A 57,671-nucleotide genomic window follows, 5' to 3' on the forward strand; every position below is an offset into this window, starting at 1 on the left:
GACACCAGAGTTGCCGGTAACCTCTCCTAGCAACCCACCATCCGAGATAACACCATCAGTAAGGCCGATGCTGTCATCAGGAACACCATCTCCCAGTAGGGGCTGCCCTAGAAGGTCCTCACTCAGGGCCTCGACCGGTGTACCATCGCCGACCAGGTCGCCAAGCGCGCCCTCCGAGCCGGTAATGCCTCCCAACACCCCAGAGTTTCCTGTTAGGCCTCCCAGAAGCCCGTCATCCGAAACCAGCGGGTCAAGAAAACCCTGTTCCGCAGCATCGGTTGGATCGGTCGGGTCCGTGGGATCGGTTGGATCAGTTGGGTCCGTAGGATCGGTTGGATCAGTTGGGTCCGTAGGATCAGTCGGATCGGTCGGGTCCGTAGGATCGGTTGGATCAGTTGGGTCCGTAGGATCGGTTGGATCAGTTGGGTCCGTAGGATCAGTTGGGTCCGTAGGATCGGTTGGATCGGTCGGGTCCGTAGGATCAGTTGGATCGGTCGGGTCCGTGGGATCGGTTGGATCAGTTGGGTCCGTAGGATCGGTTGGATCAGTTGGGTCCGTAGGATCGGTTGGATCGGTCGGGTCCGTAGGATCGGTTGGATCAGTTGGGTCCGTAGGATCAGTTGGATCGGTCGGGTCCGTGGGATCAGTCGGATCGGTTGGGTCCGTAGGATCAGTTGGATCGGTCGGGTCCGTAGGATCGGTTGGATCGGTCGGGTCCGTAGGATCAGTCGGATCGGTCGGGTCCGTAGGATCAGTTGGATCGGTCGGGTCCGTGGGATCGGTTGGATCAGTTGGGTCGGTAGGATCGGTAGGATCGGTCGGGTCCGTAGGATCGGTTGGATCGGTCGGGTCCGTGGGATCAGTTGGATCACCCCCATTACCGCTGCTACCGGCCGCTGCACCAACTAGGCCTAAGCCACCAACCGCTGCCGCGATCAAGCCCTCATTGGACATCTCACCACCGCCACCGACAAGAGGATCACCTTCGACCCCGCTCTCAGTTCCATCAGCAAGGATCAAGCTATGTAAAGACCCGTCCGCCGCAGGAGTGTAAAAATCAACGACTGTAATCACATCCCCGTTCGAAAGGGTAATGAACAAATCATCCCCTTGTCTTGAATAACGCGCGATATCGGAACGGTTAACGCCAATCTTGATGCCAATTTCAGGCCCGGCTTGAATGGTGCGGTTTGCCATTGAAAACTCCTCATAGAGACAGCCTCAGAACGAAGCCTACCTCAAAAGTATGTATAACTAACTTAAGTATATTAGAAGCGGCCGCTAGCCTGCTTGTCAACCCTGTATGGGGAGGCCGTTGCCTCCCGCACTCCGATGCGCACCTTTAGAAGAAAATCGTCCGAAACCCCTATAATAAGGGGGAAAGCCCCACATTTCTGCGGGGCTTTCGATGAACGCGAGAAGGCGGAAACAGATTGTTTACACGCCCTCTACCGAAGTCGAGAGATCAAAGAGCATGCTATCGCCGCCAAGGCCATCCAGCAGATCGGTGCCGAGATTGCCCAGCAGACCGCCGCCATCGCCACCCGCTCCTAGTAGACCAGCACCGGTCAGGTCGCCCAGCAATCCGTCCTCGCCGGTTACATCGGCAAGTAGCCCCATTTCCCCAATGAGATCACCAGCCAAGCCGTCGGAACCGCTCACATCACCTAACGAACCTTCGTTCCCCGTTAAATCTCCAAGCAGACCGCCATCTGCGACTACTGGATCAAGCAAGCCGCTTTCGCCCCCCAAGGTGGAAAGCAAGTCCTCAACCGTATCAGAGACGGCACCTGCCGGACCGCTGCCCCCCCCGGGGAGGCTGCCAATCAGGCCTTCGCCATCAAAGATGCCACCCCCTCCGGCGAGCAGACCTCCGAGGAGGTCGCCCTCGCCGCCAAGCAAGCCGCCACCAACACCCTCTTCACCAAGAACACCGTCAAGAACGCCACCCTCTCCGCTGAGCAAGCCGCCGACGACACCCTCGTCTCCAAGAACACCATCCAAAACACCTTCTACGGCTTCGACGACACCATCCACCGCACTTTCTTCACCCAGTAACCCCTCGGCCAGCCCGGTTCCCCCAAGCACGCCGCCCAAAAGGCCGTCCTCAGACACAAGACCACCCGTCAAACTGCCAGACCCATCACTGTCCCCAAGAAGACCGCCGCCCGTTAAGGTGCCGACCAGACCCTCCTCTCCGGTAACAGGGCTCAGAAGCCCATCATCACCGACCAAATTTCCAAGCAGCCCGTCAGACCCGGTCAGATCTCCCAACAGTCCATCGTTACCGGTGAGTTCGCCTAATACGCCTTCATCTGCAAGAATAGGATCCAGTACACCACTGTCTGCTGTATCCGTAGGCTCAGTTGTATCTGTCGGGTCAGTTTGGTCCGTCGGGTCCGTAGGATCGGTTGTGTCCGTAGGCTCCGTAGGATCAGTTGCATCCGTCGGATCAGTAGGGTCGGTTGCATCCGTCGGATCGGTTGGCTCTGTAGCATCTGTCGGGTCAGTTGCGTCTGTCGGATCGGTTGGTTCTGTAGCATCTGTCGGATTGATTGGGTCGGTAGGGTCAGCGGGATTGATCGCATCATCGCTGTCATCAGCAAACGCAAGAGAAGCTGTCGTCAGCGCCCCTAACCCGGCACCAATTTGCTCCATGCTGCCCCCAAGCCCGGCAACTTCTTCTTTTTCGTCCGGCGTGCCCTCGACACCACTGAACGTCCCATCGGCCAACATCAGCTTGTGAGGCACACCGCCCGCTGCAGCTTCATAGAAGTCAGATACGACGATCTTACCCCCATCACGTAACTCTACAATGAGGTTATCCCCCGACTTCACATATCTGGAAATGTCTCCTTTGGTGGCATCTATCTGCACGTTGGCCGCATCTCCGGCCCGGAGTTCAGTCATCGCCATTTTTCCATCCTCTTTCCATCCCGCGCCCTTTCAGGGGCGTGATCATTGGTCCACCCAGTTTCCAATTAATGAGACCACATACTAAAGTTTAGGTCAATGGCATTGCATACATACTTTCGGCTATATAACCTCGCGTTGCTCATGCACACCGATATCCCGCAAAAGCCCCTCAAGCGGAACCACCTGGTTGACGATGCGCACTTAGGATCGCACCATCTCCAACAGGCACTTAGATCGGTATGTCACCCCTTCTGCCCACCGCAAAACGAAGCATGCCGGAGAACCAAATGCCCGAAGAAAAAGGTTCGGCTTTGAACGCAGCAAAAGTCAGACCTGTTTTGCAGGCAGTCGCACGGTTGATATCCACCGATCGCCGCATCGCGATACTCACAACAGCCAAAGCGGAAATTCTTCTTTCGAACCCCCCTGCGAACCAATTGGGGTTGGACTCGGCAGCCCTTAAAACAGCCTTCAGTTGGCCTACGCTTTGCACGCGCGCGCAGCGCAGCGGCAGCGTCGCAGTATCTACAACGTACAATGGCACGCAGCTTGAGGGTGAGTTGATACATCTCCCCCTTAGCAAGGCCGAAACCTTTCTCTTGCGTTTGGTGGAAACCGATCAAGAGGCCGTACAATTACAAAACCGCGCACGCGCAGCGACCCTACTTCGAGTGGCCCACGACCTTAGGACACCAATCCAATCTGTATTGGCCTCAGCCGAAGCACTTTTTGATCAGGAGCAAGGGGCAACGACGGCGCCCAACCCGAACATTAATGATGTGCAAAAGTCGGCACAGCTGGCACTCGCCCATATAGAAAAAGTGATCCGCGTGATCCGGGGCGAGCTGACCGGTGCCCACCTGCAGGCCGATGAAGATTTTGACTTAGGCGAAGAAGCACAAACCATCGTCGATATGATCAAACCCATTGTGCACAGCCGTGGCGCGACCGTGACTCTGGATGTGCAGCCACAAGACCAACTTCGGTTTCACGGCCCCGTGCATCTGGTCCGCGCCTTACTACAAAACATGTTCGACAATTCAGGCAAACACGGTGGGAACGCCATCGACATACATATTACATGCGCGCGCGATCCAAGGCAGCAAAATCCTAGAAAACAGAACGAAAACATCATCGCCATTGAAGTCGCCGATCAAGGCGGCGGCATACCAGAGGCCCAAAAGGCGCGTCTGCTAGGAACCAATGCGGAAGGGAGGCGCAGAGACCAAAGCGCAGGCGCCACGACCGACCGGACCAGTGCGGGGATGAGCGTTTTAGCCCATGCCATCAGCCATCTTGGCGGCCGCATTGAACTACTTGACCGAGCCCATGATGGCGGACCGCTGACAGACCCGTCCCAACCCGTGGCCGGGACGATCATACGCGCAACATTTTCGTTACCCCGCGCCGGTGCAGACACTGCAACCGAGAACCTAGAAGCCCCAGCGAGCAGCGAAGGACTTCTGAAGGGCCTGGGGATACTGGTCGTAGAAGACAGCCCCTCGAGCCGAGACTGGCTGGTCCATAGTCTTGGCCAAGCGGGCGCAAAGGTCGAAGGGGTCGAAAACGGATTGCAAGCCTTGCGTATTCTGCAACGGCCCGACGCGGCCCAGACCATTCACATTCTGCTGACCGATATGACACTTCCCCATATAAATGGCGTCGAACTCCTCCGCAGCATCCGTGATGAACAATCAAAAGGCAGACTCGACTGGGACGGGCTAATTCTTGGACTGACAGCGCATGTGAACGATAACCTGCGTGAGGCATGTATGAACCTCGGCATGGTTCGACTTTTGGAAAAGCCAATCCGCAATGCGGCGCTCTGCCATGCAGTTTACTGCGCGGCACATAGTAAGGACGACAACACCGACCCCTCGGCGGATGGCAATGACCAGCCCTACAAAAAAGCGGCCGCAACTTTAGCAGAGCCACTTTCTAAGAAAGTGCTTAAAGATCTCACCAAGCAGCTTGGGAATGAAGCCGCATTGGGCTTCATGAGGCGCGCACATGCCGAGGCACAGGCGATCCTCGATCAGATCAGACCTGGCAAGCAGAGCACCGAAACCAAACGCTTGCTACACGCGGCAACAGGGTCTTCTGGGCTGACTGGGCTTAGGCTCTTAGAGCAAAGCCTGCGCCAAGTGGAGCTTTCTTTCGACACCTCTGAAACGACCCAGCAGATTGCACTTGAGAGGGCGCGGGACGCATTGGAAGCGACTCAAAAGGCTATGAGTGGGATTGCCGCTAGTTCAAGCACCAGCAGATGATCGCTTGCTTCGCTGCGGTTTCGTGATAAATCTAGCGTCCGGGCCGACAGACGGTCCTTTTTTGTTCGACCTTTGTCGCTTCAATATCGTCCAACGATAGTGCTTTGACTAGGGGATTTCACCCAGGGGCTTCGTAAAACAAAGATGAGTAATATGACGACCCCGCAAAACAAGCCGACCCGGATCCTAATCGCAGACGACCATGCGATGATCTTAGAGATGTTCGAGCAATTTCTATCAAACCTTCCTGATTTCGAAGCACAAACTGCCCCCGACCTTGAAACTGCGCTCGACAAGATCGAGGCGGACGGACCCTTCGATCTAGTTCTGGTAGACCTCGACATGCCAGGCATGAATGGCATTACAGGCCTCTCAAAAGCACTTGAGCAAAACGGCGGAAAGCCGGTAGGCATCCTAACCAGCAACCCCACCGCACATGTTGTGTCAGAAGCGCTGGCACTGGGCGGCGCAGGGATCATCTTAAAGACGCAATCGCTCAAAAGCCTAACCAACGAAATACGCTTCATGGCCAATGGGGGCCGATACGTGCCAGTCGAACTCATCGACCGGCCGCGCGCCAAAGTCCGCGAAGCCTCAAATGACTCCTCTTTATCAGATCGTGAGATGTCCGTTCTTGCCCTTCTCGCTCAAGGTAAGCCTAACCGAGAAATTGGAGCCGAACTGGGCTTGGCTGAAGCAACTGTCAAAATGCATGTAAAGTCTATTTGCGCCAAGCTGGGAGCCAGCAACCGCACCCAAGCGGTCATCGTCGCTCGCGATCTAAACATGTTCTGAACGGGCAACAGCCCCCTCCCCCAGCAACCTTAGTTGCATCCACAAGTTTATCTGCGCTACGCTTTCATTACATCCTCTCTAAAGTTTAAGAGAGGGCCAAGTGCGGAGCCCATGGTGAGCAAGCCAGTTATCGTCTTTGCAGGCGCAGTATACCCCGGTCAATTCGGCCTATTATGCGATTACTTGCGTCATTCAGGCCTAGCTGAGAGCTACTTTCTAACAACACCAGGGCATATGAAGCGCAACCGCCACCGCGGCCGCCACATTCTTGGCTTCCGCCCCGACGGCCCAATCATAAGCAACGACCGATACTATTATTCAGCGAAAGTAGAACGCTCTGCTCGTATTGGAAGAGGTCTACTGAATGCCCTTCGCGACCTGCGCAAGCAAAAGCGGATTGATGTAGTGGTCTCACATTCCCTCTGGGGCGCACCGCATTTCCTGTACGACGAAATCGACGCCGCAATTGTCAGCTATATTGAATTTCCAAGCTTCCGCGCGCATGGTTGGGACCCGGCCTATCCACCCGACTTGGCGCAACGGATTACAGACCGGAATGCTGAGATGCTAAACTTCCATCAGGCCGTCTCTAGCGACTTGGTAATTTGCCCCAGCCAACATGCCAAAAACATGTTCCCCCCCGCCCTACGCGCCAATATCGAAGTGCAAATGGAGGGTTTTGATTTTCGATCAATGCCGGCACCGGTGACCGGTGGCCGCGAGAAGATGGTAATAGGCTTCGCGGCAAGAGATTTGTCCTCCGCCAAAGGTTTCGAAACCTATGTGAGGCTGGTCGACAAACTGGTATCACAAGGCGTTGACGCACAGTTCGTTGCCTTCGGCGGCGCGGAAGAAGCAACCTACGGCTACGAACAACAGGCTGTCACAAGACGCCACAATGGTCAGGTCCAAACGTTCCGTGATCACTTGATGCTCACCTATCCCAGGGCCGCGAAGGTGATCGAATTCCCTGGCAAATTGCCTTACGAAGAATTCTCAAAGCGGATCACAGAAGTAGACCTTTTTCTCTACCCGCTGAAGTTTGGCGTCGCGAACTGGGGCTTGATGGAAATACTAGGACGCGGGGGCTGCGTCTTAGCACCCGACCGTGGATATGCCGCTGAGATAATCCAAGACGACGTCAACGGCCAACTTCTTCCAGACAACGATGACGCTTGGCTCAACGCAATCCTCGCACTTTTGGAGGATCCGGCACGACGCTTACGCTATGGGCAAAAAGCGCGCAGTATTGCCCGCACTCAATACGACCTGTCTGTCACAGCCCCCCGCTATATGACGTTGTTCCGACAAGCGATGTCCAATCGCGCGGCCCGCATCGGGAGCACGTGAGAGAGAGAGAGTCCGTTTATCTAGAAATATGTGCTGAGACCCAGACCAAAGGTCTGCCGAGCGTCGCCTGGCTCGCGCTCTAAGGGGCTGGCGACATAAAGCGAAACAGGAGTTGCTCCAATATCGAGGGTAACCGACACACCAAGACTGCTACGGCGATGCCACCCATCATCGATCATCCCGCCAAGCGTGTCATCTAGCCCCCAGCTTCCCCCAGTATCTATGAATATGCCCCCAAGGACGGGTGTGTGTAATAGCTCGCCGAAATCACGTTGCACTTCGATAGACGCACGAACAAAATTATTGCCGCCTAATGCGTCCTCCCCATCGCGAGGCCCAATACCCCGCGGTGCAAACCCACGAAAACTGTCCGCGCCGGGGTAGAACCGATCGATGGCTCGAGAGGTATTGCCGTCCAAGCCAGAAACCGCGCCCGCATCAAACCCCAACAGCAAACGGGTCTTATCTGCGACCGGAAACTGCATCCGTGCCTCAAGCCGTGTATCTGAGAGCAGGTCAGATGTTCCAACGTTCCAGAAATACTGATCCAGCTTCACGCTGTAACCAAAGCTCTGCCATTGGCCATCCGCTTCTTCTTGTTCAGTCCAACTTTTATGCGCCACCCCAAACCGAATATAAGGCGCCGCGATACCGTCAGTCTGCTCGCGCACCAACAAAGCACTGGCACTCGGATCAAGGTTGTAAAGTCGGTGGTCTCGGTATCCGATGCCCGCTTCAAACCGTGTATCGGCCCGCCGCAACCAAGCAAGATAGGCCTCGGCTCGTACTGTTTCATAGCTGAAGCTGCGATCATCAAAAGTTTCACGCCCCGCTACGACCTCAACCCCCAAATCTAGCGACGTCTCAAAGGCTTCCGTCCGATACAGGTTCGCACTATAGCGCTGCACTTCTTCACCATATTCAAGGCGCATCGCCCCATAGGTGCGGTCAAACAGGTTATAGCGCTCAAAGGACAAACTGGCTGTCAGCCCGTCCTGTGAGACATAGGCAAGACTCGCATCAAGGCGGCCAGGTCTTGTATCCAACTCCTGGACCTCAATAACCAGCAGATCACCTTCCAACGAGAGGTTTACGGTTTCAAACACGCCCGTCGACATCAAACACTCTTCAATCGCCATCAGTTCCCATCGGGAATAAGCGATCCCCGCCTCAGCCCCGCAGGTTTTTTGGATGTCGCCTTCAGGAACGAACTGCGCCCCGCGCACCTCCACACTGCGCACATTCTGCTCTGCAGCCGCCGCGGCCCAAGGCAGCCCCACTGCCATTGCCCCCGCCAGCGATACTGCTCGCGGCACAGCAAAGAAGAGGGCGCGAAACGCACTTAAGGAGGGCAGCAGACAAGGCAAGGGCAGCACTTTCTATGTCATCTTTTGTATACAATACAGACAGGGCCAGCAGTGACCCTACCATATGGGTTTAATGGAGGCGCGCCTTAAGAATGGGGCGTGTCAGGTAGCTTAAAATGGATCGGTCCCCACTCTCAATATCAACTTGGGCAATCATCCCTGGGCGGATTGCGTACTGTTCCCCAAAGCGTTCCAAATAGCTTCGTTCAGTGCGTACCATGACGCGGTAAAAGTCTGCTGGACCTTGGGGCGTATCCTCTTCGACCGTATCTTCGGAGATCTGGGTGACCACACCGCGCAAATCTCCATAGGTGGCAAAGTCATACGCCGTAATCTTAACGCTCGCAGGCATGCCTGGCGCTATCAGTGCAACGTCTCGCGGCTTGACCTTTGTCTCAATGATCAACTGATCATCTGTCGGCGTAATCTGCATGATTGGCTCACCTGGCTGAACAACGCCCCCAAGTGTGGTGATCTCGATGTTGTTAACCCTTCCCGACACCGGAGATCGGATCTCCGTCCGCCGGAACTCGTCCTGCTTTTGAACCAATTCCTGCTGCATCATTACCAATTTGGCCCTACGTTGAGCCAAGTCCTTGTAGGCGTCTTGAACATAGACATTGCGGGTTTCACTGATCTTTCCATCAAGCTCGGCCTTCTTCTGCTCCAGTTGCAGCAGATTGATACGACTGACCGACCCATTGGCGGTTAGAGGCCGCGTGATATCGATTTGCTCCTGAATAGCGGTACGCTCCGCTTCAAGAGCCTCAAGCGAAGCTTCCAGCTTGGTGCGTCTTGCTTTGAACAGTTTCAGTTCAGTCAACTCCGAACTGTTGGGCGCATCCCCAAAATCCAATACGGGGCGCTCAAGGACTTCTGCTTCCAAACGCGCCACCTCTGCAACCAAAGCTGTGATTTCAGATTCCGCTGAGAGAAAGGCGGATTCAGACCGGGTGGGGTCAAGGCGGGCCAAAATCTGACCTTCTTTTACAATATCGCCTTCTTGCACCGCTAATTCCGCAAGAATACCCCCCTCAAGGCTTTGGATCGTCTGCATTCGGCGCAGAGGAATAACCCGGCCGTCGCCTCGGGTGATCTCATTGATCTGAGCGACAGACGCCCAGCCGATGGCAACGATCAAAGTGATGACGACCGTCCGTATTGTCCAACGCGCAATCTTCAGTGTCTGGCGTCGGTAGCTGCCATCTAGGTGGCTGACTGACATGTCATCAACGGTGGTCATTTCACAGCCTGTACCGGCTTATTCTGAACTGCGTTGGCGCGCGCGGTGTTGAGAATGCTCAGCAAATCGCCGTCGCGCGCCACACGGCCTTCCTTGAGCACGATCGCGCGTTCAGCAAGCCCTAGCAATTCCCGCTTATGCGTCGAAATAATCGTCGTCCGGCCCTGCAGCCATTCCTTCATATGGGCGATAACCTTGCTTTCCGTGAGGTGATCGAAAGCCGATGTCGGCTCATCCAGCAAGACAATCCGAGGATCCTGCAACAGCACCCGGGCAAGGCCAATGGACTGACGTTGCCCCCCAGAGACATTCGCGTTGCCCTGCAGTTGAAGGTCGAGACCGCGGACATGACGTCGCACGAACGTCCCCAAACCCACCGCATCCAGTGCCTCAAGCAACTCCTCATCAGAATGCAACCCGTGATCCAATAGAAGATTGTCGCGCAAAGTACCTTGGAAAAGTGCCACGCTCTGCGGCAAATAACCAATCTGACGGCGCCGGTCGATGGGATCAATCTGGCTTAAAGACAGACTGTCTACCAACACACTACCCGACTGCGGATCCGTCAGCCCCGCCATCATGCGCAAAAGTGTCGACTTCCCAGCCCCGTTGCCCCCAAGCAGCGCAATACGTTCACCCGCTTTAATCGAAAGGTCGGGGATAGAAAGGATCGGCGGCGCTTGAGGATCGTGACGGAACACCACATCGTCCAAGACAAAAGCGCCTGAAAGCGCAGGCGCGCGGACGAAATGGCGATCATCGGGACGCTCCACGGGCAAATCCATAATCTGATCCAGCCCCTCCATCGCCGCACGCACATGCTGCCACCGCGCCAAGAGACCAGCCACCTGCCCCATCGGGGCCATTGTACGACCCGAGAGCAATGTGCAGGCGATCAAACTACCAACGGTCAGCTCACCCGCGCTGATCAAATAAACGCCTGTGATAATCACGCCTGCATAGGCCAGCTTTTGAACTGAGCTGACCAGTTGGGTCATGAAATTGGTAATGCTGCGGGTTTTAATCGCCGTATTGGCCATCGTTGCCGTTAACTGGGCATGCGCACGTTGCAAACGGCCCTCAGCGCGCGACGCTTTTACGGTCTCCAAATTTGAAATCGTTTCCAGCAAAAGCCCATTCAGCGCAGCAGCCTCACGCGTGTTCTCTCTTGAGGCTCTCCCAAGCTTCTTCTGCATCACAAGTCCGGGCAAAACCGTCAGAATCACGCCCGCCAGCACCACCAGCGCAACTGGTCCCCCTATAAACCAGATTACCCCTACAAAGATCAGCACGAAGGGCAGATCGCAGATGGCTGTCACGGTACTTGAAGTAAAAAACTCCCGCACGGTGGCAAAGTCTCGAACTTGGTTCGCAAAAACCCCGGTAGAGGGGGGCTGATGCTTCAACCGCATGTTGGCGACCTTATCAAAGAGCTGCGCCGAGAGCCGCAGGTCAAGATCTCGCCCAGAAACATCAACGAGCGTTGAGCGCATAATGCGCAACACCAGTTCTAGAACGATCGCAATACCCACACCGCTGGCAAGAATCCACAAGGTGTCGAATGCGTTACTTGGCACCACCCGATCATAGACCTGCATTGAAAAAAGGGCTGTCGCAACAGCAAGCAAGTTGGCCGCAAAAGATGCCCAAATGACATCGCGGTAGATGCTCCAGTTGCTCAGAACCGGTCCGAAAATCCAATGTCGACCATTTTTGGTATCCTCCAACCGGCTGCTCACAATATCGATCGGCTTCGATATCAAGACGCGCCCATCATGCATTTTGTCCAGCTTACTGCGCGGCCATAGCGCACGACCGCCACCGGATTCCGGCAAAATGACCCGCGCCTGCGACTCTGGAAGCCCCTCCAGGACAAGGGTTCGGCCGTCCTTCAGAAAGACCAGCGCAGGCAAGCAATGGGCAGGCAGTGTGTCCAGAGATTCTCGGCTAACCCGGCAACTCATGTTGACCCGGCGCAAAGCGAGAGACGCCATATGCTCAGCTTGTACGGCGTCACTTGCCTTGGGCAGACCATCAGTGAGCTGCTCAGCCGAGGTCGTCACGCCTTGCACCCGGCAAAGTTCAACAAGACCAGCGATCAAAGAGCCTGCGAAGTCATGGTCTTTCATCTCTGCTCCTTTATAAATCATAGTGCTCCAACCACCGCCTTCGGTTATTATGATGCGGTGTTGATGATCAGTGTGCCTAGAACACCCAGATCGTGCGCGGCTTGGTATTCCGTGCGCTTGCGCTCCTCGTAGGTGTCAATTTTTTCAATCTCTGAATCGTAAAGATCACGACCTGTGGTCAGCAGGTCCAAAAGCTCGCGCTGTCCCCCAATGAACTGCTGTTCGTAGGTGTCGAGCACCCGCTGGGATTCAAGCAGCTGCTGAGCACGTGCCTTCTCCGTTCTGCGCAGTATGCTGATCTGTTGTAAGGCGCTCGTCGCTGTATTCGTCAGTTGCCGCTCAGTGAAAACCAATGTGGATTTCGCCGCCTGCAGGTTCAGCTCCGCTGACTGAATCTTACGACGCCCAAGTCCGCTGGAACTGAGATCCACACCCGTGGAAAGACCGACGGCCGCGCTGCTTTTGCCTCCGTTAAGGGCGGCACGACCCTGGGCCTGTAGTTTAATCGTGGGCAAGCGGGATGCCCTAGCCGTCTCCACCCCGGCTGCAGCTTCATCCGCCCCTGCCCGCGCGGCGACATAGTCAGGCGCAATACGCACTGCAGATCGGATTTTTGCAGCTTCAGCATAGCGCCGACCATAGCCAAGATCAGGCGGCGCCACGATCGAGCCAACTTGGCGGCCCACCAGAAAATCAATCTGCGATAACGCGATGCGGCGGTTCGCAACAAGCTGTGACAGTTGGTCTTCCGCACGTGCAATCTCAAGTTGGGCGCGCGCAACTTCTCCATTGTCGCCGATCCCTGCCCGCGCACGGGCCTGTGCCTGATCGGCAATCCGCTGAGCAAAGGCGGTATAATCACGGGTACGCTCAATTTTGCGGTCAATCACCTCAACATCGATAAAATATTGAGCCACCTGAAGGGTAAGACCTTCCACCGCCATTTTTAGATCCGAAACCGCCTGAACGCGGACATGGGAGGCGGCGTTGATCTTACTGCGGATCAACCCCCAGTCGAATAGAACCTGCGAAACCGTCACGGTAATGCCTGGCCCATCGGAATCTGTGGTGGATGTATCGCCAGATACGCTAATGCTTGGGTAATAGGCATCACGTGCCGCTTGAATGTCTATAGATCGGCTAGCAACCTTTTGACGAAGTGCGGCGACCTCACCGTCTCGTTCCGTGGCTTGTAATACCGCTGTACGCAACGAAACCTGCGCCGCAACAGGCGCGGCTAAAGTCAAAATCAACGCTGTTGCAGCTGCAAAATGAACCCAACTCACAGCGCCTGTGAAAACACTCTGATTGCGCCTCGCAGTCCTCATCCAACAAACTCCGTCATCAATTCAGGTGGTAAATCGTGCTGGAATTCCGCCTCCACCGGCATCTCTGCGACCGACAGATTTGCCCCTCCAATAAATGCACCATTCGGGGCATCGTCCGCCGGATCGCTATCTTCCATAGCGGCGTCCTCGGGCGTTTCGCCGGTCTCCACGTCGGTGGTCGGCACCTCTGGATCGTAGTCTTTCGGTTCCAACGCATCGGATGCCGTACCGATCACTTCCTCGACGGCGAGTGCAAAGGCTTGCGCCTCGCTTTGCGCAAGCACAGGTGCCTCCTCTTCGTCGCTTCCCGATAGGAAATTAACTCCCGCTCCCAGCGAAAGACCGGTGCCTGCAAACAGCAAGGGGCTAGACCAATCCATGCTCTCGCCAGCCCCCTCTTGAACCTCGGAAAGGCCAGCCAGGACTTCCCTCTCCGCCTCAGAACCAGCCTCTACTGATCCTTGGGCATTCCTATCCGTGATATAGGACGGCTCGGGGCCCATCAGTCCGGTTACAAAAGCCTCCCCATTGGGGAGCAACAGGCGGCTAAAGTCGCCCTCCTCACCAATCACAAAAAAGTCCCGTACCAGCAGCGTTTTGCCATCTGCAAAGCTCAAGGCTAAATCAGACCCAAGCTTGTCTGAGGCAACAATGGCCGGCGTGCCCCTTGCAAGGGAAATATCTGCCGGCGTGCCCAACGACATATTCGACACAGCCTGTACGCCCTCGCTTTCCGAGGTTCCTCTTTGCTTAAGCGTTACGCCAACGGACAAAATAAGTCCTTTCTGTCAATAATACGCACTCACAACCGTCGTGTGTTGTCGTGAAAATCGGCAACCAGTCTAAAGTAGTTTATTAAGAGCTTTTTCAGCCTTTCGTTACAAGGATAAATACCCCCACCCAAAAGGATGCAGCCCAATTGGGCCAATTTTGTGACAAAAGAATAAAATACCACCTTAAGAATAGATTAGGTGTAATCGACATTATAAAGGCGATCGAGAGAGCCCCGTATCGCCAGCTACTCTAGATGTGCGCGCAGCGCCTATCAGGCGTTGTCGCTGTCGAAAGTATCTTGGAGCAATCCGCCCAAGAGAGAATGCCCCTGATCACCACCTTGGTCAAAGAGAATGTCGAGCGCGCCCTCGACTGCGCCTGCTTCGGCAACTGCGGCATCTTCAGCTCCGAGCAGTTCGCCCGTCTCTTCGGCCGCTGTATCGCTGCCAAACAGAGCATCGAAAGCTCCATCTTCGCCGGTGATGTCACTCACTCCGCCCGCGAGAATGTCGTTCAACAGATTATCGACCTCACTATCAGGCGCGTCCCCCCCAACCGGATCGGACAGACCAAGCACGTCTTGTTCAACCAAGCTACCAGTGAGTCCCTTTTCACCTGTCAGGCCGGCGAATAGATCATCACCCTCATCGGTCTCAACGACGTTGAGGCCAAAAACATCATTCTCTCCAAGCAAACCGTCGAGCAGCGTTGCCCCAGAATCCAGAAGCGTTTCGACGGAACCCAAGGAATCTTCAGCGGCTCCAGCCACCAATGTGTCAAGGAAACCGTCATCACTTGAATCGCCTTCTTCGGCGGGTTTCTCAACGAGCAATGCGTCGTCAGAAGGCTCAATCCCTAGGCGCTCGACAACGGGCTCCACGGCTCGCGGTGAAGCAGCCTGTCCGCCCAACAATCCACTAAGAACACCACCGACCACAGGGATGTCATCAACCACGCCCCCAACGCCCACATCTGGATTGAGAGCTGGCCCAGAAACCAGGGTCTCGCCCTCCGGAGCGTCTGAAGTCTCAGGGACTGCCATATCCGACAACTCAGCGGGCTCGGTCTCTTCAACCTCAACCACGCCACCACCCAGCAGCCCTCCGACAAGACCACCCACGAGCCCGTCATCGCCAATTAGATCATCAACAACACCATCGCCGCCTAAGAGGCCGCCGGCCAGCTCCCCCTCTCCAAAGGCACCGCCGACAAGGCCATCCTCTCCAACAATATCGTCGGAAACTTGCGCTACAGTCTCAGTGGTTGCCCCGAAAACGTCGGAAGCCTCAATGCCGGTCGTATCAGCCAGCTCGGCAGAAACGATCTCTGTGGGCTCAGGGCTCCCCCCACCCAGCAATCCGCCAAGCAAGCCATTATCGCCAAGAAGGCCACCCACGAGCCCATCGTCGCCAAGCACACCGCCGACAACACCGTTTTCCCCCAACACGCTCCCGACGAGCCCATCTTCTCCAGCAAGGCCATCAATAACGCCGTCTTCACCAAGAAGACCGCCGGCCAAGCTCTCATCACCACTACCGCCGCCGAGAAGGCCATCAACAACACCACCGACCAGCCCATCCTTGCCAAGCACGCCGCCGACAACACCGTTGTCACCCAACACGCCCCCGACGACCCCATCTTCGCCAAGCAGGCCATCAACAATGCCATCTTCGCCTAAAACGCCTTGGACTAGACCATTTTCACCAAGCAAGTCGTCAACAACGCCGTCTTCACCAAGAAGGCCACCGACAAGGCCATCGTCACCGAGAACACCCCCAACAAGACCGTCTTCACCGAGCAGGCCATCAACCACGCCATCTTCACCCAAAACGGCACCAACAACGCCACCGTCGCCAAGAAGACCCGAGACGAGGCCATCTCCACCGAGCAGAACGCCTACCACCCCATCCTCGCCCAAAACGGAATCAAGCGCGCCCCCCTCGCCGAGCACACCGCCCGCCAGATCACCGTCGCCAATTACCGAGCCAACGATGGAGCCGACGGGACCTTCAGCCCCTGCAATATCGTCAGGCAGCAAATGATCACCGGGCACGACCGCGATAGTGGGCACAACTTTTTCCGCCGCGCCGACAGCCTCATTAAGTTGCGCTACAACAGATGGAGTGGTCGGTGTGCGCGCCGTACCTTGGATCGACACGCTGCCGATAGCGCTCCCATCGACCCCGATGTGGGATGTGAGGTGACTCTCTTGGGCGCGCGGTGCGGCAGGCATCTCAGCATCATCTGCATCAAAACTCGCTCCTTCAAGAGGATCAACGCCATCTGTTTCAATCGGGGCTCCATCAGGTTGGAAAGCTCCCCCAAGGTCCTCGCCCCCAGCAACATCCGCCGTTTTCTCGGTAGGAGATTGGGTTTCACCCTGCGCTAAAGAAGCTAAGATATCCGCCCCAGGCAAGGTTGCAGCAAACGCCATCAAACCGTCTTGAGACGCGCTTTGCGCCGCCAAGCCCATGCCGATCGCACCAGCAGTAACAGAAACACCAGTGCTGCGTGGGCTCATATCGCCTGCAGGCCGCAACAAACCTAGCGGAATCGTGGAATGACCGAATTGATCGGCGATTTGATCACGCCCCTGCGCGCCCTTGCTGCTCTCAAACTTGCCCAACTGGCAGCTCCATAACTTTGCGCAACTTCACTTCAATTACGCGCCTTGCCACCCCCAGAGCCCCATTTTGCTAGCAGCATTCACAGGAGGCGACATACTTTTTGTCGTATACAGCTCAACACAACCTTTGCTCAGCCAAAAACATACCAAAGGAGTAATGACTTACTATAGTATGCCCTCCAGCCCTATCTGGCAAGAAATTCAGCACCTATCTGGCGGAAACAATTCCTCATAACTGTTCAGCCACGGCCAAAAAGCCACAGCCCAACGCCTCTACACCTCAGGCGAGGCCTCCTCAGAAAGAGGCGATTATAAGCTATCAATCTAAAGCAAGCCTTTAGAAATGCTTGGCGATGCCAACGCACCACCAAGCAGATGACACTGCCGCTTCTCCGCCGGCGCACGGCGTTCTGCCCCGCTCGCTCTTGGAGACGACAGTTACGCGCGAAGCTTCCCCGCGCGGCCTTAAAGACTCTTACCGTTACGCATAGACCAGCGAGCCGATCTTCTTGCCCTCACCAAGCATCCGCCTCAAGGCGCGGTAGATCGTAATGTTCTCCTCAATCTCATTCGCCTCAAGGTCCAAGGCAAGCGTCGCTCTCGCATCTTTTTCCCGACCAGCAAGCCCATATACCATCGCAAGGTTGTCGCGCACATTAGGTGCAGCGGCCGGATCCTGTACCAACTCCTGCAAGATCGAGATACTCTTCGCCTGCTGACCACTAAGGGCAAGCGAAAGGGCGTAATTATTACGGAGCACAAAATTGGCGGGATAGTGAGCCAGGCCGTTTTGGTAAACTTTCTGAGCTTCAGCATGCCGTGACAGCGTATCAAGCGCGACACCTTTACCTGTGATCGCAGAGAGGTTGTTGCGATCAATAGCCAGAGCCTTGTCGTAATAGGTTAAGGCGCGCTCTGGCTGCTGCAGGGATAGGTGAACACGTGCCAAGACCGCCAAAACCTCAACATTGCGCGCATCAAGCTCATGGGCGCGGCCGAGCACCGCCGCTGCACGACTTTGCTGCCCGAGCCGGGAATAGCTGTCACCCAGTCCCAGCAAAGCCGCCACAGATTCCGGATCCTCCTCCACAATATCCTCAAACAAGCGTGCCGCGGTCTGGTGGTCCCCAGACTTGGCCGTTGCCTGCGCAAGCCGCAGGCTTGAAGAAGCAGGCTCTGCGGCAGGGTTGGGCCGGCTTTGCTCTGAAGGTACGGCGCAGGCCGAAACAAGAACCAGCAGAAACAGGGCGCCGAGAGGGCGGAGCAATGATTTACAAAAAGGCAACTTTATCTCCAGCTGAAAGGTCATACTTGGAAACTGGCATACTCATCGGACAAGTAGAAGTCGGTCGCACGCTACGCCGTGTAGGGTGAGATCGGCCTCCCCTATACCAATACCAAGGATCTCGAGCAGAGCATCCAAGATCGCATCAATAGGGGGGAGCAGGCTGGCGAGGATATCTCCGAGTATACCCTCAACCGTCGAAAGAACACTGTTTAGCAAGCTGTTTACCAAACCAAGACTGATGCCAGCCGCTCTAAGCTCAATATCCAAATCAGCGTTAGATACGAGTGCCGCCGCGACGCTTTCAAGTACACGGCCGGACCCAAAAGTCCTTTCGAGAGACGTGCCCCCATTGGTAAGGTCCCCCAGTGTGAAGCTTACCTGCGCCTGCTCAGAAACAGCCAATGGGGCATGCGCCTTGATTGTGATCACGGCATCCAACAAGGGAAGGCCCAAAGGACGAATATAAGTCCCCAAGAAATCTGCCGCTTTCCAGTCAGCCTGGTTCAGTGGTTTTGTGGTGTTACCGAACTCCAACGGCTCATTTAGCTCGCCTAAGAAAATCTCAGCAGCATGGGTCCCCGTCCCGCCGGTTAAAGGATCAGTACCAGTATCAAAGGTGGCAATGACATCCCCGGGTGTTGTCGCACTGCAATCAAGTGAGGAAAGCGTGACGGTGGCGCTGCCAGCTTCAATATAGATCGGCAAGTTGATCGAAGTAATGTCGAGGCCGCCATTCACACCATTCAGAACCGATGGGCCAAATGCCAGATCAAGCTTGAGGCGTACCTGAGCCGTGTGAAGCGTGGTCCCGCGCTCCCCAACGGTGATCCACCCAGAATCCACAGCACGCTCACCGACCAGCAAATCGAGATCAATCGATGTTAAACCTGGGATGCCGAGATCAAGGCGCGTCGCAACATGTCTATCAGCATTGATGATATCTGCCGAAGCGTTCAGAAGATCGCGCGCCGAAACTGTGATTTCAGGCAGTAAGTCCGGCGCCAGTGCTGTTATATCTTCGCCTTGAATCAATATGAGGTCCGAAACATTAAGAAGCTCCTTGGTGCCGCTATTGATAAGGGCTGTCAGCGCTCCGGTGAGGTCCCCCGCGGGATTTGCATCAAGCAGCGCCCCGGCAACATCTGCAATATTCGCATCCGCTATAAGCAGGTCCTCATAGTTACCCGCCGTTATACCAAGGCGTGTCGCCAATGCGTCTGAAAAGTCCAGCAAGTTGATATCGGCATCTGCCAAGGCCTCATAATCAAGAACATCGAGCTTTACCGTTGTGCCCACAGCTTCAGACAGCACCGCGTTTAAAAGCCCTGCTTCTATCCTGACCAGCCGCGACCCCAAACTGAACGAGGCCGTATCATAGCGCGCAGCGGTCGCCTTAGCCTGGAGGCGCGTCGTATTCTCATCAAGAAAGACCTGTGCAAAATATAAAGGCGCTTGTGTAGTCAGGGTGACGCGTGCGGCGTTGACATCCGTATCAGAAAGATCCCGCGCCGCGAGACGATCCTCTGGCGGCAGCTCTGGGTCACGGATGAAACGGCCATATTCGATGGCTGTGAGAGAGCCTTCCTCCAGATCGTTGCCCTCTATTGTTTCTATCGCACGCGTTCTGGGGTCTGCTTTGAGGTTGGAGGCTGCACTCACGGCAGCCAGATCGGCTCGAGTCTGCAAGGTTTTTTGTTGAAAATAGAGGACACCAACGTCGATGCCGAGCGCCATGAACCCCATGAGCATCGTTAGCATTAGGGCCGCAATGATCAGCATTGCCCCCCTCTCATCCTCTTTGAACCTCTTGGAGAGCACCTTAATACGCAAGGTAGCTGCTCCTCGAGACCTCAGGAATATCCAAGCCGAGGAAGCCATCTACCAAGTCAATGGCCGACCCGCTCAGATTGTAGCTGATGGTGACGACGATGCCCGGCCCGGCTGTCGTGGCGGGTGATATCGCATGGCTGACCTTGCCGCTTTGTAATATAGGAAACCGAGAACTGGCACCTAAAATGAACTCTTCCGCCTTCGCCATGCGATTGGCTTCAGATAGTTCGAGAACAGAGTGCCGCGCGGACTCAGCGGCAAGCTGCTGCAAGCTGTGAGCGATTGAGAAGTATTGGCCAAAGCAGACAATGCCCAGGAGAATGGCCAGCAGGAGAGGCAGGACCAAAGCGAACTCCACCGCCACCGCCCCCTCCTCACCCCTCCAGAAACAGTTTTTCCGGCCTGTCATCCCAACGCACCCCCCATAATATTATCAAGGATGTTCAGGGCTGCAGGGCCGATCAACACCACGAAAAGTGCTGGCATGATAAAGAGGATCAATGGCACGGTCATCAAAGCCGGGATGCGCCCCGCTTGCTCTTCGATCCGCAACAAACGAAGCGCACGCTGGTCACGCATCAAAGTCCGCAGAGCTTGTGAGATTGGCGTGCCATAACGTTCGGCCTGCATCATCGCATTCGAAAAGATAGATATTTCAGAAAGCGGCAAACGCTCCGATAAACTGATCCAAGCTGCATCCCGATCCGGCAAAACATTAAGTTCGACGTATAACTGCCTGACTTCAAAAGAGAGCGTGGGAGCAAAATCATTCAACTCGCGTGCCACCCTGTTGATCGCTGGCCCGAAGCTCAATCCCGCCTCGGTCGCAATGACCAACAATTCAAGCATGTCCGGGAAGGCTTTATGGGCTTCAGCGTATCTCTTCTTCTGACGGTATTTGAGAACCACATCAGGGAGCTTGGAGAGCATGAGTGCTGCCGCAAGCGCAATCATCGCTTTCATGAACAGTCCCAGCTCGCTGGCATCATCAAGCGAGAACCAGAGCCAAGTGAAGGCAACAGCTCCAATCGGCAACAACAGCTTCAGAAAGGAATAGATCAGCAGCGCATCGCGCCCGCGGAAACCTGCGGTGCGCAGCAATCTCGCTGAAGCTTCAGCTTCACCGCCATTGACGATGGAAAACCGCTCAGATGTGTTTATAGCGATACGCTTTGCCATCTCCAGCAGCACGCTAGAGCTTGATCGCTTCGGCATAGAGCGATCATTGCGCTGCAACTTCATTGTACGATTCAATCGCGCCATACGCGCGCGCGCGTCAACAGCGTTCAACACCGCCATCTGCGCAAAATAGAAGATTGGTGCTGCGATAAGCACCAAGGCAAGAGGAGGCACGTCATCAAACATCAAGGCGCGACAATTTATACATGCTAAATATCCCCATCCCGAGGAAGCTTAAGCCGACCACGCTAAGGATGCGTCCGCGCGCATCAGAGAAGAGAGGCTGAAGGTATTCAGCGTTCACTACCCAGAGGATGAGGCCGATAACAAAGGGCAAAGAGGATAGAACAACCGCACTTACTCTGACCTCTGCCGATAAAGCAGCAGCCTTCTTACGCAATTTACGACGCTCGCGCAGCATATTGGCGAGGTTTTCCAGCGTCTCAACAAGGTTGCCACCCGTTTCGACCTGAAGGCCTGCGGCAACAACGATAAATCTTGCTTCTTGTGAGCCGATACGATCGGCAATACCGCCGAGCGCCTCGTTCAACCCCACACCGAGGCGCATCTCTTCGCAGCAAAAGCTGAACTCTTCTTCCGCGATACCTTTGGCATGATTGGCCACCACCCGCAGAGCTACAGGTGCGGGTTGTCCAGAACGCAGTCCGCGGGCGAACACATCAAGACAATCAGGCAATGCTTCATTGAAAGACTTCACTCTACGTGCGCGCAGATGCCCCAGCCAAACTGTGAAAGACAAATAGCTAGCAAGCCCCGAGATGAGCAGCGCCAACGGCAGAGGTGCCAATTTGAGGGCCTGCAATGCCAAGACCATCACAACAGCTATAGCCATCATGACGGCTATAGCAGCCCGATGTCTCATTTCGAGCCCCGCCTCACGCAAGCGCGTATCAAGTAATCGGGCAAAACGACCGCCATCGACCTTGCCCCCCCCTTCTCCATCCTCAACCGCAAGGCGGCGCGTCCTATGCTCGGGGGCTTGAAGCGGATGGTTCTGGGTAAATTTTACCAGCCTTTGAAGCCGCGCCTGACGCGCACGGTCAAGGGCAATTACCAGAGTCAAACCAGTGGCTGCAAAGACACCAAAGATGAGAAGGAAAAAGGCAAATACCTGCAGCACTCTAGACCTCCAATGTACGGCGCAGCGCGTTTTCCAGACCCATTTCTGCCGCCCGCGTTATGAAGTAGGGGGTGCTGCCTGTCGCCTGATGCTTACCCACAATGGTTTCACCTGAACGCTCGAGATCCGGGCTAAAGCGGAACAGCTCCTGCATGCTAAGCGTGTTGCCCTCCGCGCCCACGATCTCGCAGATCGAGGTAACTCTGCGCACCCCATCCCGCATGCGGGCGATCTGAACCACCAGATCAATCGCGGAACTGATCTGCTGGCGAACGAATTCACTGGGGAGAGCCGTTCCTGACATGGCGATCATGCTTTCAAGCCGTGTCAGCGCCTCACGTGGGGAATTGGCATGAAGAGTGCTCATCGAGCCGTCGTGGCCTGTGTTCATGGCTTGCAAGAGGTCCAGGGCCTCCTCACTTCGCACTTCGCCAATAATGATCCTGTCAGGGCGCATCCGAAGCGTGTTGCGAAACAGATGGCGCATGGTGATCTCTCCGAGACCTTCGATCGACGGCGGTCGTGTTTCCAAAGATACAACATGGGGCTGCTGAAGGCGGAGTTCCGCAGCATCTTCGATTGTCACGATGCGCTCAACCTCGGATATCTCACCTGATATCGCATTCAGCAGGGTGGTTTTGCCGGACCCGGTCCCCCCCGAAATCAAAACGTTAAGCCGCATTCTTGCCGCGAGACGCAAGAACTCTGCCATGGCCGAGGATAGGCTATCGCGCGCCACGAGATCTGCCAGCTGCAACTCACCCTTGGGAAATTTTCGGATCGTAAGCGTTGGCCCTTTCAAAGCAAGCGGAGGGATCGTTACATTTATGCGGCTGCCATCTGGCAGGCGTGCATCCACAAGAGGAGTGGTCTCATCAACGCGCCGCCCCGCCAATGAAACGATCCGGGTGGCGATATTAAGGACATGCTGATTGTCTCGGAATGTGACGCCCGTAAGCTCCAGCTGCCCGTTCCGCTCAATGTAGACTTGCTTGGGACCATTCACCATGATGTCGGATATGGTGTCATCGGCCAGTAGCCGCTCCAGAGGGCCAAAGCCCATCATATCGTCGAGAACATACTCAACCAGTTGGGCGCTTTCAGCCCCGTTAAGCTCTAACTTCTGCTTGCGACTAACGCTGCGAACAGCCCGGGCGATGGTTTCCCGCTGTAAGTCCTCCGATCCTGATGAAAGCTCCGTGAGATCAAGCAGTGCCATGATTTCAGGCATGACGCGTTGACTGAGACTGTTGAGGTGGCGGTCAAAGCCCGCAAGGGAGGCGCTTCGGGTGGGTCCCGGGGCCACCTCTACCGGGGCCGATGGAGCTATCACCGTCAGTGTATCAGCCTTCTCGGCAAGCACCCTAACCAGATCACGTTGCTCCTCAATCGGGATCTCTTGGCCGGTCTGCGCCTCATACCAATCTATGGCCCGACTTACGACGTGAGGTCCCGGCTCTGCACCACTTGAAATGAGTGAACTGACCTTCTCAACAAGCGCTGCAGGTAATGAGGTATTCTCTTGATCAGACATTCTTGGCGTCACCGTCATTTGCCTCGCCCCTTTCCACCGAGAAAGCCCTTCCTTTTAGGCTTATGACCCGGCTCTACAGGTGCCTCGAGGTCGCTCATCAGGCGGGTGATGGCACGGCTATATGCCCCCTTCTTGGAGAGCCTTCGGACAGGCTGGCCCTTCAACGATGCGCGCGCCAGCTCAGATCCACTTTCTGGAATCTCATGCAGGTCACTGATGTTCAGCGCCTGTTTGACCTCTGACGGCTTGAGCCCCGCACCTCGACGCCGCTTGGACATCAAGTAGGAAAAACGCGGTGGATTGGCGCTCCCACTGGCTCTCTCAACTAAGCGGCTACAGTTTCGGACAGAGGAGAATGCGGGACCGAAAACAAAGACGATATCGTCCAACTCCTCGGCCAACCCAGGCTGGGCCGCCAATAGACCCCGCGGCAGATCGATGACTGTTAGAGGGAAGCTCTGACGAAAACGACGTAGCAGCGGTGGCAGATTGGCTTCCATCCCGGAGACCCCAGAGGGGTCATTCACGCTGGCCGAGTAAAGATAAAGCCCGTCTAAGGGCATTGCCATTGTCGAAGTTAGAAAAGTATCATCCACCCGCTCGGGCACTTGGAGAGCATCTAAAAGCCCCATAGTTAGGTCGGCATCGAGATCGGCGGCAATGGAGCCAAATTCGAGATCGGCATCAAGAAGGGCAACGCGGCTCTGAGGATCACCTTTGGCTTTCTTACTCCGCACTGCGTCAAGATATGCGACGGCGAGGTTCTCAGCAATTGCGCTCGCGCCCAGCCCCCCAGAAGCCCCGCAAATAGCAATACAGCGAGACGGTACTTTCGAGAGCGTTTCTGGTGCAACCGAGCCCAGTAGCTTTGATACCTGCAGCTGACGGTCCCCCAGTGGCAGGGGCAGGTATTCCTGGGCCCCAGCCTCAAGAACATCTTGATATGTGGGGATATCGTTCACATGCCCTACGGCAATAACACGTGATCCAGCGTCCTTTAGCTCTTTGATCCGCTCCAAAGCAGGTGCAAAAGCTGCCCCCAACTCAACGATTAAGATGTCGCCGAGGGGAGCTGTGCCGATGAGGCGGGCGGCCGTTGTCACGGTGCCCGGATGTATCACAAGACCTGACGTCTCACCGATCTGGGCCACAAGCTTCTCGGCTGCGTCGCGCGCATTCTCAGATTCAACGAAGGCTTCAATCTGCGTGTGCTGCGCCCTTGGGTTAAGCTTCACTTTACCTTGAAACACACTAGTCCCCCTCGATGAACAACGGTCAACGCGCTGCCGTGCGGGCAGTCGGAGCTGGTGACAGGATATCCGCCGGGCGGTGGATCATATGGGCCAGATTGATGGCATTGGCACAGCCCAAATCATCAATGCCAGGTTCGCAGGAAACCTTGATGCCTTCAGCCCGTGCAACCCGGACCAAACCGATCTGATGTTTTTCCAACGGGCGTTTGGCAAAACTCTCAGCCATCGAGAGCTGGATACGGGATGGCAGCAAAGACAGCGCTGCAGTCACATTTTGCACCCGCGCCGCATCGGTTCGATTGTCTCCACTGGTTGGGATGGTGATGATCACCACATCTTCACTGCGAAGCGCTTTGGAATGCAGAAACCTATCAAGTCTCTTACGCTCCTGGCTGGAAAGCTGAGAAGACCCGTAGCCGAAATGGAACTGATGCTGAGCCTCGACATAGGGTGCGCTCAGCCGATCAATAACCGAGACGCTTGGTTCAGGCGCGGTACAGGCTGCAGCAAGAAGCGCGGCAGAGACTGCGGCGGTCAAGGAAAATCTGCTCATTGAAGGAGGAGTCCCGCTTTGCCATTGATGCTTTTGACGGAAACAGCCTGGCCGTCTTCAACGGGTACGCCCACCGATAGCTCTCCAGTCAAGTTGCGCCGTAATGCACCAGCAGGCCTGAACCCATCCACAGGTGTCCGGAACTTCTTCGGATTTCCCGGCTCAACCAAATAGGGTGTCACAATAATCACAAGCTCACTCTCACCACTTTGGTAGCTGGTAGAGCGGAAAAGAGCGCCCAGGAGGGGGACTTGGCCAAGTCCCGGCACCTCATCGATGGTTTGCTGCGACGTCGCCTTGAACAGCCCTGCAATTGCAAAGCTCTGACCACTGCCGACTTCGATCGTCGTGGCCGCGCTGCGCTCCAAGATCAGAGGGAGCCCTTGGGTATTGGAAGTACTGCCATTGGAAAAATCCAATTCACGGACCTTGGTATCGACCTCAAGCTTGATCTTGTTCGATTGAAGCACCTCAGGCTGGAACTCCAACTCAACACCATAGGGCTCAAAAACGACCTCTACGCGGTCATCTGAAGCCGCAGTCTGATAGGGGAAGCGCCCCCCGGCCAAGAAGCTGGCCTTGTCGCCTGAGCGCGCCGTCAGATTTGGCTCCGAAAGAATGGTCACCAGGCCTTCTTGCTGTAGCGCTTCCAAGCTGACACCCTGCAATTGGGAGCCGACAGTAAAGTCGGTGTTCAAAGCAAAACCGCCAGGCGCGCCACGACCCCCGTTCAATCCGTTACCCAAGGCCGTCCAGTTCGTCCCAAGGTCTTCAGTCACCGTTCTGGAAACTTCGGCAATCTTTACTTGAAGGTTTACTTGAGCTGGGTTGTCGAGCTTCAAGCTGTTGATGATCGGCACATCCTGCCCTGACAGCGCACGAAGAACCGTTTCGATCTGCTGGGCATCGCCAAGAGATGGCACACGACCTGACATGACCATGGCCCCTTCAGTCTCGCGAATTTGAAAACTCCCATGCGGCACCGCGGACTTCGCCGCCCTATTCAGCGCATCGACATTAAGCGCCACGTTCACGACGCTCGAAAGTGTCACGTTGTCCAACTCATCCAGTGCAAAGAGCGTCGTTTTGCCGGCAGCTTTTCCGTAGAGATATACAAGGTTTGCAGATTTGACCTCGATATCAGCAACGGCCGGATTTGCTAAAAATACGGTACTGGAGGGCTGGTCCAGCCGGATCAGCTTGCCCTCCCCGGGGTAAAGACGGACAGGCCTGCCCGTGGCTTCAATAACCACCTGTGAATACCCATACTCGGGCAAGAAAAGCGTAGAGCCCGCAGCAATGAAAGCGAAGGCTTGAAATAACTTGAGCAGCATTAAAAAGTCCTGAAATGGAATAGTTCAGCGATCAGCAGAAATGAGGCCCCCTGTTTGAAAAGTATTTGACTGGTCCGATCGCTCGGCCGCGCCCCTGGTCAATTTCACCTCACCTTGACCGCTACTCCCCCGAATAACGGTCACGCGACGCGCCTGCCGCTGGGGCGTTGGGACAGCTACAGGCGCCCCTGAAATCTGCGTTGAAAGCATTGGGCCATCGCGGATAATAACCGGCAGGCCCTCCCCTTGCGTAGAAGACAAGACAAACACCAACTCCCCTGTTTGCTGAGCCAATGCCAAAACCTTGGTGCCTTCTGAATGCAGCTCCAGCGTCATCATGCGCCTATCCGAACCGCTATTTCCCATCCCATTGAGTGCAAGAACACGTACATTCTCAAGAATGTTGCGCACGGCGCGTATGCCCTGAGCTGTCTGATAAGACACCATGACGTCGATACGATCGCCAGGTTCGATCATACTGGCAAGAGAGGCTTCTCGGTTGAGCGGTACGGAAATGGCGCGCATGCCTACCCCAAGGGACTGGACTGGACGTATGACGGGAACAACCTTTGGAATAGGTTCTTCTTGAACTGCCGGAACAATCAGACCACTGGACATAAGAGGCACTCCTGCCGCAATATCTTCATCAGCGCGAAGATCGAAAAGGCGTGCCCTATTCAGCTTTGAATCAAGAATGAATTCCGAAGAGAGTTCACTTGCCGGAATTTCAATGGATTCAACCATATCTGCCGTAAGGTCGGAGCCTTTTGCAATTGAAGCCGCGGCTGCCAACACCGCGATGCGTTTCACCTTAACAGACACCGGAGCTTCGGCGGGAGGGGGCGAAGCGGGCTGGTTGTCGGGGCGCACGCTGACCCAAGTGACTGCCACAGCAAGTACCGCAGAAGTCGTTAGGACCAAAAGAATGCGTTTCGGCATATCTCTCATTATATACAATTAATACAATACTTTAAACTTAATTTCCACCAGCCTCTTCACCGGTGAAGGCACTGCGAATTTCAACAAAGGTCGTATTGAGATCCCCGCCTAGCAGACCCACCGTAGCTACAATTGCAGCTCCAATCAGGGCCGCAAAAAGTCCATACTCAATTGCCGTCGCGCCGTCCTCATCCTTGGAGAAAACCTTCATGAAAGAGCGCATATTTTTAAGTTTCGATACCATATAACTTCCTCGCAACGTGCAGTGAATGCACGTCTATTTAATTCGTGCTGAAAGGCACGTTCATATTTTAGATTTCTGACGCTAAATACGAGAGCGCCCTTATAGGCTGCAATATGAGCTCATTATCTCGCAACTGTTAATTTCACCTAGCGAGACGAATTCCCTACTTTTCCGCAAGCAAAGCACACTTTAGTCAATTTATTGTCAAGATTTGCCAGGAGATATTATACTTAAGTAGAAAAGAAATATCTAAAGTATATGCCAAAATCATAAGTATGGCTATTAGCACCTGAAGCCTAGCAGATTCGAAGATGTCTATAACCTCGCATCTCGACCCCGACGTACCGACGACCTTGGAACTTCCAGCCGTCAAGCTGATCCCAAGTGCTGGGCAGCCACCGCTTACGCAGCTTCCATGCTCGCATACCAATCGCTCTCTAAATCCACATGGATTTAGCGCGCCGGTGAGCGGTGTCGAACGCTTTCCGATGTAAAGCGCTTGAGGGATACCCTAAGCCGGATTTGAGCCAGGTAAGGCATTGCTCGCCTGCCACCTACGCCACGCCTTGCTGTATTGTAAGCGTTGGTCCAAGGCCACATTGTACGGTGCCAGCGACGCGAGAACGCCAGGAACACTACCCTCTTTCTGATGCTTTTGCAGGTAGAACTTGCTGATCACAGCAAAATCCAGCCCTTTAAAAGATAAAGGTCGCATCTTCGAAAACACTAAGCGGACTGTTTGCAAAGTGGATGTACACATCGCCATCCGAGAAGAAGCTGTCTCCTCCAATCTCTTGAAAATGCGTCAGCGCATCTTCGGCGTCCGCATACCCAAACCCGCGCAGGTCAATCGTATCCCAAGGGTCGAACCGCACCACAAGGTCTTTTCCTGCATCCGTAGCGTTGAAGATAAATTGGTCGGCGCGTAGGCCCCCAACCAATATATCGTCTCCAGCCCCGCCCTCAAAACTGTCTCCTTGAAGCCCCCCCATAAACGCAAGGAAGTCTGGGTAGGATTTCTCGATCAACTCCACAGAGGTCGCAAACCCAGCAACCACCGATGCACGGTCGAGGCCGTCTTCAAGAAGCCGGGTCCAGAAAGCCTGTCCGGCGTCATCAGCCTCCCGCCCCAGAACGTTTTGATAAAGTTGCGCGACAAAAGAAGGATGATCCAATGCACCATAGGTGCCCTGGAACTCCTCAGATCTAATAAACCCCTCAATAGCATTCTCAAACGACAAGCCGTTGCCGAGCTGCTCCGCCCAGAACTCGAGCCCTTCAGGGTCAGGCAAACGGTTTAGGGTCGCTTGATAGAGGCGGAATATCTGTTCAAACTCTCCAGCAAGACTGGAGATCGCGGAAAGATAGGCGCTTGCCTCCTCGCTCATTGCTTCCAAAACATCGGGCAGCTCAATGAAGGCCTCAGCGACCTCTTCTCTGGAGGCGCCCTCCCCAAATTGGTCCATCCAAGGGGTCAATGCCTCGGGCGACGGGCTGCGCCCGAGCAAGTTGGCATACAACTGCCCGACAAAGGCCGCGTCCCCCACAGGGCTCTGGACAGATAGAAACTCTTCAGACGCAAGAAGCTGCCCCAAAAATTCCGGCAACGCCAACGCGCCCTGAAGCAGGCCAGACCAGTAAGAAAAGCCCTCGCTGTCTGGGGCGCGCCCCAAAATAGCCTGATACGAAAGATAAACCTGTAGGCCTGGAAATGGCAGGAACAAGTCAAGGGCGTCCCCCACCAATATGTCATTTCCAGCCTCGCCAACCAAAATATCGCTGCCTTCTCCGCCCTCTAGAACATCCTTTCCGGACGTTCCTTTCAAAAGGTCATCACCAGAACTCGCGGCGTTACTAGCAACAGGTTCTGTAGACGCACTCAGGACGCGTTCGCTCGTACCCTGCCCATCTCTGTATGATGCTCTCACAGCAATTGCAGCACCCACGTCTGCCAATGAAAGAGTGAACGCGGGCTCGGTCGCACCAGGAATAACTTCCCCATTGCGAAGCCATTGATAGGAGATCGCTCCCATGCCATCTGCATCGGACAACGTATTCGATGCGCTCAGCGTTTGACCCACGCGCGCGGTACCGGCAAGCGTGACAGAACCCGTGGGCGGGTCATTCACATTGATCACGGGTTCTGTGGCCGCACTCATGATACGCTCCTCGGCGCCGTAACTGTCTGTGTAGGATGCAGCCACCGTGATCTCGGCTCCGACATCCACCTGTGTCAGCGTGTAGGTGCCACCGTCAGCACCCACGATATCAACGCCATCGCGTTGCCACTGGTAGCTCATCGCCCCCAGACCATCCTCGTCCGCCAGCGTGTTGCTGGCCGTAAGCACCTCATCTTCGGCCACAGTGCCGGAGATAGTAACAACGCCGGTTGGCAGGTCGTTCACGTTGGCCACAGCGCTGGTGGCGGCACTCACGATCCGTTCCTCGGCACCGTAACCGTCCGTGTAGGACGCAGCCACCGTGATCGCACCACCCACATCGGACTGCGTCAGCGTGTAGCTTTCTCCCGTGGCTCCGATGAGGTCAATGCCATCGCGCTGCCACTGGTAACTAATCGCCCCCAGACCATCCTCATCCGCAAGCGTGTTACTGGCCGTGAGCACCTCGTCCTCGGCCACCAAACCGGAGAGGTTCACAGCCCCTGTGGGCAGGTCGTTCACATTGAGCACTGGGCCGGCGGTAGCAATAACAACGCGCTCATCTGTGCCACGATCATCAGTGTAGGAGACAACCATTGAGATCGCAGCCCCGACATCGGCCTGAGTTAGCGTATAGTGTGTGCTCGTGGCGCCATTGATATCAACGCCATCGCGCTGCCATTGAAAGATGGCCGAAGCAACGCCACCGTCTAGATCTCCGATACTACCGGACATAATCAGCATTTCATCTTCAGCTAAGTTACCGGTGATTACCAAAGTAGACGTGGGCGGATTGTTCACATTGACCACCGCACTGGCGACGCGTTCGTTTACGCCGCCACTGTCGGTGTAGATGGCCTCAACTGTGATCGCAGCTCCAGCATCGGCCTGTATCAGGGTGTAGGTCTCCTCCTCGGCACCAAGGATGTCGACGCCACCCCGCTGCCACTGGTAGCTGATCGGGCCAAGGCCATCCTCATCCGCCAGCGTATTGCTGGCCGTGAGAACTTCGTCTACGTCAGCTGTGCCGGAAACGGTGACCGCCCCCGTGGGCAGGTCGTTGCGATCTTCAACGGTCACTGTGATATCTTGAAAATCCGTCTGACCAATGCTGTCAGTGATCGTCAGTGTCAGGTCGTAGTTATTGTCGCCATCCTGATCAGACGGGGCCTCGAAATTCGGCGCCGCCTTAAACGACAAACGACCAGTCGCGCCGTCGATCATAAACAAATCGGAATCCGCACCGCCCAGACTATAGCTGACCCGGCCCGGCTCCGTATTAAAGTCGTCACTGATCCCGATAACCTCAACCGAAGAGCCGTTCTCCCCAACTGTATAGCTGGCAGTGGCACCGTTTCCGGTGGTGATTTCAGGCGGGGTACCCATCTCGCCCTGCACCACGACGCCGGAAGCACTTGTTGCGGGGACAGCAGCAAAGTCCACTGTCGTTTCATCCGCACTCTCCCACCCCGAGTGTAGTCCAATCGTAATCGAAGCAATATCTTCTGTCAGACCCGACTTTAGAAAGCCTCGACACACTAATGTTGTGCTGCCCTCGGGACCCGTTGAAAATGCTGCAATATTGTCGAAAAATTGAGATATGTTACCACTGAATGTGGCACCGCTGCTCAACATGAAGATTTTTTCGCTGAATGTGAAGGTGAAACGGAATTCGACACCTGCGTCAGCTGACGTCAGTCTAGAAACATCACCACCAGATGCGTCGGTGATGACCAGCGAAACCAATGAAGCACTCAAAACAGAATCCTCTCAAATTACATCTCTGCAGTGGCAAAAGCTAAGAGACATTGGACGCAATCGCCGAACCATTTGCGGCTTGGCAGTCAGGGAAGAAGGGCTGCAGCGCCCCCTCTCGGGCGAAAAACCCGGCGCCCTTACCCCGATGCACCGCAATTTCCCTTCACAGAACAGCAGCGCAATGTGCGGCGACATCCTTAAATAACTTAGCACCGTCCCCGGTTCACTCAGTCACTGCCTGATAATCAATAAGGCTAGCAGCCCACAAAAAGTCTCCAATAGCGCGAGCCTGCCAAGACAAGGCCTTCAACGCAAGTTTTTCTGCAAAACGATCCGTGTTGTCGCGGAAAAGCTGTGGACACGAACGGCCCCGCGCCTCTGGCGCGTCTCAGGAGTTTATCGGTGCAGAACTGCTTTAATTTGCGCGCCTAAGGTCATTGGATCAAACGGCTTGGCAATAACCTCTGCGACGCCAAGGTCAAAGAGTTCCGTCCAAGCTCCCACCCCCACCCGCGCAGTCATGAAAATGGCAGGCACAGCTTCAAGCCCTGGCACTTGCCGCAGCTTCTCGAGCGTTTCAGGTCCGGACATGCCCGGCATCATCACATCAAGCAAAAATACGTCCGGCTTGAACTCTTCAACTGTGGTGAGCGCTTCTTCCCCAGAAACACAATCGACAACCTCTATGTCATCCATGAGCTCCAAAGACATTTTCGCCAACTCAAGGATGTCAGCATCGTCGTCCACATGCAGTAATTTTAGCATCGTCTTCCTCCCATTCAGCATGCTCTCGCCGCGACCGCCCATATAACACTGTGATCGCTTGCTGAAATTATCCAGGAGTCCGGCCTGTCAGCGCGAAGGGCCCGCTGCCCCTAACCGCAGACTGCGTCGGAAATATGTTACCTTCGCGCTAATAGCCTTTGCAATGCGCCAAGTGTGCAAGCAGACTTGCCGGCTCAGCGCGCTCTTCCGCAACCCAAAAGCTGTCACGCTAGAATATTTACATGGGGGACTCTCGAGACACGTGGCACTGCTGATCGACCCCAGAAATTAATGGAGTTGCCCTGTCGTTCGAAGGGCCGCAGCCTTAGAGAGGCATTGCCATGTTCAGACCGCGCTTCAAAACGGCCGTTTTACTGGCATCATTCTTGATGGATTTGAGCCAAGCCTCGCATCCCTCAACGACATCTCGGCAAAAGCGGTCCGCGTGAATCTGAAGCGCCCGGTTCTTATGCGTGCAATGCTCTGTTGCGACCTGAGTGAAGTAAAACCGATCAAGAGCATCCGTTACATACCGGCGCCGGCCTGTCTCCACCTCCTGTCCCTGATAGAGCATGGCGCACCTCAAGGCATAGCAGTCGGACCCGGAGAGAAGCGCATGTTGCCCCGACAAAAGGCGCGTTCGATATTTAAGGCCCACCCATCTATCGAACCACTGCGCGTATCTTTGCGGCGCAGAGCTTTCGGGGCTTTCCACGGCACCGGCTATCTCAGGCAGGGTCAGCGCAAGACACAGCGCCGCAGGCCAGTTTTTTGCTTTAAGGCACTGCTCAAGAGAAGCGACAAAGACCTGCACGACAATCTCCTACCTTGGATGCTCCAACCCGCACCGGGGGCATTCCAACGTCGCTTCCGTCCAACTCTCCCCATCCGCTTGGTAATATCCATGACCCATGAGCCAGCAAATCGGTCGGAGCAACCAAGACTTCGCCCCCCGCCTGCGGTCCGGCTCCTTCCAGGTAATCCTCGCCATTCCCGTTTCCCCTGATCTAAACAAGCGCTGCAATGCCTGCGATATAGGCAGCTTCTTCGTAGCCAGTGTCAAAAACCACGGCAGAAAGCAGAGCCAACACCCCAACGGTTGCCCGCCAAACGGTTATTCCTTACGCGCCTCTCTCCAATTTTGACCCCCGCTCTCTGTGCAAGAGCCCGGATGACCAAGGCCGCATCTGACATGATGCTCTCTGCAAGGCGAGGACTGCAAGAAATAACGCCTACCTTCATGTCCTCCAAACACCCGAGCACCTCACACAGCGTTTCAGGATCTAGCGGCGCGCCTCCTTGGCTCAGGGTATCACACTTTGGCACGCTATTACTCCTTCTACCGCCAGCAGGTCAGCTGGTATGCCCGTCGCCGGCGCAGACCGCGCAAAGCCATTGCGCTTTGGGCGGTAGAGGACAGCTGTCTGCTAGCGCTTCGGCAAACTTTCCACTGAGAGGGCTGTGAGTAGGCAAACAGAGCTTCATGCCGCCAAGGTATCCGCTCGAAGTGGCCCGCCCCTCGCACACTTAGAGAAGCGAAAACTCCATTGAATGTTCGAAGGATAAATTCATATAGAGAAGCGGTCTGCCAGCCGATTGTACAACAGACCAAAAGCCTCAGGAGCCATGCCTTATGAAACTTTTCATCGTGATATCAGCCCTGCTCCTCTCCGCTTGCGTTTCTTACGAAAAAGGCGAACTCCCGTTGATACGCGATCCTCAGACGGGCGAGATGCGGCCTTGCGGCCACATTGGGATGTTAGGAGACTGCAAGCACTACATGTGAGGACGGCTTCTTGCCGAGATGCCCGATCGGACGCCCTTCAAACTTACCTTCTCCTGTGCAAACAACGATGTTTCCATCGTCCGAAGCACGCACGAACGCGCCCTGAACTTGAATGTAATCACTAACTAAGATGGTTCGGATCATAAGGCCCCCCGCGGCAAGATTGTGCCCCTTTCTATGGCGGCTCTGAATTACAGTAAACCGCAGAAAGGCGCTGAAGCAAAAGCGTAATGTGGACCAGCCCCCTGCTTCACCTCAGGCACCGCACGCCCCAAAGCATAGGAAAGACCTGAGCACAGCCCGCTCGACCTGCCACGTTTCTTTACGTCTCAGGCTTGATCCGCATGGTTCATCAATGTGGAGAGGGCCGTGATGACCTGAGCATGCACGAAGGGCTTTGGGATCATAGTACTTTCAGGGACACCCCTGGCGCTCCATTCATGAGAGCTGTCACCGCTCATATAGACGACCGGTATTTCAGATTGATGCGCCCGGATGTGGCTTGCGAGTTCCCATCCGTTCGGCCCCTTGCCAAGATTTATGTCCGTGACAATAGCATCGATGCCCGCGGGGTCAGCTTCAAAAACCTCCATGGCTTTGGCACCGTTAATTGCTGTGACCACGTCAAACCCCTCGTCAACAAGGGCCGCTTCGATGTCCATGAGAATGAGCGCCTCATCTTCGACCAGTAGTACGACTTTGGCGTTCATTCTCAATCCTGCTCAGCTGCTAAACTTTAACCATGCAAAAGCCATTCAGTTCCGACCCACAACAGCTAAATTCCCGATGTTGCAGACGCAACGCGGCTTCCTCTACGCGCCGCATGCGCATCGCAGCGCCACCGGGGCAGACAGGGATGCATAAATTCACGGCCCCAATGGGCCACACCAGATCACGCCGGCGTTGCATGCGCGCCCTACGCATGCCGCAGCATAGGGTCGTGCTATGGTCCGCTATACCTGCAGGCGCTTACTCATAGACTTCCTGAAAATTACCTCTAAGTGCAAACCGTTGCCGGAGCGTTATGTCTTTCCGTTCAGCAGCTGCAGGGGGAAGTCTTCATGGTGACCAGGACGATTACCGGTTCCGTGCGGGTCGCGACCATATTCATTGCCGCGACCTTTTTTATCTATTCGAGCATCCTAGGGGTGCTTGTCTATCAAGAGCTCAACTCGGCGGAAGATCGGGCCGAAAGTTCGGTGGCCGCCGCCGCCAAGGCCGTCCAGATCAACACCGGCTGGATTGTCGAAGTGGCTCAGCAAGCACTGCGCCGTATGGATCTCTCACTAGGAGCCGATATTCAGTCCAACCCGACTGCGACCTTAGCGAGCATCAAAGACGCGCTAGAAGGGCTACCCGACAGCGCCAAGGCCTATATCGTGACCGCCGACGGGCAAACCCTTTACACCACCGACCCCAATGCGCCCAATATCGATATTCGCGACAGAGAGTATTTTGCCGTCCCCGCCAGCGGGCAGCAGTTCTTCACCTCTTCACTTCTTACCAGCCGCATCGACGGCAGTCCAATCTTCACATTTAGTCAACGTCTGGAGCGGGAGGGCGTGTTTGTAGGTGTCGCGATCATTTCCTTTGATGCCGCCCTACTGCAAGACCTACTGACATCTCTCGGCCTTGGGAAAAGCGCTGCTCTAGCGATCTTGCGCACAGATGGCATGCTGGTGGCCCGCTACCCCCAAGTCGATGGCCCCGTGGATCTGGCTCAACATACAATCTTCAAAGACCATTTGCCCAACGCGGATGCGGGGGCCTATATCGACACGTCCCCCATAGACGGCGAAAAAAGGTTTGTAGGCTACCAAACCCTCCCAGACAGTGGGCTCATCGCCATCGCGTCAAATGGCTATGATGAAACGATGGCGCGCTTCTGGCGGCGTGTTCAGATATTTCTAGCAATTGTCATTCCCACCATCCTAGCCCTCGCGGCATGTGCCATCTGGATCATCCGGCTTCTGAGGCGGGAAGCTCGAAAAAACGAAGCCCTTGAGGAAGCGTTTGAGAGAAACGCAACGCTGTTTCGGGAAATCCACCACCGGGTCAAAAACAATATGCAGGCGATGCAAGCGCTGGTCGCCATGCACAAACTTCCCAAAGCCGTGGAGACCAACTTCAAACTGCGTCTCGCTGCCATGTCCACCGTCCACGAACATATGTACAACCACGACAAATATGCTGCCCTAGATGCGCCGGCCTTCATCACTTCAGTGACGGAAAACATCTTCAAAGCCCATGGCGCTTCAGATCATCTGAGCCTCGATATCGACCAGATCTCAATCAGTCATGAGCAAGCCACATCACTCGCGATGCTGATCAACGAAGTCGTCACCAACTCGCTGAAGTATGCGGGATCAGACAAAGATACCGCAGAGATCCGTATCCGCCTCAAGCCTCTCGGCAACACCAGGGCCAACCTCGTCATAGCCGACAACGGCCCGGGGTTTGATCCCAAAACACGCCCCATCGGTATGGGTGCCAAAATCATCAAAGGCATGGCCCTACAATTGCAGGGTACCTACAGTTATGACTTCGATGGCGGGACGATCTTTTCTCTCGAATTCCCGGTGGCGTAACTGCTCCTAGGATCGAATACGAAGGGGTCATCCGCGCTGGTGCAGCACTTTGGACATTAGAAATATTTAGCTCTGATCATTTTTAATGGGCGTCGCTCGCGCCCAGTCCCTTACGGAAAATGTTGATATGAGTGCTTCCATTTGCCACCAGAAGGGCCAGCATTGCTTTTGAAACAAGGTTCTTGTGGAAGCCCTGAGGGGGGACGCAAGTGTGCTAAGTCTCGAAAATATCTTCGAGAGGGCTCCGAGCGGCTGCGAGCATCCCCGGCATTTACTTGAGCCTGGACTACATAATTTACTTGAAATTGGACTAGGGTGTTTACTTGATAACGGACAAGGCTATATACTTGTAATTGGACGCGTGCGATGAATCGGGACGGTTGTGGTAGACAAACGAGAGATCTTGGCCGACGCGATGGAAGCCCTGCACACCTTGCAGAAGCAAGGACATCTTGTTGTTCGCAGCGGCGAGATCGACCCGGTGAGGATCAAGGCGCTAAGAAAGGCGGGCTATCTTCAGCCCATCATGAAGGGCTGGTATCATCTGTCGGACCCCAGTTCGCGTCCTGGTGATACGACGCCGTGGACAATGAGCTACTGGTCATTTGTCCAGAAATACTGCGAGCATCGTTTCGGTAGCGACTGGGTTCTCAGTCCTGAGATTTGCCTTAGCCTGCATACTGGATCTCAGGTGCCGGTTACCCAGGTGATGGTGCATGCCCCCAAGGGAGGTAACAATGCTGTCGAACTCCCTGGCAAGCGGTCGCTCTTCGATCTGAGGGTCAGGGAGCTTCCTGAGCAGGGACGGAGGATACAGCTGCCGAATGGGCTGAGGGTCTACACTCCGGAGGCTACGCTGATCCATATGGCAGAGAATTGCTATCATACGAAGGCTATGTCGGTGGCAGCACTGATGGGCAGCTACCGAAATGTCGATGCCCTGTTGCGCGCGGTGGTGGGCGGGGCGCACAGGCGCCCGGGTAACCGCCTGGTTGGCGCGTTCAAGCACTTGGGGATGGACGATCACGCCAAGCGCCTGGCCGATGGCATGCGCCGCGCAGATATGGATCTGAGGAATGAAAACCCCTTTAAGGGGGAAGGCATTGCTGTTGTTGCTGGTGCGGCCCCTATCTCTAACATGTTGCGAGCGATATGGCAGAGGGACCGACAAGCGATCATTGACCTGCTACCGGCCCCGGGAGGGCCTGTGGAAGTCGACGAGGTGCTTGAGCAGATCGACGATGTCTACACCCATGATGCCTGGAACTCGCTCTCGATCGAAGGTTATCGAGTCTCCGAAGAGATGGTCGAGAAGATTCGCAGTGGTAGCTGGGACCCGGAGGCCGACAAGTCGGACGCCACCTCTCGTGATGCTATGGCCGCAAAGGGCTACTGGAATGTTTTCCAGTCTGCCCGCGAGGTGGTGAAAACATCCATCGAGCGAGGTGAGCCGGTCTCGGTGCGCGACAATCTAAGCGATTGGTATCAGGATCTCTTCGAGCCGTCGATCGACGCAGGCATCCTGACGCGAGGCCAACTGATCGGATATCGCAATCACCCGGTATTTATTCGCACAGCCAATCATGTGCCCCCGGCGCGCGAAAAGCTTATGGATGCGATGGAGACCTACTTCGACCTCCTTGACGAGGAGGAGCATTCCGGAGTGCGCGCGGTGCTTGGTCACTGGCTTTTGGGCTACATCCATCCTTATCCCGACGGAAACGGGCGCCTCGCTCGTTTCGTGATGAACGCGGTGCTCGCGAGTTCGGGCTATCCATGGGCTGTGATCCGACTCGATCAGCGGAGGCGCTATATGCAGGCTCTCGACGCTGCGAGTTTTGGGGGCGATATCGCTCCCTTTGCGAAGCTGATAAGCGAGCATCTTGACAACAAGCCCTGACAGAAAGGCTATGTCTCGAAGCGTATCGGCGCGCCAACACGCTTCGAGCCTTACTCCACGGCACGGAATGGTCACCCAAAGAGGGACGCCATCAACACTTACCGTCAGGGGCTGGCGCTCGCGCCCCCTTTTGCAACATGTCGTCGCGCAGCGGCACGGTTTGGCGCTCAATCATCCGATGCACTTCGGGCGGTGCGTCCCCTTGATGCAACCGTCTGATCTGATCCGATAGCTCTGCATCTGCATTGGTCCGTCGCTCATTGTGACGGACGTACTCGCCCCAAGTCGGCACATGATAGCTTTCGCTCCAATGCTCTGGTCGGTGCAGATCGCGCAACAGCGCCCATTGCTGCGCACCGTCGCGGATGCGCACCCGACGCCGGAGGCTCATCGCTGCTAGAAATTCCGGCACATCCGACTGCGCGATCTCATAATCGACCATGACCATCACTGGCCCGCTGCGATAGCTAAGATCAAACCGCGTGTCGGGCTCTTTGAAGCGGTTTAGGGGATCAAGATTGAGCCCGCTGAACTCAGGCAGCGGCAGCGGCAAGCCGATCAACGCGCCGATCAGAAGCATTACGCTGGCCCCGGCGAGCGCGAGGTCCGGGCCGCCCCGGTCGGCGACGACCCCCCAGATCAGACTGCCAGCGGCCATGCCTCCGAAGGTGCCAGTCTGATAAAGGGCGATTACCCGGCCCACGACCCAACGCGGCGTCGAAAGTTGGATTGTCACGTTGAACATCGACAGCGACAGCACCCAGCACGCACCGGCCAGCATCAGCGCGGCGCCCGACAAAACAGACTGCGCGCTGACTGCCAGAACGGCGCAGCTAAGTGCGAACCCAACGAAACCGCCACGCGCGATAATTTCATTCCGAAATCGCGCCCGCAGACCCGCATTTGCCAAGGCGCCGAAGACCGCACCCATGCCGAAACAGCCTAGCATGATGCCATAGACAAAAGCTGTCGCCTGAAGCGTCTCGCGCACGACAACCGGCAGCAGCGCCAACAACGCTATGGCCGAAAGACCGAACCAGAAACCGCGCAGGATGACCCGCATCAGATTGGGCGACATGGCCACATAGCGCAGTCCGGCGGAAAAGGCGCTGCCCATCGGTTCACGCGGCAAATGCGTGTCGCGCAGGGGCGCTTTCCAGCGCAGCAAGGCGAGAATGATCGCTACATAGCTTAGCGCGTTGACGGCAAAGGCAGCAGCGGCACCCGCGATCGCAACAATTGCCCCGCCTGCCGCGGGCCCGATGCTGCGCATCAGGTTGAACCCCATCGAATTCAGCGACACCGCAGAGGGCAGTTCTTCTCGACTGACGATGTCGCCCATGGTCGCCTGCCAAGATGGGTTGTGCAGCGCGGTGCCACAGCCAATAGAGAATGTGAACGCTAAGAGCAGCCAAGGCGTAAGCCAGCCCTCAAATGCCATAAAGGTCAGTAGAATTGAGACCCCGAACATAAAGCTCTGCGCGATCAACATGACCCGGCGGCGGTCAAAGTTATCGGCAAAGACCCCCGCCAGCAGCGAAAAAATCATGATCGGAAGCGCGACAGAGCCCTGTACCAACGCCACCATGTTCTGCGACTCCGACAGCGAAGTCATAAGCCAGGCCGCGCCCACCGCTTGTACGAGCCCCCCGAAGTTTGACGCCAGCGCGGCGATCCAGAGAGAGCGGAAAGTCTGGTTGCGAAAAAGGATTAGGGGCGAAATGCGGTCAGGCAAAACTAGGGGCCTCGTATAGCTGTCCCTATTCGATATGTGGTTTGCCCCCTAACTGTCGATACCCGCACTGTTTTCCTGCATCGTCCCGTCAATGTCCAAATTGCAAAGCTTCGCTCACCACACCTGCCCGCTTCAAGCTCTCAATCTCATCGGCAACCACTGCAGCGAAGGCCTGCCCGACAGTGCTCAATGGCCGTCCATGGGGAACGAATTGTGCGATATCCCAAGTTATCGACGGGATCAGGCGCTGGACTGAAACCCGTTCCAAATCGATAAGTTGACGCGCCACAGGGTCAACGATCGCAATGCCTTCCCCGCGCTCCACGAGACGGACAATGCCGTGGATGGTCCGAAGCTCGGCGGCGATCGTGCGGTTGACTTGAATGGTCTCCATCATCAGATCGATCCGCCGCCGCAGTGGGCTGCCTTGGGACAGGTCGATGAACATCTCTTTGCGGAGCCGCGGGAGCGGAATTTCCCCCATGTCCTCTAGCGGATGCCCTCTCGGCAGGATGCATATCGCCTCGCAATGGGCAAGGGGCAGGGCTTCGCCGCCGAACGCCTCGGCGTTAAGCGTGATGCCAAAAGCCAGATCGCAGCGGTTCTCGCTGATCATCTGAAGCATTTCCGCCATGCCAACATCAGCAATTTGCACCGTGGCTTGAGGGTGCTCCTTTCGAAACTGGGCAAGCGCGTCCAACAAAAAGGTGTCGCAAAAGACCGGTTGCGCCGCGATCACAAGATGCCCGACCTGACCGCTGGCGATCGCCTTGGCTTCCTGCTCTAGATTTCGCAGCCCCGCAAGATAATGCACCACGTTCTGATGAAAGCTGAAGGCTTCGGCCGTCGGGGCGAGGCGGTTTCGCTTGCGCTGGAAAAGTTTGAAACCCGCTTTCTCCTCCAAGGAGGACAGCAATCGGCTCACCATCGGCTGGCTCAATTCCAAATGTTCCGCTGCAAGCTTCATGCCGCCCAACCGCATATAGGCGTCAAAGGCCTGTAGTTCTCGTGTCTTGAACATGCCGCCCTCTCAGTATGCAATTTATGCAACTATCCAGCATCACTTGTCAAATTCCGCATACTATGGATGGTGGCCGCCATCCAACAGCTCCGGGTTGCCGGACAACATCTGAGGTACTCATGAAAAACATAATCGGAACGATTGCACTTTCTCTCATGGCAGTCGGTGGACCGGCGCTCGCCCAATCTTATCCTGAAAAATCTGTGACGCTTGTGGTCCCCTATGGCCCGGGCGGCGCATCGGATCTGGCGGGCCGGGCCTTGGCGGAAACGGCGCAGCCCTTTCTGGAACAGCCGGTCACGGTTATGAACAAACCGGGCGCAGGCGGCATGAACGGCGCGCGCTTCGTGTCCGAAGCCGGTGCGGACGGTTATACGCTGCTGCTCGCCCGGGTTGGCATGGCACTGTCGCCAGCCGTGACACCGGGTGCTGCGGTGCCGTGGGACGCCTATACATTCGTCAGCGCGCTCGAAGCGACGCCGATGATCTTGGCCGTGCGCGGCGATGCACCCTATGACAGCGTTGACGAATTGATCGCGGCGGTCAAAGACAGCAACGGCGCGATGACCTATGCGGCCTCGGGTGCAACTGCGATTGACGGCTTCACCACCCAAGCCCTGCTGGCCGACAACGATCTTGACCCGCTGACCGCGGCAACGCTCGTGCCCTACAAAGGCGGCGGTGCTCTTGCGACAGCCCTGCTGGGCGGTCATGTCGATTTCGTCGCGATGGCGGCCGCATCCTTGATGCCCCATATCGAAAGCGGCGACATGAAAGCTCTGATGGTCTTTGCGCCAAAGCGCATGGACAGCCTTCCGGATGTGGCGACAGCCAGTGAGCTGGGCTACGAAAAAGCGGGCCAGATCACCGGGTGGAGCGCGCTTTACGCTCCCAAAGACCTGCCAGAAGACGTAATCGCCAAATGGCAGGACGTGTTGAGCCAAGTGGCAACCGACGAGAAATGGCTCGAACTTGCCGACCGTCGCGGTTCGATTTCCACCATCGGCACGGTGGAGATGCCCGACTACGCGAAAAGCCAGTACGAGCTGTTCAACGGCCTTGCCAAAGACTTCGGCTATCTGCCCCAGTAAGTTTTCGCATGCGGGCGTTACATCGCCCGCATGCCCCTTCCCCAGCCGGCCCCTGCGGTCTGCCCGATCTCAATAGAGGTCTCTGTTCTCATGAGGATTGCCATGCCGATGCCCGTTTTACGGGGGTTGCTAGTCGTCGCATTTTTTGCGCTCTGCGCCTTCTATCTTGTCCCTGTCTATGTGCCTCGCCCGGCATTCATCCCCGGCTTCGCCCCGCCGCCTGACATGTGGCCACGCACCGTGTCGCTGATCGGCATCCTGCTTGGCCTGCTTGCACTGATCCTCGCGTTCCGCGGCGGTGCACCGGCAGAGGAAGCGGTCGAAACCGACGGCAGCTCGACCAAACGGATGGTGCTTCGTTTCGTGGGCCTGGTGCTCGCTTTCGGGCTGTTTCTGGCGGCGCTTCCGTTCGTCGGGTTTCTGATCGCGATCATCTTGCTGACCTTCACCATGGTGCTGATGACTGGTGAGCGAAACTACCGGGTTTGGATCGCACTGCTGTCGGTCGGCGGGCCGGTGTTCCTGCTTTTGTTCTTCAATTCCGCCTTGGGCACCCAGTTCCCAAAGGGCGCGTTGCTCAAGACACTCGGCTTCTGATCGGAGATACTGATGCTAAACGACGTTCTCTCTGCACTCTCGGCAGTTGCCACCTTGCAGAATTTTCTGATCATGACCGCCGGTATCTGGGGCGGTGTGATCGTCGGAGCCATTCCCGGCATGACGGGCACCATGGCCGTGACATTGGCGCTGCCCTTTACATTCTACATGGCGCCGGTGCCATCGATCCTCTTACTTGTCGCTTTGTACAAAGGGTCGACCTACGGCGGATCAGTGTCTGCGATCCTCATCAAGACCCCCGGCACCGCCTCGGCGGCCTGCACGGCGCTTGATGGCTACCCCCTTGCCCAACAAGGCAAAGGCGGCAAAGCACTGAACATGGCGCTCTATTCTTCGGTGATCGGCGACTTTCTGTCGAATATCTCCCTGATTTTCTTTGCTGCCCCGCTTGCACTGCTAGCACTGCATATCGGCCCGCCTGAGTTCTTCATGCTGATGGTCTTTGCGCTGACAACCGTCGCTGGGGTGTCCGGCAATTCACTCCTGTTGGGCATGGTCTCTGCAGCCCTTGGCTTGCTGCTCGCGACGGTGGGCGAGGACCTCTATGGCTCGTTCCGCTTTGCCTTCGTGCCGGACATGCAAGCCGGCCTGTCGATCGCCCCGGTCCTGATCGGCCTCTTTGCCCTGCCCGAACTGATCAAACTGGTGGTCCTGCGCGCCGCGAACAAAGATGAGGCGGCACCCTTGGGTGCCCAGCATGTGACCCGCGACGAGTTCATGGGATCGCTGCGCAGCATTCTCAAAGGCTCCGTCATCGGTTCTATCCTCGGCGCGATCCCCGGCATCGGCCCCTCCTCCGCCGCCTTCTTCTCTTATGGCGAAGCACAGCGCAGTTCCAAGAACGGTGCGAATTTCGGCAAGGGCGAGCTTGAGGGCATCGCGGCCTCGGAATCCGCCAACAACGGGGCCTGCGGTGCCACCATGATCCCGCTGCTTGCCTTGGGTGTGCCTGGCGATGTGATCACAGGCGTGATGCTGGGTGCCTTCATGATCCAAGGTCTGACCCCCGGCCCGCTGCTGTTTCAGACAAACATGCATGAGATTTACATGCTCTTCATCGGCATGCTGGTCTCTTCGGTGCTTTTGTTCTTCGCAGGCAAGGTCACCATGCGGATGTTCACCAAAGTGGCGCTGATCCCTCAGACCCTGCTGACCCCCTTGGTGCTGCTGCTCTGTATCTTCGGGATCTACTCCATCGCCTCCAGCACCTTTGACGTGGCCGTTCTGCTTGTGATGGGGCTGGTGGGCTTTGGGATGTTCTTGCTGAACATTCCCGCGGCCCCCTTCCTGATCGCCTTCATCCTCGGCCCGATGATCGAAGAAAACCTGCGCCGCGCGCTGGCAATTTCGCGGGGCGATCCTGCGGTGCTGCTGTCGTCGCCCATCACATGGGTCTTCGCGGTGCTGATCATTCTTGTGCTCGGCCTGACGGTCCGCCGCGAGTTCCTAAAATCCAAAGAAAGACGCGTTCAGCAATGATTGACCTCAGCGAAACACCCCTTTCGTTTGACGACCTGACCGGTGATGCCGCCAAACATCTGGCGCGGCTGATCTCTTTCGATACGGTCTCCTGCAACTCCAACCGCGCGCTCATCGACCATATGGCCGATTACTTTGGCGATCTGGGCGGGCGGATCACGATCTTGCCAGACGAGACCGGAGCCAAGGCCAACCTGATCGCGGCCTTCGGTCCCGAGGATAAAGCCGGCATCGTCTGGTCCGGGCATACGGACGTCGTCCCCGCCGATGAGCCGGAATGGGAAACGGACCCTTTTCAGGCCGAGATCAAGGACAACAAGCTTTTTGGTCGCGGCGCTTGCGACATGAAGGGCTTCGCGGCCTGCGTCATGGCGGTGGCCCCGCAACTGGCGCAGGCGGTACTAACACGCCCGGTTTACCTCTGCTTTTCCTACGACGAAGAGGTCGGCTGTCTGGGCGCCCCCGCGATTGCGGAGCATCTTGCGCAGTTGCCCGTGCCGCCTGAGTTCGCAATCATCGGCGAACCGTCGATGATGAGGTTGATCACTGGGCAGAAAGGCAAGATCGCCATGCGCGCCCATGCCACGGGCACGGCAGGCCATTCGTCTTTCGCGCCCGAACATGTCAACGCGATCGAGTTTGCCTCCAAGGCGGTGGCGCGGATTTCCGAGCGTGGCAAGCGCTATGAGCAAGAAGGCCCCTTTGATCACGACTTCACCGTGCCGCACGCGACGATGTTGGTGACAATGATGCAGGGCGGTGTCGCGACCAACGTAACCCCGGACAATTGCACGCTGACATTCGAGCTGCGCTCGATCAGCGGCATGGAGCCCGAGCAGGATATGAAACTGCTGTTGGATGAAATCACGCGTGAGGTCACCGCACCCATGGCAGAGAAAATCCCCGGCACCGGTATCCGCTTTGAGACGATCTTTTCCTATCCCGCCATGGGTGACGCACGCGAAACCGACGGTTTTGCACGCTATGCCACCCTTCTGCCCGCCTGGGGCGGCAAGGTCTCATATGGCTCCGAAGGCGGGGTGTTCGAAAAGATCGGCGGGATCCCTTCGGTGATCGTGGGGCCTGGATCAATTGGGCAGGCCCATAAACCCAACGAGTTTGTTGGTCTCGACCAGCTTGAAGAATGCGTTCAGTTTCTGAGCGGCATCATCGATTTCCTCGCGCAGGAATGACCCCTTCACGGGTTTGAGCTTCTCTCCTGCATGCCGCAACGACCACGCGGCATGCATTTTCATTTCGGCAATAATACCCGCTCATTCCACCTGCGATAGCAAAAGCACCTCGAACGTCACGCAGACCCGGTTAGCCCGCGCCGCCAGTGCGCCCCTCACCGGCGGCCCCTCAAGACCCACGGAAATTGCGCTACGTCCATTCTCCCCCAGCAAAAGCACCTCGGTCGCAATATCCTTCAGCGCCGGCTGCCCCTCCAATTGCGTGCCGACGAAACTCCCCAGACCTTTCACCGCGCTCACAGGCAGGCCAGAAACCGCTGCGCATTTCGCTATGCCCTCTTCGATTACTTCGTTGGGCCGGATCGTACCAAGAGTGGCATTCGGTCTGTCCACCGGACCCGTAGAGGCTGGCCGAAACAAGGTAAACTCCGTCTCAGCATCCGGCGCGGTTTCGAGCATCGCTCCCTCGAGCAACCAAACATCGACAGTATGATCCGCCGATAGGATCGTTTTCTCCGCCAAAAGGTGCCCTGCGTGACAAGCTCCGTCCTCTGCGCGCCACATCCCGTGAATATGCGCGAATGCCGCTCCATCCCGCTGCCCCAGATGCGCACCGGCCTGTTCGATCACAGCATCCCGCAACACCGTCTCTTCGCTGTACCATGCCACATGGCGATCATCCGGCGATGGCGCAGGACGCACGAAGGTGAGCTTTGCGACAGGCAGATCGGTCAGATCAAACCAAGCACCTGCGCCATCAGCCGCCTCCGTCATCGCCTGTAAAAGCGTCGCCCCCTCGGCCAAGGTCACCCGGCGGTACGTCGCTCGACAAGACAGCGCGCTGACACGCGCCGCCGCAGCCGGCCCGGGGTGTTGCGCCAAACGTGCCTTAGACACCCGCGAGTTCTCCACGTTCGGCCAGTTCGGCCCGGATCAACTTCTTGGTGATCTTTCCATAGCCCGATTTCGGCATCTCCTCCCAAAAGACGACGGTTTTCGGCATCTTATAGCGCGGCACCTTGTCTCCCAGCCACTTGAGCAACGCATCAGCCTCAGGCGCCGCGCCTTTGGCGACGCAGACGGCGATCCCGACCTCCCCCCATGTCGGGTCCGGCATCCCCAGCACAGCGCATTCGCTGATCGCCGGGTGTTGCAGGATCTTCTCCTCGATCTCGCGCGGGTAGATATTGGAGCCGCCCGAAATATACATGTCGGACGCCCGATCGGTCAGGTAAAGAAACCCTTCGGCATCCATATGCCCAAGGTCGCCCGTCAGGAACCAGCCGTCGCGGAAGGCTTTGGCATTGGCCTCGGGGTTGTTATGATAGCCGGCAAAGACAGCCGGACCGATCACGGCGACCTCTCCGGTCTCGCCGGGCGCGACCTCTTTACCCTCGACGTCCTGAACTTGAACCTGCATCCCCGTCCGGGCAAAGCCGCAGGTGCCGATCCGCATCACGGCATCATCTTCGGAGTGCTGCGCCGGGGGCAACACGGTGATATTGCCCGTCACCTCGCCCAAGCCAAAATACTGGACCAGAACAGGACCCAAAACCTCAATCGCGCGGATCTGGTCAGCGCGGTACATCGGCGCCCCGGCATAGATCATGTAGCGCAGGCTGGAATGGTCATGTTCATGAACCGAAGGATGTTCGACCAGCATTTTCACGATCGTCGGCACGGTAAAGGCATTCGTCACGCGCCATTTGGCAACCAAGCCCCAAACCTCGGCGGGGTCGAACTTTGCCCCGCCGGGTAGAATGGTTTTCACCCCATGTGCCACCTGCGTCAGCTGATGGATGCCCGCGCCATGAGACAGGGGTGCGACGACGATGGACGCATCATCAGGCCCGGTGCCCGGCATCAGGTCACAAAGATGGTTGGTGATGACAAAGGCCAACTGGCCATGCGTCAACACAGCCGCCTTTGGCTTGCCGGTCGTGCCGGAGGTAAAGAAGAACCACGCGGGATCGTCACGATCCACTTCAGCTACGGAAACCGGCACGTCCGCGAACTCCGCCACGAGCGTGTCGTAATCATCCTCTCCGGCCCCGCCGATCGCGACGGTGAAGGCAACATCCTTGCAAGCCGCAATATGGGCGTCGAACTCAGCCCCTGCCAGCAACCCTTTGGCCCCCGAAGACATGGCAAGCCATGCGACCTCTTCAGGCGTTTGGCGGAAATTGGCGGGCACCCAAACGCAGCCAAGCTTCCAGCAGGCAAAGGCCGCCTCGAACATCTGGTTGCAGTTCGCGGATTGCACGAGCAAACGGTCACCCTTGCGCATGCCATAGCGGTCGCGCAGAGCGGCGGCGAAGGCGGTGGCACGGGCTTCCAACGCGGACCAGGCCCAAGTTTCTTCGCCCCAGACCAGACCGATGTCTTTAGGGTGACGCCGCGCAGAGTCTGTCAAAAACTGCGAAAGGTTCATGACGCGGGTAGAGACAGGCTGCATCACGCCACCCGCTCAAGGATCGAGGCATAGGAAGCCACCGCCGCCCCACCCATGTTAAAGACCCCGGCAAGTTCGGCGTCAGGGATCTGCATGCCGCCCGCCTCCCCCATCAATTGCATCGCCGCCATGACATGCATCGACACGCCCGTGGCCCCGATCGGATGGCCTTTTGACTTCAATCCGCCCGAGGGGTTCACCGGCAGCCGTCCGTCCTTGGCGGTCCAACCTTCGCGAATGGCGCGGCTGCCTTGACCCGGCTCGGTCAAACCCATCGCCTCGTACTCCAACAGCTCCGCCACGGTGAAACAGTCGTGGGTCTCCACAAGGCTTAGATCATCGAGCGTCAGACCGCTCGCCGCGAATGCTTGCTGCCACGCCCGCCGCGCGCCATCAAAGCGGGTGATGTCACGCCGCGACAGCGCCAGTGGTTCGTTGGTATGGCTGCGGGCGCGGAAACGGATGGCGCGCTGTAGCTGGGCCGCCACCTCAGGCGCGGCCACAACCATCGCTGCCGCGCCGTCAGAGACCAGCGAACAATCTGTGCGCCGCAGAGGGCCAGCCACAAGGGGATTTTTCTCGGACACAGTATTGCAAAAGGCGACATCGAAATCCCGCTGCATATGAGCGAACGGGTTTTGCATTCCGTTGTGATGGTTCTTTGCGGCGATCATTGCCAGTGCTTCGGATTGGTCACCATAGTGCTGGAAATAGCTGCCCGCGATCTGCCCAAAGAGCCCGGCAAAACCGCCGCGCACCTCTGACTCTTCGCGACGGTAAGAGGCACCGAGCAAGATATCGCCCACCTCCACGCCCGGTGTGGCGGTCATCTTCTCGGCCCCCACCACCAAGGCAATCTTGCCCCGGCCGCTGGCGATAAAATCCATCGCCCCGTGCAATGCGGCAGAACCGGTCGCGCAGGCATTCTCGTATCGGGTGGCGGGCACGCGGGCCAAGGCTTCATTCCCCATGCCGACCAGCGCCCCCTGAAAATCCTGATCCGAGAAGCCGTTGTTGAAGACGCCGACAAAGATGCCATCCACGTCATCAGCCTCTACGCCCGCATGGGCCAAGGCCGGACCTGTGACCTCAGCCATCAGCGCTTCGGTATCGGGTGCTTCGCTTTTGCCAAAGGCGCTATGGGCCCAGCCCACGATATAAGGGTCCGTCATCGTTCATCCTCCTCCAGTACCGGCTGCGGCATCCTGCGCGCTAACCGGTTTTCAATTTCCCGCGCTTCGCGCTTTAACAATTCCGCCAACTCACCATCGCGCGGCGGCAGCATTCGGCTTTCGATCGCGGCGATCGACATGGCGCCCGCGACAGAGCCGTCGGGGCGGCAAAGGGCCACGCCGATGCCCCAACTGCCGGGCACGATCCGCCCCGGGTTCAATGCAAACCCTCGCGCGCGCGTCCGCGCTACATCGCTGCGCAAAAGTGCGGCGTCATACGCCGGGTAGTCGGTGGCCATTCGCTCTGCGTTGTCTTTGAGCACCATTTCGACCTCCGCATCCGGCAGGGCGCTCAGCATCGCGAGCGACCCTGCCCCGATCCCCAAAGGATGCTGCGCGCCAGTCTCAAGCGCGTGCGTCCGGATCGGAAAAGCCCCATCTTCGCGATGCAGGCAAACCGCAGCTGCGCCGCGCCGCATGTTGACGAAGGCCGTGTCCCCGCTCACCTGCGCAAGCCGCACAGCCGCATCCGCCGCAATCTCCAACAACCCATGGCGCGGGGTCGCCAAAGTGCCGAGGACATAGCTTTCTTCTCCCAGAAAATAGAGCCGCGAGGCGCCATCCTGTTCCACCAGTCCGCGCCGGATCAGCGCAAGCATCAACCGTCGTACCGTCGGTTTGCCCAGACCCGAGGCCTCGATCAATTCCGACAGCGCCACCCCCCGCCCCGCTGCGCGCCCGGTGATCTGCAGAAGTGCTAATGCACGGTCCACCGCTTGGCTGCCGCTGGCGGGGGTCGCCTGATCTCCGCCGTTCATAATATGGACCTCTTACATCGGGATTCCGGGGTATGGAAACAAAGAACTGCGCATTCTTTCCTTGATTGCAAGAAATATCTTGCCCGAACCGGCGAACTCTGTTCCACATTATGGCTCAATGAGGGAGGAACTATTATGAAAATGATTTCAAAGGCGGGTTTGGCCGCAATTTTTGCAACCGCTGTCTTCTCCGGCGCGGTCAGCGCCGAGACCCTGCGTCTGTCGCATAACACCGGCGACACCACCACATGGCACAAGGGGGCCGAGAAATTCGGCGAGCTTCTGTCCGAGAAAACCGATGGCGCCTATGACGTGCGCGTCTTTCCCAATGCGCAGCTCTCCGGCGGCGACCAGATGAAACAGGCCGAGATGGTGGGCCGCGGAGCGCTCGACCTCGTCGTCACCTCGGCGATCAACGTGACCCCCTTGGTCCCTGAGATGGCCGTGTTCTCGCTGCCCTATCTCTATGCCAACTACGCGCAGGTAGACGCGACCACACAAGGCGAACCCGCAAAACTACTCGAAGACATCCTGCGCGAAAAAGGCATCGAGGTGCTGGCTTGGGGTGAGAACGGCTTTCGCGAAGTCACCAACAACGTCCGCCCGATCAAGACCCCCGAAGACATGAAGGGTCTCAACATGCGCGTCGCCGGGCCGATGTACATCGACGTGATGAACGCGCTCGGCGCCAACCCGCAGCAGATGCAGTGGGGCGAGACGATGACCGCACTACAGCAGGGCGTGGTCGATGGTCAGGAAAACCCAATCGGGGCCGTGATCATTCCCCAGCAGGTCTTCGAGGTACAAAAACACCTGACCGCTTGGCACTACTCCTATGACCCGATCTTCCTTGGCGTCTCAACCGAAGTCTGGGAGAATCTGGACGAGGCGACCCAAGAGCAGATGCGCGCAGCCGCGACCGAAGCCATGCAATACCAGCGTGAAATCACCCGCGAAGGCACCGCCGAAGGCGTCGCATTCCTGCGCGACAAAGGGATGGAAGTTTACGAGCCCTCCGAAGAGGAACTGGCCGCCTTCCGCGAAGCGACCAAACCCGCCTTCGACACTTGGGCCGCCAAGGTCGGCACCGACATCGTCGGTAGCTTCCAAGACGCCATCGCCGCGACACCCGCGAACTAAAGCCTAGGCGCGGCCCTGCAACGGGGCCGCGCCGATCCGGGGGAGGGTCAGAGCCATGCGATTTCTGCTGAACGAGTTTGAAAAGATCGTTTGCGCCGTGCTGTTTCTTGGCATGACGCTAATCGGCTTCATCAATGTCGTGGTCCGCTATGCCACGCATTATTCCTTCGCAGCTTCGGAAGAGCTGCTGACCAACGGCTTTTTGCTCCTGACCGTTTTTGGCGCTGCGATCGCTGCGCGGCGGGGGCAGCATTTGGCGGTCACGATTGTTCAGGATTTCCTGCCGCGCCCCGCGGCCCAGGCCGTGTTCCTGCTGTCAATAATCCTCTCGGTCCTGCTCCTGGTGGCTTCCGCTTGGTTCTCTTGGGCCACATTGATGAACCAGATCGGCAGCGGCATCCGCAGCTATGCGCTCGGCGTGCCTGCCTGGTGGTATCAGGTCGGCCTGCCTTTCGGCTTTGCCCTGATCATCATCCGGTACCTGCAACATGCCGCAGAAATGTGGCGCGCGACGCGCCAAGAACCGCGGGCATAATTCAGTGTTTGATATCTCCAGCATGGGTGCTGGCACCCAGATGATCGTCGCCTTCTTTCTGCTGATGGCCTTGCGCGTACCTGTAGCCTTCGCGCTAGGCCTCTCGGCCATGTATGCCATGTGGCAAATCGGCTTTGGCTTTGACCTCGCAGGCGATTTGATCGCCACCGGCATCGCAAAATACGCCCTGCTTGCCATCCCGTTTTTCATCCTTGCGGGGACTTTGATGGGCGCTTTAGGCATCGCCGAGCGGATGATCCGCTTTTTCCGCATCCTCATCGGCAACCTGCCCGGCGGCATGGGTGTCGTCGGCACCGTGGTCTGCCTCTTTTGGGGGGCGGTTTCGGGCTCGGGCCCTGCCTCAGTGGCTGCCATTGGCCCTATGATCATCAAAGGTATGGAAGAAGATGGCTACCCCCGTGCCGCGGCCGCCGCTCTGGTCTGTACGGGGGCTGCATTCTCCATCGTTATCCCGCCATCCATCGGGTTGGTGATCTATGGCGTCATCGCCGAGACCTCAATTTCCGCGCTCTTTATCGCAGCTATTATACCCGGCCTCTTCATGGGGGTGCTGATGCTAATCATCTTGCCCTTCATCAAGTCGGCCAATCGAGAAGGGTTGGATAGGCTTTCCCCCGCGCCTCCCAGCAACGGTTACTGGCGCGATCTGGGGCAGAGCTTTCGCGAGTCCTTCTGGGGCTTGATGACGCCCGTGGTCATCCTCGGCGGTATCTACTCCGGCATCTTTACCCCGACCGAAGCCGCCCTCGTCGCCACGGTCTATGCCATCGCAGTGGGCGCTTTTGCCTATCGCACGCTCACCATCCGCGCCCTTTACGACGCCCTGACCGAGGCTGCCTCCTCCTCCGCCGTTGTCATGCTGGTGGTCGCCTATGCCAGTCTGTTCGGATGGGTCGTGACGGTTGAAGATCTCGTCGGCCAATACTCCAGCCAATTGCTCGGCCTGTCGGACAATGGCGGGGTGATCTTGATGGTCATCATGCTGATCCTCCTGATCGCAGGCATGTTCATGGACCCGGTCACAGTGATGTTCATCTCCCTGCCGATCTTCCTGCCCGTGGTGCGCGAACTTGGTTGGGATCCGGTTTGGTTCGGCGTGCTGGTGATGGTGAACCTCGCCATTGGTCTCATCACACCGCCCGTCGGAATCAATCTTTACGTCGCTGCAAACATCACGCGACAGCCCTTAGAGCGCATTGCGCGTGCCGCCTTGCCGTTTCTGGCTATCAGCGTCATCGGCCTTGCCATCGTGGCGGCCGTCCCTGCCCTGTCCCTATTCTTGCCTGAGGTCCTGAAATGAACGATACCGTTGCTCTCGTTACAGGCGCTGCACGCGGTATTGGCCTCGCGACCGCAGCCCTCTTCCACGCAGAGGGCAGACGTGTCGTCATGCTCGACCGCGATGCGGAAGAACTGGCAGAGGCCGCAGCCACCCTGCCCGGAGCTCTGCCCATTACCTGTGACGTGTCGATCCCTCAGGAAGTCGCGCAGTCCATAGCAGAGGTCGCACAAACATGCGGACGCCTCGACGTTCTGGTAAATAACGCAGGCGTCGCTGACTTCGGACCCTTGGCCGAAACCGACTTCGCCCGCTGGCGGCGGGTTATGGCAACAAACCTCGATGGTGTGTTTCTGATGTCGCAAGCCTGTCTGCCCCTTTTATCGGTACGCGGCGGCGCCATCGTCAACATCGGGTCGATCTCAGGCTTGCGTGCCTCCACGCTGCGCATTGCCTATGGCACCTCCAAAGCCGCCATCATCCACCTCACCAAACAGCAAGCCGCGGAGCTGGGAGAAGTCGGCATCCGTGCAAACTGCGTCTGCCCCGGTCCTGTGAACACAAAACTCGCGCTGGCCGTTCATTCGCCAGAAATACGCGCGGCCTATCACGACGCGATCCCCCTCAACCGCTATGGGTCAGAGCGCGAAATCGCGGAAGTCATTTGCTTTCTGGCCGGTGAGCGGGCCAGCTATGTTACAGGCCAAGTTGTGGCCTCCGATGGCGGGTTTGACGCCACCGGTGTCGGCCTGCCAGCGTTGAGAAGCTGATCGTTACTGCGGTGCGCGGCCTTTAGCAGAATGAGACAGCTAACCCCGGCGCCTACGCCGGAGGTAGCTCTTTAAAGTCAATGGCCCAAGGTAGCTGCATCGACGCGACGCGGATCAGAGGCGCCAAACAGATAGCCGCTTTCTTTGTCCACGAGGATCGATTGGGTCGAGCCCATCACCGATTTTTCACTGACCTTATGACCGCGTTGCTCAAGCAGGCCCACCGTGTCGAGGTTGATCCCCTCTTCAATCCGGATTTCATCGGGCAACCACTGATGATGAATGCGCGGCGCGAAGGAGGCTTCGGCGATGTTCATCCCATGGTCGATGACATTCATGATGACCTGCAACGTGGTGGTGATGATGCGCGAGCCGCCGGGTGAGCCCGTAACCATGAAGACCTCACCGTCCTTCATCACAATCGTCGGCGACATCGAAGAAAGCGGCCGTTTCCCACCTTCCACTGCATTGGCATCGCCGCCAATCAACCCATAGGCATTGGGCACACCAGGTTTGGCCGCGAAGTCATCCATCTCATTGTTCATCAGAATACCGGTGCCGTCAGCAACCATCCCGGACCCATAGGAGAAGTTGATCGTATAGGTGTTGGACACCGCGTTGCCATCCTTGTCCACGATCGAAAAATGCGTGGTCTGGTCGGACTCGTAAGGCGCGAGCTCTCCCGGCTTGATGCTGCTCGACGGGGTCGTCGCATTCAAGCTGATGTTCCCGCGAATATCCTCGGCATAGGCTTTGGAGGTGATCTCACTTAAGGGCACATCTACGAAATCACTATCGCCCAAGTATTCCGAACGATCTGCATAGGCCCGTTTCATCGCTTCAACCATAAGGTGGATCGTGTCGGCCGTTTTATGACCAAGGAAAGAGATCGGATAGTCTTCGAGAACGTTGAGAATTTGGATGATATGCGCCCCGCCAGAACTGGGCGGTGGCATGGAGACAATCTCGTACCCGCGGTAGGTGCCGCGCACCGGGTCACGCAGAACCGGCTTGTAATTCGCCATGTCCTCCACTGTGATGCGCCCGCCTGCCGCCTGCACCGCTTCGGTGATTTTGGCTGCGGTCTCGCCTTTGTAAAAGCCATCCGGCCCCTCATCAGCGATCTTCTGTAGAGTATCGGCAAGGTCGGTCTGCACAAGAGACTCGCCCGGCTCGTAGAAACCGCCACCTTCTTTATAAAAGATGGTCTCAGAACTCGGCCATTTCTTCAGCCGCCCCTCAAGTCCCTTGAGGCTGTCAGCAAGGCCGGGCGTGACCGCGATGCCATCACGTGCAAGTGCGATGGCCGGCTCAATCACCTCGGCAAGCGTCATACTGCCGTAGTTTTCTAATGCCATCTGCATGCCCGCCACAGTGCCCGGCACGCCAACGGCCAATCCTGTGAACCGCGAAAGCTCGCTGTCGGCGTTGCCTTCGGCGTCGAGATACATGTCCCGTTCGGCGGATGAGGGTGCCATTTCGCGGTAGTCTATCGCCTTGGTCTCTCCAGACACGGCGTCATGCACGATCATGAAACCACCTCCGCCGATATTGCCCGCCCGCGGTAGGGTCACAGCCAGTGCAAATGCCACAGCAACACCTGCATCAACGGCATTACCGCCAGCCTTGAGAATATCGAGCCCAATCTGGGCCGCGACAGCTTCTTGGGCCGAGACCATACCATTCTCGGCATAGACAGGATGAACACGGTCATTCCCGGAAAAAATCGCTGCTTCTTGGGCATGAAGCGCGGGGACAGCCAGCATAGCCAGGCATACCGCGCTGGTGAAAATCTGTTTCATCGAATTCCTCCCAGTTGCGTTTGCGTAGGGTGAGGCTCGCTGTTTCTCTTAAAAAGTGCAACTGGTAGGTAATGCTGACGGATTGCGAGCCCCTCCTCCGCATCCCTTAGGTGCTGTGAATGCGCAGATCGTTGCTCTGACATTGTGTTCTTCGTCGACAGCATTCTGACTGCGATCAGCATGACCGAGGTCATCGCTGTTGGGATCATGTTTCTCGCCGCAGGGCAGGTGACCGGTTTTGTATATGAAAACCCGACAGACATTGTGCTGGCATTAGTCTTCTGCTGAATGCGGATGGATTTGGTCGGCAATTATCAGGAACTGAAAAGATAGATCGGGAGTTTGACGCTTGATGACTGAAACTTGGTTTCCACTCTTAGTCGGGCTTGTCCTACTGGTAGGCGGCGGGGAACTTCTTGTCCGCGGTGCCGTGCAAGCGGCGGAAAAGATCGGCATTACACCCCTTGTTATTGGCTTAACCCTTGTCGGCTTTGGCACTTCAATGCCTGAGCTTGTGACTTCGGTCCAAGCGGGGTTGGGTGGTTTCCCAGGCATCGCCTTCGGAAACATCGTAGGATCTAATATCGCGAATATTCTTTTGATCGCTGGGGTTTCCGCACTGATCTTTCCAATTGTCATCACTCGATCGGCCCTCCGCAGAGATGCTGTCGTGATGCTATTGGTCGCAGTGGCATTCGCGGTGCTGGCGCTACTGCTCCCGATGGGGCGCGTAGTGGGCGCCAGCCTGGTCGCTCTGCTCATCGGCTACATTTGGTTCGTGATTCATCAAGAAAGAGCTGGGCCGGACGGCGGGGCAATCCATGACAAGAGCGCCGCCTTGGCGGGAGCCGATCCCGGAATTGCCGCTACACACCGCCGGAACGGTCTGACGGTGTCGTTACTTATTGCTCTGGCTGGCCTGGCCCTTGTGGTGATCGGCGGTTACTTCTTGGTTAGCGGAGCCGTTGCTATCGCGCGCAACCTCGGCGTTTCAGAGACAGTTATCGGTTTGACGATCGTCGCAGTCGGGACTTCCATGCCGGAGCTTGTCACCTCCGTAATCGCCGCGCTGAAGCGGCAGGGGGACATGGCGTTCGGCAACATTGTGGGCTCGAACATTTACAACATTCTCGGGATAGGCGGGACCACCGCACTTATTGCACCGTCTCACGTGCCCGAACAGATCGTGCGTTTCGATGCGCCTGTGATGGTCGCCGTCTCCATGCTGCTTGTTGTCTTCGCTGCGACCGGTTTTCGAATTGGTCGCCGGGAGGGTGCCATTTTGGTCACGGGATACATTGCCTACGGCTGGCTGCTCTGGCCCTGAACTTCTTTAAAAAGCGAAGTAGGCAGAAACTCGCAGTTTGCTATCGCACCTTTGTATCGATTGGTTTTATGCGCAGCCCCCTTAAAACCCATAACCTCTAAGGCTTTGGCAAAGGCTTCTTCGCTGTGGAACCGCTACCGACCCAGATTGGCCAAACGGTAGAGCGTCG

45 protein-coding genes are annotated in these 57,671 nt (G+C 56.8%); 15 read left to right on the top strand and 30 right to left on the bottom strand.

The features are described 5' to 3' along the window. The coding region (locus J3456_RS17595; RefSeq protein ID WP_349581513.1) for a BapA/Bap/LapF family prefix-like domain-containing protein at nucleotides 1-1,197 on the bottom strand (1,197 nt) is incomplete at its 3' end. A gap of 240 nt (nucleotides 1,198-1,437) precedes the next feature. Next, complete coding sequence (locus J3456_RS17600; protein WP_349581514.1) at nucleotides 1,438-2,916, bottom strand: BapA prefix-like domain-containing protein; 1,479 nt, start codon at nucleotides 2,914-2,916, stop codon at nucleotides 1,438-1,440. Between the two features lie 287 nt (nucleotides 2,917-3,203). On the opposite strand from J3456_RS17600, the gene J3456_RS17605 reads away from it, so the two are divergent. From J3456_RS17605 to J3456_RS17615, 3 genes are all read left to right on the top strand, one after another. Continuing rightward, nucleotides 3,204-5,186: a hybrid sensor histidine kinase/response regulator gene (locus J3456_RS17605; RefSeq protein WP_349581515.1), complete on the top strand. Its 1,983-nt coding sequence runs from the start codon at nucleotides 3,204-3,206 to the stop codon at nucleotides 5,184-5,186. Nucleotides 5,187-5,339: 153 nt separating this feature from the next. After that, nucleotides 5,340-5,981 carry a response regulator transcription factor gene (locus J3456_RS17610; protein WP_349581516.1) on the top strand — a complete coding sequence of 214 codons (642 nt, stop codon included), beginning with the start codon at nucleotides 5,340-5,342 and terminating at the stop codon, nucleotides 5,979-5,981. Between the two features lie 114 nt (nucleotides 5,982-6,095). Next, nucleotides 6,096-7,331 carry a glycosyltransferase gene (locus tag J3456_RS17615; RefSeq protein WP_349581518.1) on the top strand — a complete coding sequence of 412 codons (1,236 nt, stop codon included), beginning with the start codon at nucleotides 6,096-6,098 and terminating at the stop codon, nucleotides 7,329-7,331. Between the two features lie 20 nt (nucleotides 7,332-7,351). On the opposite strand, the gene J3456_RS17620 is transcribed toward J3456_RS17615, so the two are convergent. The 18 genes from J3456_RS17620 to J3456_RS17705 all read right to left on the bottom strand — a co-directional run bounded on the left by J3456_RS17620 (nucleotide 7,352) and on the right by J3456_RS17705 (nucleotide 32,010). Further along, a complete protein-coding gene (locus J3456_RS17620; protein ID WP_349581520.1) occupies nucleotides 7,352-8,707 on the bottom strand; it encodes a BamA/TamA family outer membrane protein in 1,356 nt (451 codons plus the stop codon). Nucleotides 8,708-8,768: 61 nt separating this feature from the next. Further along, the gene (locus tag J3456_RS17625) at nucleotides 8,769-9,941 is read right to left on the bottom strand and encodes a beta-barrel domain-containing protein (protein WP_349581521.1); all 1,173 of its coding nucleotides are present in this window, start codon (nucleotides 9,939-9,941) and stop codon (nucleotides 8,769-8,771) included. Continuing rightward, nucleotides 9,938-12,070 carry a type I secretion system permease/ATPase gene (locus J3456_RS17630; RefSeq protein ID WP_349581522.1) on the bottom strand — a complete coding sequence of 711 codons (2,133 nt, stop codon included), beginning with the start codon at nucleotides 12,068-12,070 and terminating at the stop codon, nucleotides 9,938-9,940. The genes J3456_RS17625 and J3456_RS17630 overlap by 4 nt, the downstream gene beginning before the upstream one ends. Before the next feature lie 47 nt (nucleotides 12,071-12,117). Next, nucleotides 12,118-13,356 (bottom strand): TolC family protein, encoded by a 1,239-nt coding sequence (locus J3456_RS17635; protein WP_349581524.1) that lies wholly within the window; start codon nucleotides 13,354-13,356, stop codon nucleotides 12,118-12,120. 38 nt (nucleotides 13,357-13,394) lie between these two features. Beyond that, entirely contained in the window at nucleotides 13,395-14,171 is a 777-nt protein-coding gene (locus J3456_RS17640) for a hypothetical protein (protein WP_349581525.1), read from the bottom strand. A gap of 272 nt (nucleotides 14,172-14,443) precedes the next feature. Then, a complete protein-coding gene (locus tag J3456_RS17645) occupies nucleotides 14,444-16,798 on the bottom strand; it encodes a hypothetical protein (RefSeq protein ID WP_349581526.1) in 2,355 nt (784 codons plus the stop codon). A 481-nt stretch (nucleotides 16,799-17,279) separates the two neighbouring features. Continuing rightward, nucleotides 17,280-18,107: a tetratricopeptide repeat protein gene (locus J3456_RS17650; protein ID WP_349581528.1), complete on the bottom strand. Its 828-nt coding sequence runs from the start codon at nucleotides 18,105-18,107 to the stop codon at nucleotides 17,280-17,282. Nucleotides 18,108-18,125: 18 nt separating this feature from the next. Next, entirely contained in the window at nucleotides 18,126-19,865 is a 1,740-nt protein-coding gene (locus J3456_RS17655; RefSeq protein WP_349581529.1) for a pilus assembly protein TadG-related protein, read from the bottom strand. A 40-nt stretch (nucleotides 19,866-19,905) separates the two neighbouring features. Beyond that, nucleotides 19,906-20,280, bottom strand: coding sequence for a TadE/TadG family type IV pilus assembly protein (locus tag J3456_RS17660; RefSeq protein WP_349581530.1), 375 nt, complete (start codon nucleotides 20,278-20,280; stop codon nucleotides 19,906-19,908). Nucleotides 20,281-20,321: 41 nt separating this feature from the next. Next, the gene (locus J3456_RS17665; RefSeq protein ID WP_349581531.1) at nucleotides 20,322-21,281 is read right to left on the bottom strand and encodes a type II secretion system F family protein; all 960 of its coding nucleotides are present in this window, start codon (nucleotides 21,279-21,281) and stop codon (nucleotides 20,322-20,324) included. Further along, nucleotides 21,274-22,236, bottom strand: coding sequence for a type II secretion system F family protein (locus J3456_RS17670; protein ID WP_349581532.1), 963 nt, complete (start codon nucleotides 22,234-22,236; stop codon nucleotides 21,274-21,276). The genes J3456_RS17665 and J3456_RS17670 overlap by 8 nt, the downstream gene beginning before the upstream one ends. 1 nt (nucleotide 22,237) lies before the next feature. After that, nucleotides 22,238-23,788: a TadA family conjugal transfer-associated ATPase gene (locus J3456_RS17675; RefSeq protein ID WP_349581533.1), complete on the bottom strand. Its 1,551-nt coding sequence runs from the start codon at nucleotides 23,786-23,788 to the stop codon at nucleotides 22,238-22,240. Beyond that, on the bottom strand, nucleotides 23,785-25,020 hold the full coding sequence (locus tag J3456_RS17680; protein WP_349581534.1) for a CpaE/TadZ family protein: 1,236 nt from the start codon (nucleotides 25,018-25,020) through the stop codon (nucleotides 23,785-23,787). The genes J3456_RS17675 and J3456_RS17680 overlap by 4 nt, the downstream gene beginning before the upstream one ends. 25 nt (nucleotides 25,021-25,045) lie before the next feature. After that, entirely contained in the window at nucleotides 25,046-25,576 is a 531-nt protein-coding gene (locus J3456_RS17685; protein ID WP_349581535.1) for a hypothetical protein, read from the bottom strand. Beyond that, a complete protein-coding gene (locus J3456_RS17690; RefSeq protein WP_349581536.1) occupies nucleotides 25,573-26,910 on the bottom strand; it encodes a type II and III secretion system protein family protein in 1,338 nt (445 codons plus the stop codon). Before J3456_RS17690 ends, J3456_RS17685 begins: the two co-directional genes overlap by 4 nt. A 24-nt stretch (nucleotides 26,911-26,934) precedes the next feature. Continuing rightward, a complete protein-coding gene (gene cpaB / locus J3456_RS17695) occupies nucleotides 26,935-27,849 on the bottom strand; it encodes a Flp pilus assembly protein CpaB (RefSeq protein WP_349581537.1) in 915 nt (304 codons plus the stop codon). Nucleotides 27,850-27,886: 37 nt separating this feature from the next. Next, entirely contained in the window at nucleotides 27,887-28,093 is a 207-nt protein-coding gene (locus tag J3456_RS17700; RefSeq protein WP_349581538.1) for a Flp family type IVb pilin, read from the bottom strand. Nucleotides 28,094-28,788: 695 nt separating this feature from the next. After that, the gene (locus J3456_RS17705; protein WP_349581540.1) at nucleotides 28,789-32,010 is read right to left on the bottom strand and encodes a DUF4214 domain-containing protein; all 3,222 of its coding nucleotides are present in this window, start codon (nucleotides 32,008-32,010) and stop codon (nucleotides 28,789-28,791) included. On the opposite strand from J3456_RS17705, the gene J3456_RS17710 reads away from it, so the two are divergent. Continuing rightward, on the top strand, nucleotides 31,982-32,215 hold the full coding sequence (locus J3456_RS17710) for a hypothetical protein (protein WP_349581541.1): 234 nt from the start codon (nucleotides 31,982-31,984) through the stop codon (nucleotides 32,213-32,215). The genes J3456_RS17705 and J3456_RS17710 overlap by 29 nt on opposite strands. A 191-nt stretch (nucleotides 32,216-32,406) precedes the next feature. Here the strand turns inward: J3456_RS17710 and J3456_RS17715 are convergent, their stop codons facing one another. From J3456_RS17715 to J3456_RS17725, 3 genes are all read right to left on the bottom strand, one after another. Then, nucleotides 32,407-32,775, bottom strand: coding sequence for a response regulator (locus tag J3456_RS17715; protein WP_349581542.1), 369 nt, complete (start codon nucleotides 32,773-32,775; stop codon nucleotides 32,407-32,409). Nucleotides 32,776-33,100: 325 nt separating this feature from the next. Then, a complete protein-coding gene (locus J3456_RS17720) occupies nucleotides 33,101-33,589 on the bottom strand; it encodes a hypothetical protein (protein WP_349581544.1) in 489 nt (162 codons plus the stop codon). A gap of 1,301 nt (nucleotides 33,590-34,890) precedes the next feature. Next, on the bottom strand, nucleotides 34,891-35,271 hold the full coding sequence (locus tag J3456_RS17725) for a response regulator (protein WP_349581546.1): 381 nt from the start codon (nucleotides 35,269-35,271) through the stop codon (nucleotides 34,891-34,893). A 351-nt stretch (nucleotides 35,272-35,622) separates the two neighbouring features. On the opposite strand from J3456_RS17725, the gene J3456_RS17730 reads away from it, so the two are divergent. Together J3456_RS17730 and J3456_RS17735 are read left to right on the top strand one after the other, a co-directional pair. Further along, entirely contained in the window at nucleotides 35,623-37,149 is a 1,527-nt protein-coding gene (locus J3456_RS17730; protein WP_349581547.1) for a sensor histidine kinase, read from the top strand. 403 nt (nucleotides 37,150-37,552) lie between these two features. Then, entirely contained in the window at nucleotides 37,553-39,049 is a 1,497-nt protein-coding gene (locus J3456_RS17735; protein WP_349581549.1) for a Fic family protein, read from the top strand. A gap of 91 nt (nucleotides 39,050-39,140) precedes the next feature. Here the strand turns inward: J3456_RS17735 and J3456_RS17740 are convergent, their stop codons facing one another. Continuing rightward, nucleotides 39,141-40,784, bottom strand: a complete 1,644-nt coding sequence (locus J3456_RS17740; protein WP_349581550.1) for an MFS transporter — start codon at nucleotides 40,782-40,784, stop codon at nucleotides 39,141-39,143. A gap of 88 nt (nucleotides 40,785-40,872) precedes the next feature. Beyond that, nucleotides 40,873-41,805, bottom strand: coding sequence for a LysR family transcriptional regulator (locus J3456_RS17745; protein WP_349581551.1), 933 nt, complete (start codon nucleotides 41,803-41,805; stop codon nucleotides 40,873-40,875). A gap of 203 nt (nucleotides 41,806-42,008) precedes the next feature. Between J3456_RS17745 and J3456_RS17750 the strand changes: the two genes are divergently transcribed. From J3456_RS17750 to argE, 4 genes are all read left to right on the top strand, one after another. Beyond that, nucleotides 42,009-42,896, top strand: coding sequence for a tripartite tricarboxylate transporter substrate binding protein (locus J3456_RS17750; protein ID WP_349581552.1), 888 nt, complete (start codon nucleotides 42,009-42,011; stop codon nucleotides 42,894-42,896). 102 nt (nucleotides 42,897-42,998) lie between these two features. Next, nucleotides 42,999-43,493 (top strand): tripartite tricarboxylate transporter TctB family protein, encoded by a 495-nt coding sequence (locus tag J3456_RS17755; protein WP_349581553.1) that lies wholly within the window; start codon nucleotides 42,999-43,001, stop codon nucleotides 43,491-43,493. Nucleotides 43,494-43,505: 12 nt separating this feature from the next. Then, nucleotides 43,506-44,993, top strand: coding sequence for a tripartite tricarboxylate transporter permease (locus tag J3456_RS17760; protein WP_300056309.1), 1,488 nt, complete (start codon nucleotides 43,506-43,508; stop codon nucleotides 44,991-44,993). Next, complete coding sequence (gene argE / locus J3456_RS17765; RefSeq protein ID WP_349581555.1) at nucleotides 44,990-46,186, top strand: acetylornithine deacetylase; 1,197 nt, start codon at nucleotides 44,990-44,992, stop codon at nucleotides 46,184-46,186. Before J3456_RS17760 ends, argE begins: the two co-directional genes overlap by 4 nt. 81 nt (nucleotides 46,187-46,267) lie before the next feature. Here the strand turns inward: argE and J3456_RS17770 are convergent, their stop codons facing one another. From J3456_RS17770 to J3456_RS17785, 4 genes are read right to left on the bottom strand one after another with little or no spacing between them, the layout of a single operon-like run. Then, nucleotides 46,268-47,083 (bottom strand): PPC domain-containing DNA-binding protein, encoded by an 816-nt coding sequence (locus J3456_RS17770; protein WP_349581556.1) that lies wholly within the window; start codon nucleotides 47,081-47,083, stop codon nucleotides 46,268-46,270. Next, on the bottom strand, nucleotides 47,076-48,641 hold the full coding sequence (locus J3456_RS17775) for an acyl-CoA synthetase (protein ID WP_349581557.1): 1,566 nt from the start codon (nucleotides 48,639-48,641) through the stop codon (nucleotides 47,076-47,078). The genes J3456_RS17770 and J3456_RS17775 overlap by 8 nt, the downstream gene beginning before the upstream one ends. Next, on the bottom strand, nucleotides 48,641-49,810 hold the full coding sequence (locus J3456_RS17780) for an acetyl-CoA acetyltransferase (RefSeq protein ID WP_349581558.1): 1,170 nt from the start codon (nucleotides 49,808-49,810) through the stop codon (nucleotides 48,641-48,643). The genes J3456_RS17775 and J3456_RS17780 overlap by 1 nt, the downstream gene beginning before the upstream one ends. Then, nucleotides 49,807-50,628, bottom strand: coding sequence for an IclR family transcriptional regulator (locus J3456_RS17785; RefSeq protein ID WP_349581559.1), 822 nt, complete (start codon nucleotides 50,626-50,628; stop codon nucleotides 49,807-49,809). Before J3456_RS17785 ends, J3456_RS17780 begins: the two co-directional genes overlap by 4 nt. A 135-nt stretch (nucleotides 50,629-50,763) precedes the next feature. Here J3456_RS17785 and J3456_RS17790 point away from each other — a divergent pair, with 135 nt between their 5' ends. Genes J3456_RS17790 through J3456_RS17805 form a run of 4 tightly spaced genes read left to right on the top strand, consistent with a single transcriptional unit; the run spans nucleotide 50,764 to nucleotide 54,373 of the window. After that, entirely contained in the window at nucleotides 50,764-51,768 is a 1,005-nt protein-coding gene (locus J3456_RS17790) for a DctP family TRAP transporter solute-binding subunit (RefSeq protein ID WP_349581560.1), read from the top strand. Nucleotides 51,769-51,823: 55 nt separating this feature from the next. Then, nucleotides 51,824-52,303 (top strand): TRAP transporter small permease, encoded by a 480-nt coding sequence (locus tag J3456_RS17795; protein WP_349581562.1) that lies wholly within the window; start codon nucleotides 51,824-51,826, stop codon nucleotides 52,301-52,303. Between the two features lie 4 nt (nucleotides 52,304-52,307). Continuing rightward, a complete protein-coding gene (locus J3456_RS17800) occupies nucleotides 52,308-53,624 on the top strand; it encodes a TRAP transporter large permease (protein WP_349581563.1) in 1,317 nt (438 codons plus the stop codon). Beyond that, nucleotides 53,621-54,373, top strand: a complete 753-nt coding sequence (locus J3456_RS17805) for an SDR family NAD(P)-dependent oxidoreductase (RefSeq protein ID WP_349581564.1) — start codon at nucleotides 53,621-53,623, stop codon at nucleotides 54,371-54,373. Before J3456_RS17800 ends, J3456_RS17805 begins: the two co-directional genes overlap by 4 nt. A 77-nt stretch (nucleotides 54,374-54,450) precedes the next feature. On the opposite strand, the gene ggt is transcribed toward J3456_RS17805, so the two are convergent. After that, a complete protein-coding gene (ggt, locus tag J3456_RS17810; RefSeq protein ID WP_349581565.1) occupies nucleotides 54,451-56,175 on the bottom strand; it encodes a gamma-glutamyltransferase in 1,725 nt (574 codons plus the stop codon). Nucleotides 56,176-56,527: 352 nt separating this feature from the next. Here ggt and J3456_RS17815 point away from each other — a divergent pair, with 352 nt between their 5' ends. Continuing rightward, the gene (locus J3456_RS17815) at nucleotides 56,528-57,502 is read left to right on the top strand and encodes a calcium/sodium antiporter (RefSeq protein ID WP_349581566.1); all 975 of its coding nucleotides are present in this window, start codon (nucleotides 56,528-56,530) and stop codon (nucleotides 57,500-57,502) included. Nucleotides 57,503-57,671: the final 169 nt, after the last annotated feature.

It is taken from the genome of Sulfitobacter sp. NFXS29, assembly GCF_040148765.1.
Lineage (GTDB): Bacteria > Pseudomonadota > Alphaproteobacteria > Rhodobacterales > Rhodobacteraceae > Sulfitobacter.

What these genes read in the sequence shown, in the direction of transcription:
- J3456_RS17665 (WP_349581531.1), bottom strand. Translation starts at nt 21,281, where the DNA reads ATGTTTGATGACGTGCCTCCTCTTGCCTTGGTGCTTATCGCAGCACCA.
- J3456_RS17625 (WP_349581521.1), bottom strand. Translation starts at nt 9,941, where the DNA reads ATGACCACCGTTGATGACATGTCAGTCAGCCACCTAGATGGCAGCTAC.
- J3456_RS17745 (WP_349581551.1), bottom strand. Translation starts at nt 41,805, where the DNA reads ATGTTCAAGACACGAGAACTACAGGCCTTTGACGCCTATATGCGGTTG.
- cpaB (WP_349581537.1), bottom strand. Translation starts at nt 27,849, where the DNA reads ATGCCGAAACGCATTCTTTTGGTCCTAACGACTTCTGCGGTACTTGCT.
- J3456_RS17815 (WP_349581566.1), top strand. Translation starts at nt 56,528, where the DNA reads ATGACTGAAACTTGGTTTCCACTCTTAGTCGGGCTTGTCCTACTGGTA.
- J3456_RS17685 (WP_349581535.1), bottom strand. Translation starts at nt 25,576, where the DNA reads ATGAGCAGATTTTCCTTGACCGCCGCAGTCTCTGCCGCGCTTCTTGCT.
- J3456_RS17785 (WP_349581559.1), bottom strand. Translation starts at nt 50,628, where the DNA reads ATGAACGGCGGAGATCAGGCGACCCCCGCCAGCGGCAGCCAAGCGGTG.
- J3456_RS17605 (WP_349581515.1), top strand. Translation starts at nt 3,204, where the DNA reads ATGCCCGAAGAAAAAGGTTCGGCTTTGAACGCAGCAAAAGTCAGACCT.
- J3456_RS17805 (WP_349581564.1), top strand. Translation starts at nt 53,621, where the DNA reads ATGAACGATACCGTTGCTCTCGTTACAGGCGCTGCACGCGGTATTGGC.
- argE (WP_349581555.1), top strand. Translation starts at nt 44,990, where the DNA reads ATGATTGACCTCAGCGAAACACCCCTTTCGTTTGACGACCTGACCGGT.
- J3456_RS17730 (WP_349581547.1), top strand. Translation starts at nt 35,623, where the DNA reads ATGGTGACCAGGACGATTACCGGTTCCGTGCGGGTCGCGACCATATTC.
- J3456_RS17780 (WP_349581558.1), bottom strand. Translation starts at nt 49,810, where the DNA reads ATGACGGACCCTTATATCGTGGGCTGGGCCCATAGCGCCTTTGGCAAA.
- J3456_RS17650 (WP_349581528.1), bottom strand. Translation starts at nt 18,107, where the DNA reads ATGACCTTTCAGCTGGAGATAAAGTTGCCTTTTTGTAAATCATTGCTC.
- J3456_RS17675 (WP_349581533.1), bottom strand. Translation starts at nt 23,788, where the DNA reads ATGACGGTGACGCCAAGAATGTCTGATCAAGAGAATACCTCATTACCT.
- J3456_RS17760 (WP_300056309.1), top strand. Translation starts at nt 43,506, where the DNA reads ATGCTAAACGACGTTCTCTCTGCACTCTCGGCAGTTGCCACCTTGCAG.
- J3456_RS17715 (WP_349581542.1), bottom strand. Translation starts at nt 32,775, where the DNA reads ATGCTAAAATTACTGCATGTGGACGACGATGCTGACATCCTTGAGTTG.
- J3456_RS17600 (WP_349581514.1), bottom strand. Translation starts at nt 2,916, where the DNA reads ATGGCGATGACTGAACTCCGGGCCGGAGATGCGGCCAACGTGCAGATA.
- J3456_RS17610 (WP_349581516.1), top strand. Translation starts at nt 5,340, where the DNA reads ATGACGACCCCGCAAAACAAGCCGACCCGGATCCTAATCGCAGACGAC.
- J3456_RS17790 (WP_349581560.1), top strand. Translation starts at nt 50,764, where the DNA reads ATGAAAATGATTTCAAAGGCGGGTTTGGCCGCAATTTTTGCAACCGCT.
- J3456_RS17775 (WP_349581557.1), bottom strand. Translation starts at nt 48,641, where the DNA reads ATGCAGCCTGTCTCTACCCGCGTCATGAACCTTTCGCAGTTTTTGACA.
- J3456_RS17710 (WP_349581541.1), top strand. Translation starts at nt 31,982, where the DNA reads ATGACCAGCGAAACCAATGAAGCACTCAAAACAGAATCCTCTCAAATT.
- J3456_RS17795 (WP_349581562.1), top strand. Translation starts at nt 51,824, where the DNA reads ATGCGATTTCTGCTGAACGAGTTTGAAAAGATCGTTTGCGCCGTGCTG.
- J3456_RS17725 (WP_349581546.1), bottom strand. Translation starts at nt 35,271, where the DNA reads ATGAACGCCAAAGTCGTACTACTGGTCGAAGATGAGGCGCTCATTCTC.
- J3456_RS17755 (WP_349581553.1), top strand. Translation starts at nt 42,999, where the DNA reads ATGCCGATGCCCGTTTTACGGGGGTTGCTAGTCGTCGCATTTTTTGCG.
- J3456_RS17700 (WP_349581538.1), bottom strand. Translation starts at nt 28,093, where the DNA reads ATGGTATCGAAACTTAAAAATATGCGCTCTTTCATGAAGGTTTTCTCC.
- J3456_RS17630 (WP_349581522.1), bottom strand. Translation starts at nt 12,070, where the DNA reads ATGAAAGACCATGACTTCGCAGGCTCTTTGATCGCTGGTCTTGTTGAA.
- J3456_RS17690 (WP_349581536.1), bottom strand. Translation starts at nt 26,910, where the DNA reads ATGCTGCTCAAGTTATTTCAAGCCTTCGCTTTCATTGCTGCGGGCTCT.
- J3456_RS17655 (WP_349581529.1), bottom strand. Translation starts at nt 19,865, where the DNA reads ATGCTGATCATTGCGGCCCTAATGCTAACGATGCTCATGGGGTTCATG.
- ggt (WP_349581565.1), bottom strand. Translation starts at nt 56,175, where the DNA reads ATGAAACAGATTTTCACCAGCGCGGTATGCCTGGCTATGCTGGCTGTC.